Genomic DNA, 56,828 nt, shown 5'->3' with positions numbered 1-56,828 from the left:
AGAGGCCCAGGCTGCGGGCGACGAGCGCCGGGGTCAGGTCGATCTGGTGATACTGGGCCGCCATGATATCGAGGGCGAGATAGCGCAGACCCGCCCTTATGGCGCTGCGTACCTCGGGCAGGCTTTCGGCCAGCCGCCCGCGCGCAGCGAGCCCAAGCCGGACAATATGGACAATATCGCGCTCTGGATCCGCCGTAGCCCGCTTGTCAGTGGTCAGGACATCGAGCAAGGCGCGTAGCGGGCGCAGCGTTCTCGTCCCCTCCATGGGCTTGGCCGCAGCAAGATCGGAAATGGACCGCCCCAGGGTCAGCGCGTCGCCGACCGGTATTTTCAGCATGCGAAAGTGGAAGCCGCCATTGGTCGATGGCGTTCCGTCATAGGGCAGGTCGGAATGATTGATGATCATGTCGCCATTGGCAATCGTCTCGCTGCGCCCCAGGCCGGTATCGAGCCGCCCCGGCCCGCGCACCTGCAACCCGATGCAAAGGCTATTGCCTTCAATGCGCGCAATATCGGCCTCGGTGCGGCGAATGACATAGGACGAGGCCGTCATTTCCGAGACCACGGCCGTGCCGAATTTTTCGGCGTGGAAGGACCCGGAAAAGGCGGCACGACGCTCGGCCGGCAGTTCGATCGTAACGCCGAACAGGCCCTTGCTCCGCACCTCGCGCCATTGCTCGAAGCGGTCCCGCGGGTCCACGTCATCGGTCGAAAAGCTCAGCATTTTGGCCCCTCCCCGCCATGGCGCGCACCGAACAGGAATTGCGGCAAAAGGTCAACTTTTAGCTTTTCCGCGCCCCGCTAGTCTTCCGTCCGGCTCGCGCTCGTCCGATCGCGCTCATAGTGGCGGTCGAGCGGAAAGGGCGGCAGCCAGGCTTCGCGGCGAATGGTCCAAAGCTCATAGCTGGGCCTCCACCGATCCGGCGCATCGAGCGCGCCGAGATTGATCTCCACCTCGCCGCCACTGCGCGAAAACACCGAGGAGCCGCAATGCGGGCAGAAACAGCGCCCGGCATAATCACGCACCTCCCCCGAAACGGTCACGGCCGTTTGCGGAAAAATGGCCGAGGCATGAAACAGCGCGCCATGATGCTTGCGGCAGTCCATGCAGTGGCAAATCCCGACCCGGAACGGCTGCCCTTTCGCCACAAACCGCACAGCCCCACAGAGACACCCGCCGGCACTCTCCTCCATGCTCTAGCCCTCCAAAAGATACAAATCGCGAAACGCCTTCACGGTCGCCGAGGGGCGGCGTTCGCGATGATAGAGCAGGCTAAAATCGCGCTGTGGCAATTCAAAAGGCAGGATCGACAGCCGCCCCGCCGCCACAAAGGGCGCCACCACCATTTCGGACAAAGCCGCGGCGCAATCGCTCTTGAGAACGGCATTGAGCACCGCCTCATTGGTCGGCAGCGCCAGCGCCACGTCGAGGCTCGCTGGATCGACACCCAGCGTCACGAGCCCCGCCTCGAATTCCGCCCGTGTCCCCGAGCCGGGTTCGCGCATGATCCAGCGATAATCGGAAAAGCGTGGCCGGGCGAGAGCGTAGGCCGGCGCGCAAACGGCCACCAGCCGATCCCTGAAAATGGCACGGCTGGCGAGCGCCGGAACATCGACATGACCCTCGACGATCCCCAATTCGGCCGCGCCTGACATCACCGCCTCGGCCACTTCATTGGTATTGGCCGCCGCGAAATTGACCGTGATCCCCGGATAGGCCGAGGCGAAGGCGAGAAGGCGCGCGGGCAGCCAGTAGTTCGCCACCGTCTGGCTCGCCATGACGTCGAGCGTGCCGCGCTTGAGGCCGCCGAGATCGTCGAGCGCCTGTTCGGCCTGCCGGATGCGGGCAATGGTCTGCCGCGCCTCTTCGAGAAACGCCATGCCGTCTCGCGTCAGTTCGATGCGCCGGCCGACGCGGTCAAAGAGGCGCACCGCGTGCACGGTTTCCAGCGCCTTGATCGCCGCGCTGGCCGCCGACGGCGTCAGCCCGACCGCGGCCGCGCCCTGCGTCAGGTGCTGCCGTTCCGCCACGGCGATGAAGATCGCCAATTGCTCGATGGTCACGATCTATCCGAAAATATCGCATGAAACATGCATAATTATGCGATGGAATCTAACGAATGCAAGCTTCATCCTCCAATGCATCCCTATTGGAGCAAACCATGCTATCGCTGCCGCCGTTTCGGCACCTCGTTCCCGGCCTAGGCCTTGCCAGTGGCATCACCGTGCTGGCGCTTGCTGCCGAATGGCTGCAGCGGCATTTCCTCGGCTGGGTGATGTTCGACGGGCTCGTGATGGCCATCATGGCCGGGATCGCCGTGCACAGCCTTTTCGGGCTTGCCGCGCCTTTCCGCGCCGGCGTGCAGTTTGCGGCCAAAACCGTGCTCGAAGTGGCCATTGTCCTCCTCGGCGGCACGATCAGCGCCGGCGCCGTGTTGCAGATCGGCCCACTGGTGGTCGCTGCCGTGGTGCTGGTCGTCATGCTCGCCCTGGCGGCCAGCTACGGTATCGGCCGCGCTTTGGGCCTTGACGCGCGCCTTGCCACTCTTGTTGCCTGCGGCAATTCAATCTGCGGCAATTCGGCCATCATGGCGACGGCGCCCGTCATCGAGGCGCAGGCAGAGGACGTTGCCGCTTCCATCGCCTTTACCGCGGCGCTCGGCGTGCTCGTCGTCCTGCTGCTGCCGCTGGGGTTTGGACTGCTCGGCCTCAGCCAATGGCAATATGGCGTTATCGCCGGCCTCAGCGTCTATGCCGTGCCGCAGGTCCTCGCCGCCACCGTACCGGTCGGGGTAATGAGCACTCAGATCGGTACGCTGGTCAAACTGATCCGCGTCCTGATGCTCGGCCCTGTCGTGCTCACCCTCGGCCTGATGCAGAAAAACCGGGCGGGCAGTGCGCCGCCGCTCTTCATGCTTCTGCCCTGGTTCATCATCGGGTTTCTCGCCATGATGGGTGCCAGATCAGCCGGCCTCGTGCCCGAGCCGGCTCTCCCGCTCCTCCAAAGCGCCTCAACCCACCTCACCCTCATCTCGATGGCCGCCCTCGGCCTTTCGGTCAACCTGCGCGCCATCATCGCCTCCGGCGGCCGCGTGCTGGCCACCGGATTTTTGTCGATCACAGCGCTCCTCCTCCTCGCCACCGCGACAGCCTTCGTCCTTGCCTAGGGCATTCGCGTCACTCGCACTTGAGACAGCCGCCGTTTACCCCGGCCAGCTTCAATCAGAAATGTTCGGCTTCGATCTTGAGCCGTAGATGCGACGGATAAGGCCCACATTGTTTGCATGGAGCGAACGATAGGGTTCGTGCAGCGCCAGTGTGCCGCGATCAATCCACTTCCCGATAAAACTTTCGAGTGGCGCCGTCAGGTAGTCGGGCTCGTGCATGCGTTTGACGAGCTGGATATTGTAATCCAGCATCGCCGCCGTGAAATCCTGCGTATATCCGCCATTGGCGATGACCTCGAACCGGCCGTGGCAGGGGTAGAGCCGCTCGGCCGGAATGGCGAGAAGCTCACGATAGGTCTGCATCTGGATGGTCAGATCGCTCGTCATCGCCATGGTGTTGAAGGGCACGGTGTCTTCGCAGGCGTCAGCCGCGAGGAGGATGCGATCTTTCGGGAGATAGGCGACAAGATGGCCGAGCTGATGAACAAAAGTCTCGATCAGGTGGATTTCGATATCGTCGAGATGCAGCACCATCCGCCCGTCAAAGGTGCGGTTGGGGAGAACCAGATCATCAATACCGGGATAATAGGGATCGCCCGCCATGGCCCAGATCTCGCCGCTGCGCAGCAGGTCCGCATTGGTTTCGATCTTCAGCCGCGTCTTGGCCGTGCTGATGATATCGCGATCCTTGTAGAGGAAATTGCCCGCGATATGGTCGCAATCCCAGTGGGAATTGATGACCGAGACGTTCTTGATACCCATATCCTTGAGATAGCGATCGATCCAAAGGATGTGCTCCTTGTAGAGCATGGTATCGAAGATGACAGCGGTATTGCCGCGATGGATGACATAGCAGCAGACCCCCAGCTGCATGTCGATATTGCTCTGCAGCCAGGCGGGATAATCGGCAATGTCGCGGCCGTCGTAAAAGCACAGCAGATAGTCGTTGATTTCGGCGACGCGCATCTTGGGCTCAAATGGCGCACGCTCAATCGTGCGGTCCTGAGCGACGCGCTCGATAACAAGCGGATTGGACATTTATTTGCTCCGGAAAAACGGGTGTGCGGCCTCAGTCGGCCCAGCGGACCGAGCCGTAGTCGATATTTCCCGGCGCATAAGCGGCTCGCAGACCAAGGTCGACGAGGCCTTCAGGATGCACCACCACGTCATCCACTTCGACCAGCGGAATGAAGAGGCCATTTTCGACATAGAGGCGACTTGCCTCCTCGTAGAGCGCGTTGCGGGCAGCAATGTCGGTCAGCGTGCCGGCCTCGGCGACCAGCGCATCGGCTTCAGGCAGGGCACGGCCGTAAAAATTGATGGGCGCCTTTTCGGTGAAGAAGATGGATGCCTGATTTTCGGGGTGCAGCGCGTCGGGCGTCAGCTTGCCCATGTAAAAATCCGGGCCATTGGGGTTTTCAGCAAGGCCGAAAGCGGCGCCGGAAGGCAGGATGGTGATGGTCGCGTCGATGCCGATCGCAGCAAGTTCGGCAACCATGAGATCGCCGACGCGGCCAAGCGAATTTGCCTCTTCGGTGCTGATGCCGATGGTCAGCGTGATCGGCCCCTTGGCAGCAACCGTGGCTTTGGCGGCGGCTTCATCGCTCGGGAAAGTCAGCGGCGTCGCTGGATCGAGCATGATGGTGGGGTAAAGCGATTTGGCAGCATGGCCATAGGCGCCATAGGCATCGGCTACCCAGCCTGCGGGATTGATCGCGGTGAGGAAGGCCGTGCGGATTTCAGGCTCATTGAGCGGGGATTCTGGTTTGACGAAGCCGATGATCAGCGAGGTGCTGGGCGCCGACGTGATTTCGAGACCCGGAGGAAGCGCCGCAAGCTGGGCCCAGGGGTAATTTGCCGGAACCGCATCGGTTTCCTCTGCCTGGAGGTTCAGCACCTGCTGACTGACTTCAGGAATAAGCGGCAATTCGATCGTGTCGAAGAAGGCCGGCTCGCCGTGGTAATCGGCAAAGCGCTCAAACGAATAGCCCTGCCCGCGATCAAAACTGGCGAGCGTGAAAGGGCCCGTGCCAACCGCATTCGTATCGAGCCAGGACGTGGCATTGTCCTCACCGGCGTGTTCGGCAAGTGCGGTGGGGCTGATGACCTTCGGTCCCCACGGGCTGGCCAAGCTGTCGAGCAGCGACGGCTGCGGCATGCCGAGCGTCAGGACCACGGTATTCTCGCCAGTGGCCTCGATGGCTTTGAGATTCCAGAGGAAGTAGGAGAGGATCAGGTCGCTGTCACGGCGACGCGTGAACGCGGTAACGACCGCCTCCGCATTGAATGGCGTACCATCGTGGAAGGTAGCGCCTTCGACGAGGTTGAAGGTGTAGGTGAGGCCGTCCTCGGAAATCGTCCAGTCCTTGGCCAGGAGTCCGCGAATTTCGGCGCTGCCGGGGACATACTCAACGAGGCCCTCGTAGACATTGTTGATGGCGGCGAGGCCATCCATTTCAAAGGCATTGTCGGGATCAAAGGAATCAAAGTCCGTGGCGATTGGCAGCCGCAGCACTTCCTGCGCGTGGGCCTCTGTCATGCCATTGCCAACAAAAGCGCCGACGAGAATGGCTACAGCCGCAGCAATACGCAGATAGCTTTGCCGGTAGGCCGGCAGTCCTGAAATCGACATGGAGTCGCTCCTTGTTGAACAAGGATTGACGAAGACCATCCGCGCCAATCCAGCTGGCTACGAGGTCTCCCGGGCTTTTGTCCCGCCGTGCATCCGCCGGGCAGCCGCCTGACGGTGGCAGCTCTCGGACCAGCCATGCCACCCGGCACCGGAACCCTAGCCACCAATCTCGGAGATAGCTTTGCAAGCTCCATGCCAGAGCGCCACGTGAGCTCAATTATTTGATTTTGCTTGATTATTTCAGCTTTCAATGACTGCTCGAATAGTCCAAAAACAAAAAGACTGCACGCTTTTTGGGCGTACAGTCTTCACCTGCTCAGGAATTAGGCCGGAGCTGTTTTCGGCCGCTATCAGGCTTCTTCCAACACCGCGATCACGTCGCCTCCGCGCACCGCGCGGCCCGGCGCGGCGCGCACGGCACGCACCTTTCCTGCCGCATGGGCGGTAACGGCGATTTCCATCTTCATGGACTCGATGATCGCGACGGTATCCCCCGCGGCCACTTGCGCGCCTTCCTCGACGAGGATCTTCCAGACATTGCCGGGCACGGCGCTGGAAATCGCAAAGCACCCGTCCGGCACCTCGCCGTCTTGCCCTTCCGGGGGCAGATCATCGGCGACGAAGCTATCGAGCCCCTCATCCTTCCAGCGCTGCCGCTCGGTATTGAACGCTGCCTGCTGGCTTGTCCGGAAACGGGTGATGGACCCTGCATTGTCAGCCAGCGACTTGGCATAGTCGGCATAGGAGAACGCCGTCTCCTCGATCCGGAGCGGATAGGCGCCATGCGGAAAGGCCGCGCGCGCTTCCATCAGCTCTTCATGGCTCACCGGAAAGAACCGGATCTGATCGAAAAAGCGCAGCAGCCAAGGCGTGCCCACCGGGAAATAGGGCGTCGTGCGCCAGGTGTTCCAAACCTGAATAGTGCGCCCAAAGAGCTGATACCCCCCCGGCCCCTCCATGCCATAAATGCACATATAGGCCCCACCGATGCCCACGGCATTTTCCGGCGTCCAGGTACGCGCCGGGTTGTATTTTGTGGTGACGAGGCGATGGCGCGGGTCCATCGGCGTTGCCACCGGGGCGCCGAGATAAACGTCGCCAAGGCCCAGCACGAGATAGCTGGCGTCAAAGACGATGTTCTTCACCGCATCGATATCGGGCAGTCCGTTGATGCGGCGGATGAACTCGATATTGTCCGGGCACCAGGGCGCATTGGGTCGCACCAGATCCTGATATTTCTGCATCGCCAGCTGCGCCTGCGGATCGTTCCAGGACAGCGGCAGATGCACAATGCGGCTCGGGATTTTCACATCCTCGGCCGCCGGCAGGGTTTTCTCGATCTCTCCCAACAGCCCAAGCAGTTGCGTGCGCGAGAGCACGGCGCTGTCATAGTGGATTTGCAGCGAGCGAATGCCCGGCGTCAGGTCGATCAGCCCTGGAAGCTTGGCCTGTTGCACCGCTTCCATCAGCAAATGCACCCGCAGCCGCAAGGCGATATCGAGAGTCATCTCCCCATATTCGACCAGCAGATTGTCGTCGCCCTGCCGGCGATAAACGACGGGGACGGGACCAGCATCACTCGTCCCGACAATGGCCGAACCGGTCTCCATCTTGGGCCGAACCAGGCTCGGCGTTGCGATCACCGGATCGGCCGGGCGCGCCAGAGGATAAAAGCGGATCGTGTCGCCGGGGCGAAACTGACCCATCTTCCACTGCTCGTCCCGCGCGATCACCGCCGGACACACAAAACCGCCAAGGCTCGGGCCATCGGGTCCCAGAATGATCGGCATATCGCCGGTAAAATCGATGGCGCCGATGGCATAGGCATTATCGTGCAGGTTGGACGGGTGCAGTCCCGCCTCTCCGCCATCGGTGCGCGCCCAGCGCGGCGTCGGCCCGATCAGTCGCACGCCTGTGCGGGCGCTGTTGTAGTGAACCTCGTAAGAGACGGCGAAGAGGTCATCGATGTCTTCGGGCTGGAAGAAGTCGGGCGCCCCATGGGGACCATAAACCACCCCGACATCCCAATGACGCGCGAGTGACGCTGGATGGGCGGCGGGCTTGACGTAGTTCTGCGCGGCCCGCGCCAGATGCAACGCATCGCCCGCCTTCAATGTCCCGGTGGCATGACCGCCAAAAGCCCCCAGGCCGAATGCCGCCCGCGAGCCGAGAACCACCGGCGCAGCAAAGCCGCCCGCGACCGCGAGATAAGCCCGCTGTCCCGCGCCGTCGATAGTTCCGACACTCAAGATCTGCCCGGCTGCCACCACAAAAGCCGTGTCATGCGGCACAGGCACGCCATCAAGCTTGGCCACCATTCTTGCGCCAGACAGCGCCACACGTGCCTCGGCGTGAAACTTCAGCGTCGGGCCGGAAACCGTCAGCTCCAGCGCCGCCGTTTCATCACCATTGCCGACGAGCCGGTTGGCATGCCGGAAGGAAAGGTCGTCCATCGGCCCGCTCGGCGGCACCCCGACATGCCAGAGACCAAGCCGCCCCGGCAATTCCTGAAGGCTCGACTGCGCGCCGGGCACGATGACGTCGATACTGTCCGCGATATAGGCAAAGTCGCGCAAAGCCGTTGTCGCCACTTTGCCTGATGACAAAAGTTCGGACGCAGCGATGGCGCGCAAATAGCCAAGATTGGTTTCGATGCCAGAGACCGAGCTTTGCTCCAGCGCCGCGCGCAACGCCGTAATAGCGGAAGCGCGATCAGGCCCGGAAACGATGATTTTTGCCAGCATCGGATCATAATAAGGCGTCACGTCGGTGCCGGTCGCGATCCAGCCATCGACACGGGCGCTCTCGGGGAAGATCACCTCGGTCAGCAGACCCGCGCTGGGCTGAAAATTGGCATTGGGCTTTTCGGCGTAAAGTCGCGCTTCGATGGCGGCACCCTTGGGCACCAGCGCGCCAGCAGCACCAATCACATCTTCGCCCGCCGCCTGCCGGATCATCCACTCGACAAGGTCGATGCCAAATACCGCTTCGGTAACGGGATGCTCAACCTGCAGCCGCGTATTGACCTCAAGGAAGTAAAATTCCTCCCGCTGCGGATCGTAGATAAACTCGACCGTGCCAGCGGAAATGTAGGAGACCGCCGCGCCGAGATCGGTCGCCGCCTTATGCAGCCGCGCCCGCACCACATCCGAGAGCAATGGCGCCGGCGTCTCCTCGATCACCTTCTGGTTGCGGCGCTGCAGCGAACAATCGCGTTCGCCAAGGGCGATCACCCTGCCCTGCCCGTCACCAAACAGCTGCACCTCGACATGGCGCGCATCGGACACGAAACGTTCGAGATAAACCCGCGCGTCACCAAAGCTGGCGGTCGCCGTGCGCTGGACGCTGGCAAAACTCTCGCTCAGGGTTTTCTCATCGGCGCAAAGCTGCATGCCGATACCGCCGCCGCCGGCCGTGCTCTTGAGCATGACGGGATAGCCAATGGTCTCGGCCGCGGCCAGCGCCTCCTCGATGTTGGAGAGGAGGTCCGTTCCGGGCAGCAGCGGCACGCCGTTGGCCTTGGCCAGTTCGCGCGCCTTATGCTTGAGGCCAAAGGCTTCGATGTGCTCCGGCCGCGGACCGATGAAGGCAATCCCCTCTGCCGCGAGGCGCTGGGCAAACCCGATATTTTCGGACAAAAAACCATAGCCGGGATGCACCGCCTCCGCCCCGGTCTCGCGGCACGCGGCGATAACCGCCTCGACATCGAGATAGCTTTCGGCAGCCGGCGCAGGACCAAGGCGCACGGCTTCATCGGCCATGGCGACGGCAGGCGTAAACCGATCAGCGTCGGAATAGACCGCGACCGAGGCGATCCCCATGCGCTTGAGGGTCCGGATCACCCGGACGGCGATCTCGCCGCGATTGGCGACGAGGACTTTCTTGAACATTTTAGGCTCCCGACACTGGAGGAATGGTCGGGTCGTCCCGGTACTGGCCCAAATCTGTCGCCGGGCCGTCCCGGTCTGGGCTGAATTGCGAGGGGCCGCCAGCAATGCGCGGCGGCCAGATGGCGATGTCCTGGCTGAGATTGGCGCCATACCGCTCCCGCTCTTCGGGCCGATTGCGCGGCCGCTCGAAAGCGATGATGCGGGTCGCAAGGGTAAAAGCCTCGCGCATGTCGTGGGTCACCATGACAACGGTGAGCGCCGTCTCGTGCCAGAGCGTCTTCATCAGCTCGTGGATTTCGGCGCGAATGCCGGGATCGAGCGCCCCAAAAGGCTCGTCGAGAAGAAGAACCTTTGGCTTCATTACCAATGCTTGCGCCAGCGCCAGGCGCTGCTGCATGCCGCCCGACAGCTGCGCCGGGTACTTGTCCTCCGAGCCCGACAGGCCCACCGCGGCAATCATGGCACGGGCGGCATCGATAGCCGTCCGCCGCGCCGCGCCAAAAAGCCGGATACGTGTGCGGGAGCCGGAAAGCTCAAGGCCAAGCAGGACATTCCCCAGCACCGTTAGATGCGGGAAAACCGAATAGCGCTGGAACACCACACCACGATCCGGTCCCGGCTCCGCGACCAGCGGCGCGCCATCGAGCGTGATCGTGCCCCGCGTCGGCGCTTCATCGCCGAGCAACAGGCGCAAAAACGTGCTCTTGCCACAGCCCGAAGGCCCGACCAGCGCCACGAAGGAACGTGGTTCGATAGTAATGGAAATACGCTCGAGAACGATCTGATCGCCATATTCCTGCCAGACATCGGAAACGACGATCCTGCTCATGCCGCGCTCCCTTTGGTCCAAGGGAAAATCGAAACGCGCAGCCAATCGAGGGCCAAGTTCATCAACACCGCGAGGAGCGTGATCCAGGCGACATAGGTGAAGATGACGTCCATCGAGAGGTAGCGGCGAACAAGGAAGATCCGGTAGCCGAGACCGGAATCCGACGAGATCGCCTCGGCCGCAATCAGGAACAGCCAGGCTGGCCCGAGTTGAAGTTTCAAGCACGTAAACAGCCGCGGCAGGGTTTGGGGCAACACGACGCGCATGGCGATCTGCCACGAAGAACCCCCAAGGGTCTGCGCCTTGACCAATTGCTCGTGCGGCAGATCTCTGACCTTGAACGCGAGGTCGCGCATCATGATCGGGGTGATGCCGATGACGATCAGCATGATCTTCGAGGTTTCGCCCAGCCCCATGACGATGAACAAGACCGGCAAGAGCGCCAGTGGCGGCACCATGGAAATAACAGCGATAAACGGCGCCAGCAGCGCCCGAAAATAGGGGAACATGCCAACCAGCATGCCGGTGAGCAGCGCAATAACCGTGGCAATGCCAAGGCTGGCGCCGAGCCGTCCGAGGCTGGCCGATGTGTCCGCCCACAAAAACAGTTCGCCCGTCCGCTGATCGGGCACGAAAGCCATGCGATTGATGGCATCGGCAAAAGTCGCAAGGCCGGGCAACAGCTTGTCGCCGGGATTGTCCGCCAGCCGCGCCGCCGAGCCCATGGCATAGGCGATCAGCACCACGACAAAGGGCAGTATCGCCAGGATAAGCCCGGTCGTCCTCGACGGTTTTAGATTGATCCACCGCATGAGATTGTCTCTTGGGAGAGGTCCGGAAGCGGCGCGGCGGGTAGCCGCGCCATGAGCGGCTTTTTACAGCGCGCCGTCAGCGGCCATTTTCATATAGGCGTCGGTGAAGCGCAGCTTGACGTAGTTGGCGTCGCCCAAAACCGTGCCATCGGCCAGTTCGATGCCGATGACATCGGCGGAAGGCGCACCCGAGCCGAGCAGCCCCTTGTCGAAGAGGAAATTGCGGACGAGGTCCATGGTGGTGCTGAGATCGGGCGAGGTCACGAAGGCAACCGCATCGGCCGGCGCGGCAAAGAGTTTGGTCGCGGCGAGCTGGGCTTCAAACCCGGCCTGGTCCGTGCCCGAGGCTGCACCCATGGCAGCGCGGGCGGCGGCGCCTTCCGGCGTATCTGCGGTTATCAGCGCCGTAGTCTCATACCAGATGCCGGCCAGCGCCTTGCCGAAGTCAGGATTGGCTTCGAGTACTTCGGTATTGGCCACCATCATGTCGATGATCTCGCCGGGGATCTGCGAGCTGTCGAAAACGCTGGTGGCATTCGGCAGTGCCAGAATCTCCGACACCATCGGGTTCCAGGTAACGAGTGCGGTCACATCGGCCGTCTGGAACGCGCCGACCATGTCGGGATCGGCGGTATTGACCACATTCACATCGCGCTCGGTCAGACCAACGCTGTCGAGCGCCCGCGCCAGCAGATAATGCGACACCGAAAACTCGACGAGATTGACCGTCTGCCCCGCAATATCGGCCAATTCCGCCTTGTCCTTGAGAATGACCGCATCATTGCCCGAAGAGAAATCGCCGACAATGACCGCAGTCGTATCGACGCCGCCTGCCGCAGGAATGGACAGACCATCCATATTGGTCAGCGTCACCGCGTCATAGGCGCCCGCAGTATATTGGTTCATCGACTCCACATAGTCGTTGAACTGGGTCACCTCGATGGTGATGCCATATTTGTCGGCCCACTTGTCGACGATACCGGATTCCTCGGCATAGCCCCAGGGCATCCAGCCGACATAGATCGACCATGCGACCTTGAAATCGGTCTTAGCCTCAGCAAAAGCAGGGGTTGCAGCGAGGGCCGTGGTTGCAACAAGCACGGCGGCCATAGTCTTCAACACGTTCATAAAAAGTCCCTTTCCTGCGTTCATCTGGAAGGGGATTGGTGGCGACCATCATGCCGCCAATCCCTTGGCCACAGAGGTCTCCCGGGCTTTTGTCCCGCCGTGCACCCGGCCGGATGTCTCCCGGTCCGGTAGCAGCTCTCGGACCAGACGCATCACCGCGATGCCGGAACCCTAGCCGCTAACTCATGGCTGATAATCTGCAAGCCGCGTGCCAAGCCAAAACCATGCGTTTTGACCCGATTTGCTGTTGTTTTGCCCGATATCGGCCCAAAGCAGCGGCAGCTTGCCCATTTGCTGGGCGCTGCCGCTGTTGTGTTGCCTCAGGCGGCCGTCGTCGCCTTGCTGGCGATATAAGCGCGCCAGCCGCCGAACGCGGTAATGTCGAGCGCGTCATCGAGCGCCGCAGCCTCGCAGAGGAAGCCGGTCACATGCCGTCCATCGGCAAGCACAAGCTTGCCGACACCAAGCGGCGACGGAATTTTGGACACAAAAATCCCAAAGCCCGCGGGCGGCAGCGACCAGATTTCAACCACGATCCCCGGCCCTTCTGCGCCGGGCACACGCTGCAGGCCAGGCTTTGGCGGCACAGTGCCCTTGAGGGCAAAGAAGCGATAATCTCCGGCGGTTCTGGTTTCCTCCACCAAGGCGCCACCGAGCGAAATCAACTCGTGATTGAGCGGCATGCCGGTGAGATGAGCACCCACGACGGCGATCTCGATGCGGTCCGAAGCCATTGCGCCAATGTCGGGCACGGCCTTGGCGCGGTCGATCCCCGATCCGGTCGCCACAGCCTGGTGCATGGCATTGGCAAAAGGCGCCAGCGCGTCGTCGCAATCCTGCGGCGCCACCAGCATGACCCCGAATGGCAGCCCCGCCTCGGTGAAGCCAGCCGGCACGGCGATGGCGCTGCAATCGAGCAGATTGGCGAAATTGGTATAAAGCCCAAAGCGCGAATTGAGCGTGACCGGATCGGCCTTCATCGCTTCCACTGTCTGGTTGTCCGGCGTGGTCGGTAACAGCAGAAGATCGACCTTGGCCCATTCCGCCTGCGTCAATTGCTTGAGGCGTCCGAGTTCATAGCGCCCCTCGAATGCGTCGACGGCGCTGAATTTTTCCGCTCCCCCGACAATGGCGCGAACGGTTGGATCCATCTCGTCCGCATGGCCCGCAAAGAATTCCTTGATCGCGGCAAGGCGCTCAGCCACCCATGGCCCCTGATAGAGCAGCGCCGCCGCACTGCGGAACGGGGCATAGTCAAACTCAACCACTTCGGCGCCAAGATTTTTGGCCCGCGCCACCGCGTCCTCGTAGAGCGCGGCATAGGCCGCGTTGCCATAAAATTCCTTGTCCTTGTCCATCAACACGCCGACGCGCGGCTTGGCGGGCAGAGAGGACTTTCCGGCACGACGGGAGAACGGATCGCCGCCGTCATAGCCGTCCATCACCGTGCGCGCGGCAATGCCATCCGCAACATTTGCGGCAAAAACCGTGACGACATCGACGCTGCGGCAGGCCGGGACCACACCGGTATTGGGTACGCGGCCTGGGCTCGGCTTGACCCCGACGATATTGTTGAACGCAGCAGGCACGCGACCGGACCCGGCCGTATCGGTGCCAAGGGAGAATGCAGCGAGCCCCGACGCCACAGTAACGGCCGAGCCCGAACTCGAACCGCCCGAAACATAGTCGCTGTTGAACACCGAGCGCGGCGCACCATGGGGTGAACGTGTCCCATTGAGGCCCGTCGCAAACTGGTCGAGATTGGTCTTGCCGATCACGATGGCGCCAGCCGCCCTGAGGCGCGCGACGACCGCTGAATCCGCCGCCGGCTCATAGGCAAAAGCCGGGCACGCTGCTGTCGTCGGAAACCCCGCAGCATCAATATTGTCCTTCACCGCGAAGGGCACACCCCAAAGCGGCAGCGCGTTGGCCTTTGGCGCACGCGCCATCAATTCCAAAGCCGCAATGCGCAACTGTTCCGGCGTTGCGCGCGTGATGAAAACCGCCGGATCTGTCGATGCATCGAGCCGCAGGATCAGTGCTTCCACCATGTCGAGCGGCGTGGCACCGCCCTCATAAAGCGAACGGAGGCTGGCAAAATCGAGGATCTGGGGAAGTTGCATGACGAACCTCAAGCGCCTTTTGCTTCATAGATCCGCACGCCGACCGGGGTGGGATTGAAGCCATTGCAGGGATTGTTGATCTGGGGGCAATTCGAGATGACGCAAAGCACATCCATCTCGGCGACCATTTCGACATAGGAGCCGGGCGCAGAAATCCCGTCATCGATGACGAGATCGCCGCTCGGCGCAATCGGCACGTTCATGAAGAAGTTGATATTGGGCACCACGTCGCGCTTGCTCATGCCATGGCGGGACACTTCGGCCACGAAATTCTCGCGGCAGGCATGCTCGAATTTGGTGTGGTGGCCAAAGCGAACCGTGTTGGATTCGCACGAGCAGGCACCCGCCGACGTATCGTGGCGACCGCAGGAATCGTCGGTGACCGTCAGCATGACATTGCCCTCGTTGGACACGAGGCGGCTGCCGGTCGAGATATAGGCGGCGCCCTGCGCCTGCAGCGTATCCTGCGCGCTGTAGCGCTCTGCAAAGTCGTCGGCCTTGTAAAACAGCGTATCGACGGCCTGCTGCCCAAAGGTGTCGATGATACGGAAAACCTGCCCCTTGCGGATGATGCCCGACCATGGCTGGCGCGCCGGGATTTCGTGTTCGTAGACCAATGTCGTCATTGCCGCGCTCCTCACTTGGCCCGGTAAAAGTCGTTGTTTTCAAAACCGCGTACGGCTTCCGAGGTCGCCCTGCGGCAGAAATCGGTGGGGTCCTGCGGCAAAGCGGCAAGGGTCGATACCTCCACGGCACCGGCCACATAGGTCGGCGAGGGATCGAGCGGATGCGGGCAGTTGGAGATGGCGACCAAAAGGTCCATCTCGGCCCGCAGTTCGACAAAGTCCCCTGCCCGCCGCGCGCCCTCGCGCCAGCCGAGGGATCCGTCTTCGGCAACGCTTACCGGCGCAAAGAAGGTCACAAAGGGCGGAATATCGCGGGGGTCGAGACCGAACTTGCTGGCCGCGAGAACGAAATTGGTGCGCGTATTGCGCAGCGCCGCGTCCGCCCCATATTTCCGCGTCACGCTGGCGGCATTGAGGCCACCCGCCAACACGTCATGCGCGCCGCTGCTGTCCTCGACGATGGAGAGGAGCACGCGACCCATGTCCGAAAACAGCAGTCGGCCTTTGGCCAGCGCAGCGGTCCACTGGATTTTTATGCTGTCAGCGTGGTTGAGACGTTCCGAGGTGTCCGCCGCATTCCAGGCGAGAAGCGCCACAGCGCTATTCCCCGCGGGGCTCGCAATGCGAATACGCTCGCCCACCTTGAGCCGATAATTGGCGTACCAGCCGCCTGGAACGGTCTCGGAGAAAATGACGACAGCGGGATCGATGGCCGCGCTGGCAAGGCTGGTCAACTGGGGCATTGCCTGCGGCGCCTGCCCCGTACCCGCGGCTTTTAAGGTCTCATAACGGGCGCGATTGGCGGCGATCTGTTGAGCGATTTCGGGATCGGCAGTCGTCATGGCTTTTCCTCTATTTGGGTGCGCTAGAGCGCGATGCGGGGATCGGCCAATGACTGGGCGATTTCGACCAGCATGGTGACCAGGATGTAGAAGGCGCCAAAGACCAGGGCGACGCCGAGAATGGCGGGCAGGTCCGAGGTGGCAAAGGATTGGACGGTATAGAGGCCGAGGCCGGGCCAGGCGAAGACGCGCTCGACGATCAGCAGATTGCCGAACATCAGCCCCACCTGCAGGCCCAGCATGGCCAGAGGCGCGGATGCGGCATTGCGGAGGCCATGGCGCAAGAAGATGTGGCCAGCGCTGAGCCCCTTGCCGCGCGCGGTGCGGATATAGGGCTGGCGCATGACATCGACGAGCGCCGAGCTTAGCGATCGCCCGACCGAAATGGCGATCGGAACGGACAGCGCCAGTGCCGGCAGGAACAGGTGGCGGAGCGCGCCCAACGTCACCTCCGGCCGCCCCAGCAACAGTCCATCGAGGACAAAAAAGCCCGTCGGACCGCTAAAGCGCCTGATATCGATGCGGCCGCTGCCGGGAAACCAGCCAAGCTTGAACCAAAGGAAATAGGCCAAGAGGAGCGCGGTGAGGAAAATCGGCACCGAGCCGAGGGTCAGCATGCCGACCCGAATGGCGCCGGAGCGTGCCAGCGTCGCTTGCGCAAAGGCGAGGATAAAAGCCAGCGCCGTGCCGAGCACCATGGCGGCCAGGATCAGCTCCAGCGTCGCCGGGCCATAGCGCAGCACATCCTCGGCGATCGGCTGCCTTGTGCGGATCGATGTGCCGAGATCGCCTTCGACCAACCGGCTGACGAAGTGCCCATATTGGACCAGCAGGGGATCATTGAGCCCCATTTCTTCGCGCAGGCGCTCGACCGTTTCCTGCGGCGCCGATGGCCCAACCAGCGACCGCGCCGGATCGGCCGGAATAATGCTCTGGAGGCAGAAGACGATAAAACTCATCACCAGCAAGACAGCGGCAAGGCCGGCGATGCGCTTGATCAGATAAGGGGCCATGGTCACGCTCCTCTGAGGGCCGAACGCACGCCGTCGCCGGCAAGGTTGGCGCAAACCGACATGACGAAAATGACAACGGCGGGAAGAATGGGCAGCCACCAATAAACCGTCAGGCTATCGATGGAGCGCGCCGTCATGGCGCCCAGTTCAGGCGCTGGTGCCGGCAGGCCGAGCCCGAGAAAGGACATCAGCGAGAGCGTCAGGATGATATTGGCCACATCGAGCGTCGCAGCGACCAGCAGCGCCGGCACCGTGCCCGGCAGCAGGTAGCGCAGCATCAGCCGGGTCTTGCTGACCCCGGAAATCCGCGCCGCCTCGACATGCGGCCGGCTGCGAATGCGCCTGACTTCGTCCCGCGTCATCCGCGCATACCAGGGCCACCAGAAAATGGTGATGGCGATCATGGTATTGAGCAGCCCCGGCCCCAGCGCCGCTACCACCGAGATGGCAATCAGCGTCGATGGCAGAACCAGGAACAGCTCCACAATCCGCTGGAACAGCGCATCGACCCAGCCGCCCATCATGCCGGCGAAAACGCCAACGGCACTCCCGATGACCAGCGCTATGCCGATGACGGCGAGGCCAGGCAGCCATGTATAACGAATACCGAGCAAGACCCGCGAAAAGAGGTCGCGGCCAATTTCGTCCGTGCCAAAAAGATGCGGCAGTCCCGGCGGCAGATAGGCGTCGGCGACGCGCAGCATCGGATCAAAGGGGGCAAGCTGCGGCCCGAAAATAGCGAGGAGGGTAATGGCGATCACCCCGGCAAGGCCGATCCGCTCCAGCCAACCCATGCGGCGGAGCCAGGAGAATTTTGCTGATGCCGGCGCTGCAATGCTTGGCATGGACACGCTCATGCGCTTGCCTCCTCTGTCACAAGACGCGGCACGGCGCTAACGAGGGTGCGGGTATAGGGCGCCTGCGGGTCCGAGATGATCTGGTCAGGCTCGCCGATTTCCACCAACTGGCCCTTTTCGAGCACGGCGATGCGATCGGCGATGAGCCGGGCGGCGGCGAGATCATGGGTCACAAACAGCATGCCCATGCCCATCTGCCGCCGCAGCGTGCCCAAGAGATTAAGCGTCTGCGCCGCAAGGGACACGTCCATGGCGCTGATCGGCTCGTCGCAGAGCAGCAGTTTTGGCGGCACAACCACCGCCCGCGCAACCGTAACGCGCTGGCACTGCCCGCCGGAAAGCTCGGCCGGCAAGGCGCCGGACAAAGCCGGATCAATGCCGACCAATTCCAGCGCCTCGGCGACACGCCTCTGCTGTTCCGCCTTCGACACATTGAGCGGGCGCAGGCGATCCCCGATCTGCTCACCGACCGTCAGCCAGGGCGTCAGCGCCGCAACGGCATCCTGAAACACCACCTGGGGCGGAATGCCACCAAACCAGGACACATCGCCCTCGTCCTGCTCGACAAGGCCGGCGGCGATACGCAGCAATGTCGACTTGCCCGAGCCGCTTTCGCCCACCAGCGCCACGCATTCGCCAAGCCCGATCCGCAGATCGACGCCCGAAAGCACCCTAGTGCGCGCCTTGGCACCAAAAAGCCCCTTACGACGTCCCGCAAAGCTCTTGTGGATGCGGAAAAGCTCAAGCGCATTGGCATTGCCGCCAATCGCCTCGGGCCATGCCGGCGCGGCCCGCGCGCTGGAGAGCAGATCAGGCACCTTGTCCGAATTGAAACAGGCGGCGCGGCGGCCATCCTCGCGCAGCGCCAGGTCGGGGCGGCGCTGGCTGCATTCGGGCGTCGAGATCGGGCAGCGCGCCACATAGTTGCAATGCGGTCCTTCGATCCGCGTGCGACCGCGCTCCGTAGAAAGCGTCGACAACTGCCGCCCACGATCGGAACTGAGATCAAACCGCGCCGAGAGAAGACCCGCCGCATAAGGATGCGCCGGCGCCTTGACCACCGCGCGCGTTTCCCCCAGCTCGGCAACCCGTCCGCCAAACAGCACCATGACGCGATTGGAAAGCTCGGCCGCCACGGCAAGGTCATGGGTGATAAAAAGGATCGCCGTGCCCTGCTCCCGCGCCAGATCGGTCAGCAGCGTCAGGATTTGCGCCTGTACCGTCACATCGAGCGCCGTCGTCGGCTCGTCCGCCACCAGCACACGCGGCTTTGCCGCCATGCTCATGGCAATCAGCACGCGCTGGCGCTGCCCCCCGGAAAGCCTGTGCGGCATGTCGGCCGCGATGCGCCGCGGGTCGGGCAATCCAACCCTCCCCAACCAATCAAGCACCTCGGCCGGGCTCAGCCCCGTTTCGGCCATCTGCCTGCCGATGCTCATGGTCGGATTGAGCGCGCCCATCGGGTCCTGCGGCACCGAACGAATGAGGTCGCGCCGCACCTGCCGCAATTCGCCGGCTTTCGCCCCGACGATTTCGTGTTTGGAGAGACGAATGCTGCCGGAAATCTCGGGCTGGCTCTCGGCGGGAAGCAGGCCCTGCAGCGCAAGGCCAATGGTGGATTTTCCCGACCCACTTTCGCCCACCAGCGCCACGACTTCGCCGGGCGCCAGATCGAGATCGACGCCATCGAGCACGGTATTGGCGCGCCCGTCACGGCTAAGGCGGACATGGAGCCCGCGAATGGACAGCACGGGCTCACTCATAGAAGTCAGGCGCCAGTTTGATCTTCTGCACCAGCACCGGATCGTGCGTCAGAAACATCTCCGCCCCGGTTTCCCGCTGCAACGCATTGATCCGGCGGATCGAGGCAATCGCCTCGTCGTCATCGCTGGCCGAACCGGGCAGGATTTCTCGCGTGAAATTCTCGATCCAGTCGCCAACGTCTGCGGTCAGGATGACCTTGCCGGTCACCGGCAGGTCAAGAACCAGAGACTGGTGTCCCGGCGTATGCCCGGGCGTAAAGATCGCCTCGATGCCGGGCATAATCGGCGTGTCGCCATCAATGATCTGCCAGTTCAGCCCAGGAAGATCATAGTCCTCTGGGAAATAGGCGATCTTCGGCTCGTCAGAGAATGCGTAGTCGTATTCCACCTTCTGGATAACGATCCGCGCCTCTCTCATGCGCTTGATATGACCACTATGGTCGGCATGAAGATGGGACAGAATAAGGACCGAAATGTCCTCAAAGCCGATACCGATCGCCTTGAGCTGAGCTTCCATTTCGTGGACCGGCTTGACCACCGGCGGCGGAAACCACGCGCCTGGTGAAAAATACCTGCTGACCTGATCGGGATCGGTGAGGTGAAAACTGTCGAGCCCAGCATCGAACAACACCCAACCTTCACTCGTATCGAGGAGGTAGGCGCAAATGGGCACCGAGACGATGAAACGCGGATCGGCGCCGCGCAGGGACACCGTCATCGGCAGGATTTCATAGCCGCAGAGCAGCACGAACATCCGCTTGATGGCCGTCATGACGGCACCCCGACGCACTCGGACGATGCAATGACTGTTGGAGCTTTGGGCACCATGCCATTCCCTCTTTACTTGAGGGATCAACGAGACTCGACGCTCGCCAATCCCTTGGCCAACGAGGTCTCCCGGGCTTTTGTCCCGCCGTGCATCTGGTGGGATGTCTCCCCGACCAGTGGCAGCTCTCGGACCTGCCACGCCTATGCGCCGGAACCCTAGCCACCAAACTCTGCAACTATATAAGCAAGTGCCGTGCCATTGCCCGATTACGGTGTTTCAGCCGTAAAACAGCGCGGATGCGATGCCATTTGTCGAAAATAAGAGCAGTTGCGGCAATTTTAGGCACCAACCGCCTTAAGGCAACGAAGCCCAAATTGGCAGGGAGTCACCGATCCGCTATGCACTGTCACGCAACTCAGACATGACAATTACCTCTATGAAGTCAGCGATCGGGCCGCGCCTTCAGCCAGGCAACATGGCAAGGATATAAGCGGACTTGATAAAGCTTCAGACCACGTACCGCGATGCTGCCATTTCTGCGCAGTGATCACGGCCCGGCCATCCCCCCCTTTTCCGCGCCGTGAATCGCGACACGCTTTGTAGCTCCGCTCTTAGCGGAACCCACGGAAGACACTAAGTATTTGGAGCTTCAGGCGATATTTGCTGGGAAAACTGGTGCTGCCGGACAGGATTGAACTGTCGGCCTCTCCCTTACCAAGGGAGTGCTCTACCACTGAGCTACGGCAGCATCGAAAGGCGCCGGGGTGATCCCTCTCGGCGACGGGCGCTGTGTGCCATAGGGATTTACTCGACGCAAGCGCAAAAAACGCCTATTAACGCTCCCTGTGAATCACCGATAGCCAGGAAGGCGATGAGTAAGTCGAACGAAGCTAGTGCCCGCGAGCAAAGATTGGCCGCAAAGCTTCGCGAGAACCTCAAGCGTCGAAAGGATCAGGCCAGGGCGCGCGCTGCCCGGGATGATGCTCCGGCACCCGAAACGATCGCGGTCAAGAAACCGTAAATCATTTTCGGGCGAACTAGGAACGTCACATATTCGCATAGAGCGCGGCTGGTCTGGCTTACGTGGCAACGAAGACCTCGCCTACCTCCCCCACAGGTAGAAGGCCCGATATGGGCCGGTTCAGAGGAACCATTTCATGGATCGTATTCGTTTGGTCGGCGGCAATCCGCTCAATGGGGACATCATCATTTCGGGCGCAAAAAATGCCGCCCTGCCCCTGATGATCGCTTCACTGCTCACCGATGAGCCCTTGGTGCTCAGCAATGTCCCCCGGCTTGCCGACGTAAAACAGCTCGAACGCATTCTCGAAAATCACGGCGTCGATATCGCCGTGCATGGCCGCCGTCGCGGCGAAGCCGATGGCGTCGGCCAGCGCATGACCTTTCATGCCGCCGATATCGTCGACACCACCGCGCCCTATGATCTCGTCTCGAAAATGCGCGCCAGTTTCTGGGTCATCGGGCCGCTGCTCGCCCGTTGCCACGAGGCGCGCGTCTCGCTTCCCGGTGGCTGCGCCATCGGCACGCGGCCGGTCGATCTCTTCCTCTTTGGGTTGAAGGAACTCGGTGCCGAAATCGACATCGACGAAGGCTATGTGGTTGCCCGCGCCCCCAAGGGTGGCCTTGTCGGCAATCGCATCGTGTTCCCGAAAGTGTCGGTGGGCGCGACCCATACGCTCTTGATGGCCGCGACCCTCGCCAAGGGCACGACGGTGATCGAGAACGCGGCGCAGGAGCCCGAGATCACCAATGTCGCCGAATGCCTCGTTGCCATGGGTGCAAAAATTTCGGGCATCGGCACGCGCACGCTGACCATTGAAGGCGTCGAAAAGCTGCATGGCGCCACGGTGGACGTCATTCCCGATCGCATCGAAACCGGCACTTTTGCCATGGCTGCGGCCATGACCGGTGGCGACGTTTTGCTGCGCGGTGCGCGGCCCGAGCATCTGCAATCGGCGCTCGATATCCTGGCCCGTACCGGTGTCGATCTCACGGTCGAAGCCGATGGCGTGCGCGTCAAGCGCAATGGCAATGGCATTCAACCGGTCGATATCGAAACCCATCCGTTCCCCGGCTTCCCAACCGATTTGCAGGCCCAGTTCATGGCGCTGATGACCATGAGCCAAGGGGTTAGCCATGTGCGCGAAACCATTTTCGAAAACCGCTACATGCACGTGGCCGAACTGGCCCGCTTCGGCGCCGATATCGCCGTCGATGGGCAGGTGGCGACCATTCACGGCAAATCCCAACTGAGGGGTGCGCAGGTGATGGCGACGGATCTTCGCGCCTCCGTGTCGCTGGTCATCGCCGGGCTCGCGGCCAAGGGCGAGACGGTGGTCAATCGCATCTATCACCTCGACCGCGGCTTTGAGCGGCTCGAAGACAAGCTGTCGCGCTGCGGCGCGGAGATTGAACGGCTGGCAGGCTAGGGCGCGGCCCGAAGGGCGAAATCGCTCCAGTGGAGCGATTTTAGCGCGCTAGGCCATGAGAGCTACGCTCGAATGGCGGGCGACGACGAAAATATAGAAAGGCCCGGCGCTTGCGCCGGGCCTTTTGGTTCAATCCAGCGTCTGCCGATAACGCAGCATCGCCGCCACGGTGATCACCAGCACGATCACCCCGAGCGCGGCCAGTTCCGCGGTGACGTCGAACGTTCCCGCGCCCTTGAGCATCACCTTGCGAATCAGCCGGATGAAGTGGGTCGCCGGCACGCCGGTGCCGATGGCCTGCGCCCATTGGGGCATACCGGCAAAGGGGAACATGAAGCCCGAAAGCAGGATCGAGGGCAGGATGGTGAAAAAGCTCAGCTGCATGGCCTGCATCTGGTTTTTCGCCACCGTGGAAATGAGAAACCCCAGCGCCAGATTGCCCAGGACGAAAAGATTGAAGCCGAAGAAGAAGGCGGTGAACGTGCCGGTAAAGGGCACGCGGAAGAGAACAAAGGCGGCGAGGAGAAACACTGCGGTCTGCACGTAGCCAACAAGGACATAGGGCAGGATTTTGCCCGCCATGACTTCGAGCGGGGTCACCGGCATGGAAATCAGCATTTCCATCGTGCCGCGCTCGCGCTCCTTGACGATAGCGACGGCGGTGATCATCACCATGGTCATGGAGAGGATGATGGCCAAGAGCCCCGGCACGATATTGGTCGAGGTTTTTCCTTCGGGATTATATTGCCGGTGGACGATCACCTCAAAAGGCAGCGGCGCGCCCGCGGCGGGCGAAAGCGGGCCGGTGAGCGTCTGGGCGATGGCGCCATTGACAATGCCGCTCATGGCCGCCGCAGCGCCGCTCACGGCCGAGGGGTCGGACGCGTCGGCAGCGATGAGGAGATTGGGCCGCAACCCGCGCACAACGTCGCGCTCGAAATCGGCGGGGATGACCACGACGAAATTGGCTTCGCCGCGCCGTAGCGCCTCTTCGCCCGCATCAGGGCCGCGCACCTCGCCGATGAAATCGAAATAGCCCGAGGTATCCATGCCCGCCAGCAGCGCCCGGGTCAGCGGTCCGTCATCGTTGACCTCCACCAGCGTCGGCAGGTGCCTGGGATCAGCATTGATGGCGAAACCGAACAGCATCAGCTGAATGATGGGCAGGCCGATCATCATGCCAAAGGTGACGCGGTCGCGCCGCATCTGGATGAATTCTTTCCAGAGCACGGCGACGAAGCGGCTGAGTGAAAATCGCAGGTTCATGCCGCGTCGCGCGAAAAATTATCCCGCGCCCCCGCCATGAGATAGATAAACGCCTCCTCAAGCCCCGCCGGCACCTCGCTCCAGCGTTGTTTTCCGTCCGCGCGGCATTTTGCCACGGTGGCCGCCAAAGCCGCTGCGTCCGTGCCCGACACATGCAGCGCCGAGCCGAAGCGCGCCGCCTGCTCGACGCCCGGCTCACCCTTCAGCGCATCTTCGAGCGCCACCAGCTCCGGCCCTTCGGCCCGCCAGGTGGTCAGCCCCACCATGGTGGGGATCTCCGTCGCCCGCCCGTCGATCAGTTTTTTGCCATAGGCGATATAGGTGATGAAATCGCACTGAATGGCTTCGTCCATGTAATGGGTCGAGACCAGCACGGTGACGCCGGCCTTGGAAAGCCGCCTGATCTCATCCCAAAAATCGCGCCGCGCCTTGGGGTCGACGCCGGCCGTCGGCTCGTCGAGCAGCAGGAGTTTGGGGTCGTGGATCAGACACGCCGCCAGCGCCAGCCGCTGCTTCCAGCCACCCGAGAGTGTCCCCGCCAATTGCCCTGCCCTATCGGCCAGCCCGAGATCCGCCAGCGCCCCATCGACGCGGCTCTTCCGGTCCTTCACCCCATACATCCGCGCCACGAAATCGAGATTTTCGCGAATGGTCAGGTCCTCATAAAGGCTGAATTTCTGGGTCATATAGCCCACTTCGGCCTTGATCTTCCCCGCCTCGCGCCGCACGTCGAAACCAAGGCATTGCCCCTCGCCCTCATCGGGCAACAAGAGGCCGCAGAGCATGCGAATGGTCGTCGTCTTGCCCGAGCCATTGGGTCCCAGAAACCCGTAAATCGCGCCCCTGGGCACGGCGATATCGAAATGATCGACCACCATCTTGTCGCCAAAGCGCTTGGTCAGCCCCTTCACGTCGATGACGCGCTCTTGGCTCATGGCAGCACGGTCACCGGCTGGCCCGGCTGCAATTTCGCGGCATCGTCGAGCCGGGCTTCAACGAGATAAACCAGCCGGCTGCGCTCCTCCGTTGAATAGATCACCGGCGGGGTCGTCTGCGCTTCGCTCGCGATATGCACCACCGTCGCCGCCATATCGGCGCAGCCATCGCAGGTGACCGTCACCGCCTGCCCGACCGAGAGGCTCGACCGCGCGGTTTCGGGCACGAAGAATCGTGCTTCGAGCGCCCGCGCCGGCAGGATGGAAGCGATCGGGGTCCCCACGGCCGCCACTTCCCCCGCCGCATAATAGAGCTTTTCAATGACGCCCGCCGCAGGCGCATGCACTTGCCGTTCGGCAAAATCGATCCGCGCCCCTTCGGCATCGGCTTCGGCCGCGGCAAGATTGGCCTCCGCCGCCACCTGCTGGCCCGAACGCGCCGGCAATTCGGCGACGGCAAGCTGCGCTTTCAATTGGTTCACCTGCGCCTCGGCCGAAGCCAGCGCATTGCGATCCACTTCGACCTTGGCCGCGGAAACCGAGCCCGCCTTTTCCAGCTGCTCGCTGCGCATGAGATTGGTTTTTGCCAGCCCAAGGTCCGCCTCGGCCTTGCCCAATGAAGCGCGGATGACATCAAGCTCCTCGCTGCGGCTGCCGGTTTCGAGATTTTCGAGCGTCGCCCGCGCCGCCGCCACCCGCGCCTCGGCCGCCGATAGCAGGGCCTGCTGCTGGCTCTGGTCGAGCACCAGCAAGAGGTCGCCCTCGGCCACCGTCTGCCCTTCGACAACGGCGATCTCGGTGATCCGCCCCGCGCTCACCGGCGCGACATAAACATAGTCGGCCTCGATATAGCCGGTAAAACCCGCAGGCCCCGCCGGCGAAAACAACGCCAAAACCGCCGCCATTAGCCCGCCGAAAAAGTCGTTCATGGCGTCTCCTCTCCGCCCGCGGGCGAAATGCCGTGAAACAGGATATCGAGGTGATTTTCCACCAGCCGGTCGAGCGCCAGCCCCTCTTCGGGCCGCATGCCAAACACTTCGCTCAGCGCCACATGCGCGAGAATCGGCCCGATAATGGAGCGCACCGTCATTTCTGGATCGACGTTTCGCAACTGCCCCGAGGCAACGCCCCGCGCAACGAGCGCGGTCAGCACCGGGATCACCTTGCCCAGCACTTCGCGCCGATAGAGTTCGACAAGGCCGGGAAAATTCATGATTTCGCGGAGGATCAGCCGCGGCACAGCGAGATTGTTCGGATCGGCCAGCAGCGTTTGCAACATATGCACCAGCATGGCGATGGGCAGGCGCGGATCGCCGTCAAAACGCGCCATATCCGGCACCGCCCGCTCGGCAATCGGCGCCACTGCGCGCCGCACGATCCCCTCCATCAGCGCCTCCTTGGAGGGAAAGTAGAGATAGACCGTACCCTTGGAAACACCCGCCCGCCGCGCCACCTCGTCCACCCTGGCCGCAGCAAAACCCTTCTCGGAAAATACGGCCAAAGCCGCATCCAGCATCTCATCCGGCCGCGCCTCAGCCCGCCGGCGGAATTTTTTGTCACTCGTCATGGGGCGATTATAACTGACTGACTGGTCAGTTATCAAGAGAGTTGTTAACGCCCCTGCCTCCCGGTCACCCCCTCCCATCCTCCCCCATCAAGGGGGAGGTGTTGCATCGAGTGTGAGGCAAGGTCTCACCCAACCCACCAGCCGGCACCTCCCCCTTGATGGGGGAGGATGGGAGGGGGTGGTGGCACATACCGAAGCATGCAACGCCTGCCCCCCCAATTGCCCCCGCCCCTGCAAGCTTGTAGATCAGCCCATGCATGACCAAATGTGGCAGAACCATTTTTGCGAGCTGACCCTATGACCGATCTCAAGCTACTGGCGCTTGATACTGAAGACCTCGCCGTGCTTTCCGCCCATGTGCAGGATGCCGTCGTGCGCGTCGTCGATATGGGCTATGCCCGCGGCGACAAGCGCTTTGCCCTGTTGATGAACCGCTACGACTGGACCGAGGACAAGCCGCGGAGCAAGGGCCTCCGCAAACGCTCTGGCCTCCATTTCGACCGCGTGCAAAGCGTCGCCTATGCCGGCTTTGATCCCGCCTCGGCCGAAGGCGTGCTCAATCTCCTGGCGCTGAGCTTTGTTCCATCCCCCGATGGCGTTTCAGGCGTGGTGGAAATCACCTTTGCCGGCGGCGGCACCGTGCGGCTGACGGTGGAAGTGCTCGAGGCAAGGCTGGCCGATCTTGGCGCCGCCTGGGCTGCCGCGGCAAAGCCGGGGCACAAGCTCGATTGATTTTGGGGCTTCTGCGCGCGGGGCCCCACCCCCACCCATCCTCCCCCATCAAGGGGGAGGTGTTGCATCGAGTTTGAGACTGGCTCTCGTCCCAACCGCCAGACCGGCACCTCCCCCTTGATGGGGGAGGCTGGGAGGGGGTGACGGGAGCCCCGCTCTCCCGGCCGCCCCCATTCCCCCTTGCGATCAAACTCCCCATGGGGATAGATCGCATCACTCCATTCCGACCCGGACCGCCAATGCCTTTACGCCTCGACAGCGCCGCTGATGATTTCGAATCCCGCTTTGTCGAGCTGCTCGCCAGCAAACGCGAAGCCTCCCAGGAAGTGGGCGATGTGGTCGCCGGCATCATTGCCGATGTCCGCGCCCGCGGCGACGAGGCGGTGGTCGAGCTTACAAACAAATTCGACAAGGCCGCCGTCACCCCCGAAACACTGCGCTTTTCGGCCGAGGAAATCGCTGAAGCCGCCGCCCGGGTCACCCCCGATGTGCGCGAAGCGCTGCAGACCGCGCATGACCGCATCAAGTCGCATCACGAGCGGCAGATGCCCAAAGACGATGTCTATACCGACGCGCTCGGCGTCACTCTCGGCTCGCGCTGGACCGCTATCGACGCCGTCGGCATCTATGTGCCCGGGGGCCTTGCCTCATACCCCTCTTCGGTGCTGATGAATGCCGTGCCGGCTAAAGTCGCCGGCGTCTCGCGCATCGCCATGGTCGTGCCCACGCCCAATGGGCAACTGGCCTCGGCCATTCTCTGCGCCGCCCAAATTGCCGGCGTCACCGAAATCTACCGCGTCGGCGGCGCCCAGGCTGTAGCCGCCCTCGCTTATGGCACCAGTGCCATTGCCCGCGTCGACAAGATCATGGGCCCCGGCAATGCCTTTGTTGCCGCAGCCAAGCGCCAGGTGTTCGGCCAGGTCGGCATCGACCTCATCGCCGGCCCCTCCGAAGTCCTCGTCATTGCCGACCACTCGGCCAATCCCGCCTGGGTCGCCGCCGATCTCATCGCCCAGGCCGAACATGGCGGCGGCGCACAGTCGATCCTCGTCACCACCGATGAAAGACTGGCCGATGCCGTGGAAGCCGAAGTCGATCGCCAGTTGAGCCTCCTCCCCAAGGAATCCATCGCCCGGGAAGGCTGGGACACCTTCGGCGCCGTCATCACCGTCGATACGCTTAAAACGGCAACCAACCTCGCCAATCGCATCGCCTCCGAGCATGTGGAGCTCGCAATCGACGACCCGCAATCGCTGGTCCCGGCCATCCGCCATGCCGGCGCGATCTTTCTGGGCCACCACACGCCCGAAGCCATCGGCGACTATGTCGGTGGCTCCAACCACGTCTTGCCCACCGCCCGCTCGGCGCGCTTTGCCTCGGGCCTCGGCGTGCTCGATTTCGTCAAGCGCACCTCGATCCTCGGCTGCACGCCCTCCTCGCTTTCGGCTCTCGCCGAAGCGGCGGTGACCATTGCCGAAGTCGAAGCGCTCGATGGCCACGGGCGCTCCATTTCGATTCGGCTCAACCGTTGAGCATTTCGATGGGCACAAGCGAGGCGGCCTCCAGCACCAATCGCCTGGTCACCGTCACGCTCGACCCCAATACGATCACCTCGATCAATCCCGACGAGGTGCATGAATGGCGCATCGCCATTTATGACCTCCTCGAATCCAACAGTTTTCGTCCGGCCCGCGTCGCTGCCGAAGGCCCCTATGCGCTCCACGTCTCGATCATCGGCAATTCCATCGTGCTCGACGTGCGCCATCCGGAAACCTTTCAGCCGATCGCTGCCCACTACATTTCGCTGACCCCGTTCCGCCGGCTGATTCGCGACTATTTCCGTATTCGCGACGCCTATTACGAGGCGATCCGTTCCGCCCAACCCTTCCAGATCGAAACCGTCGACATGGCGAGGCGCGGCATGCACAACGAAGCAGCCGAACTCCTGCGCACGCGGCTCCACAACAAGATCATCATCGATCTCAACACCGCGCGGCGCCTCTTCACCCTGATTTGCGCCGTCCAGCCCTATGCGAGCCGCATCGACGAGGCGACGAGCGAACTGCCCTCTGTGCTGTTCGTCTGCTCGATGAATTCGGTGCGCTCGCCCATCGCCGCGGCTCTCGCCCGCCAAGCCTTTCCCGGCCGCATCATCGCGCGCTCGGTGGGCGTCAATGGCGGCAAGGCCGATCAGTTCGTCTATGAGGTCATGGAAGAAATCGGCATTGATATGTCGATCCATACGCCCCATATTCTCGATGAGCTCGTTGCAAACCGCTTCGATCTCGTCATCACCCTGTCCGATGACGCCCCCGATGCAGTAGCCCGCAAGGGTCTCGAGGCCGGCGAAATCGAACAATGGACCGTGCCGGACCCTTCGCTTGTCGAAGGCAGCCGCGAGGTAGTTCTGTCGGCCTATCGCGAACTTCGCGACGGTCTCAGACGCCGCGTTCGCACTCGTTTGGAACCACTGGTTTCCGGTAGTTCACAAAGCCACTGATTTGCAGTAGGTTCCGCCCAAATTTGCGGCCGCCGCCGAGCAGTTTCGCTCGCGGGGGTCTTCCCAGGAGAAAGTATGGCCAAAGAAGAAGTGCTCGAATTCCCGGGCGTGGTCACCGAATTGCTTCCCAACGCGACCTTCCGGGTCAAATTGGAAAACGAACACGAGATCATCGCTCACACCGCTGGCCGCATGCGCAAGAATCGCATTCGCGTTCTCGCCGGCGACAAGGTGCTGTGTGAAATGACCCCCTATGACCTCACCAAGGGTCGTATCACCTATCGTTTCAAGTAGTTTGGCGCGACCACCCAAAGGGTGGTCAAAACGCTCCAGTGGAGCGTTTTGAGCGACAAACGCCCTGAGCCATGCGAAGGGCCGTCCTGTTTCAGCGGAGCGCGACGTCATCATGGCCTCAAGGCCCGAATTAATCCTGGCTTCCGCCTCGCCGCGCCGGCTTGCATTGCTCAACCAGATCGGCATCGAGCCCGAGCATCTGGTTCCGGCCCATGTCGACGAGACGCCCGAAAAAGGCGAATTGCCGCGCAAGCTTGCCGGTCGCCTGGCTGAACTGAAAGCCCTCACCGCCCAGCACAAGGCCCGCGTCGCCGGTTTCGGCTCCGACGCATTGGTCCTTGCTGCTGATACGGTGGTGGCGGTCGGCCGGCGCATCCTGCCCAAGGCCGAGACCATGGAAGAGGCATCCGATTGCCTCCGCCTGCTCTCGGGCCGCGCGCACCGCGTCTATACCGGCGTTACGCTCCTCACGCCCTCCGGCGCCAAGCGGCAGCGGATCGTTGAAACGCGCCTCCGCTTCAAGCGCCTCTCGACCCGCGAAATGGAAGCCTATCTCGCCAGCGCCGAATGGCGCGACAAGGCGGGCGGCTACGCCATCCAGGGCATCGCCGGCTCGTTTGTCGTCAAACTCTCCGGCTCCTATTCCGGCGTCGTCGGCCTGCCGCTCCATGAAGTCACCCAGCTTCTCGCCGGCGAGGGCTATCCCGTCCATTTCAACTGGCTCAACCAGTCGAGCCTGACGGGCGTCTGATGGCGGAAAGAAAGTGCCCCATCTGCGGCAAGGCCATGGTCGAAAAATTCAAGCCGTTCTGCTCGAAGCGTTGCGCCGATGTCGATCTCAATCGCTGGCTCACCGGCTCCTATGTCATCCCCGCGCGGGATGACGAGCCACTCCCGCAAAACGACGACGAATAGGCGCTTCGGCTAACCTCGTGGGTAACAGTCTGCTAACGAACTAGCCTCTTTATCCACATAGCGTTTTCGCGCTTGCGCAGGCAAAAACGATTGCCTATAAGGCCCGTGGCTCGCAGCCAAAGGCCTGCGAAATAGATGCCCGAGTAGCTCAGTTGGTAGAGCAGCGGATTGAAAATCCGCGTGTCACTGGTTCGATTCCGGTCTCGGGCACCACCACTTTTCTCCCCACGAAACCTAATGTTCTGCTCGCTGTTGCGGGAGCGTTACGCCCCCGCTTTTCCGGCATGCACCTTGCGACGCGTTACTTCGATTTCGGGCTCTTCCATCACTTCGGCGATCGGCTTGGTGCGCGGCATGCGGTTCCAGGCGTCGAGCGCGGCGATCTTGTAAGCTTCGGCAAGTGTCGGATAATTAAAGGTATTTTCGACGAAATAGTCGAGAGTGGCGCCGAGGTTGAGCACGGCCTGGCCGATATGGATCAGCTCGGTCGCGCCCTCGCCGACGATGTGCACGCCCAAGAGTTTGCGGGTTTCGAGCGAGACGATCATTTTCATCATGCCCGATTGCAGCCCCATAATGTGGCCGCGCGAAGTTTCGCGGAAACGGGCAACGCCGCATTCATAAGGAATATTCTGCGCCCGCACCTGCTGCTCGGTCAGGCCGACCGTCGAAATTTCCGGCACGGCATAAATGCCATAGGGGAAAAACTCCGGCGCCGGCGGCATCGATGCACCGAAAGCATGGAGCGCCGCGATCCGGCCCTGCTCCATCGAAGTCGAGGCGAGCGAGGGAAATCCGATAACATCGCCAGCAGCATAGATGTTTCGCACGTCGGTCTGAAAGGTTGCAGGATCGACTTTCAACCGGCCGCGTTCGTCGGGCACGACGCCGCACGCTTCAAGGCCCAGGTCATCGGTGGCGCCCATGCGACCGGCGGCGTAGAGCAGCATGTCGGACCGGATCTGGCGACCATCGGTGAGGATGGTGATGGCCCAGCCCTGCGCATCCTTTTCGACGCGATCGACCTTGGCGCCGAGACGTATGGTCATGCCGCGCTTGCGCAGGTCATGAGAGAATTCCTCGATGATCTCGCGGTCGATAAATTCGAGATAGCTTTCGCGTGGTTCGATCAGGGTGACCGGCACGTCAAGCGCGGAGAAAATCGTAGCATATTCAATGCCGATAACGCCCGCCCCGATCACCGTCAGGCTGCGCGGCACGCGCGGTTCGGCAACGAGGCTATCGCTGTCGAGAATGGTGTGATTGTCGAACGGAATATTGGAGGGCCGGAAGGGCGCCGTGCCAACCGCAATAACCGCAAAATCAAAGCCGAAGAGGTGATCATCGCCATTCTGGTCGGTAACGATCAGATGATGGTCGTCGCGGAAGCGCGCCTTGCCGGCGAAGGTGCGAACGCCGTTGCGGGCGAACTGGTGCTCGAGCACTTCGATTTCATAGTCGAGTGTCTTCTGGAGGCGCGCCCCGAGATCCTTGCCCTCGATATCCTTCTTGACGCGATAGGAAAGGCCGTAAAAGCCGCGCTCGCGCCAACCGGAAAGGTTGAGCACCGTCTCACGCAGGGTTTTGGACGGAATCGTGCCGGTATGCACGGATACCCCGCCGAGGCGCGTGCGGCTTTCGACCACGAGAACGGATTTGCCGAGCTTGGCGGCCTGAATGGCAGCGCGACGGCCGGCTGGCCCCGAACCGATGACGATGAGATCGAAATGTTCCAACGAAAGGCCCCTGTATCCGACGCGTGCAGACTAAGCCGCAAGGATGACAACACAATTGCACTGGGCCGCACAGCCCCGAAGGGGGCTGGCAGATATGCAGTTTCGGCACGTTAGCCGATATGTATTACCAATCGCTTCGGACCCGCTGGAGGGCCGGACGCCGGGATCAGGCCTGTTCGGAAGCCGGATAGACGCCCAGAATGCTGAACTGGTCAGTAAAAAACTTCAGTTCATCAAAGGCGTGCTGAACTCCGACATCGTCGGGATGACCTTCGATATCGGCATAGAACTGGGTTGCCGTGAAAGCGCCACCGACCATGTAGCTTTCGAGCTTGGTCATGTTGACGCCATTGGTGGCAAAGCCGCCCATGGCCTTGTAAAGCGCGGCCGGCACGTTGCGCACGCGGAAGATGAAGGTGGTCTTCACCTTGCCCTGTTGCGGGGCGAGCTTTTCCTTGGGCGAGAGCACGAGGAAGCGGGTCGTATTGTGATCGGCGTCTTCGATATTGCTGGCCAGGACGTTGAGGCCATAGATCTCGCCGGCAAAGCGCGAGGCGATTGCGGCGACGGATTTGTCGGCCTTTTGAGCGATTTCGCGGGCCGAACCGGCGGTATCCACGGCATTGATGGTGCGGAAGCCGTTTTGGGAGATGAAGCGGCGGCACTGGCCGAGGGCGACGGACAGCGACTGGACCGCCTTGATATCCTCGAGCGTCGCGCCCGGTACGCCGAGCAGGTTCATTTCGACGCGAAGGTAGGTCTCGCCAATGATGAAGAGGCCGCTTTCGGGCAGCAGGTGGTGAATATCGGTAATCCGCCCATAGAGCGAATTTTCGACCGGAACCACGGCAAAATCGGCCTTGCCCGACTGCACGGCATTGAGCGTTTCCTCAAAGGTCACGCAGCCCACGAACTCTTGGCCGGGAAATACATTGGCGGCCGCGGCGTGGCTGAAAGCCCCGGGTTCACCTTGAAAGGCTATTTTCTTGCTCATGGGATGTCCGTTCATCTAGCCCTGCGGGCTTTAGTCCCGGCGCCCTGGGGTGTCAATCGGAGGTTGCCAAGGCTAAATAGGCATGACATTGGGGGAATTGTCGCATCTGGGGATTGCCCTGTTGCGCCTCACGAGGCGTAATACTATCTTCCGCGCGCGTCGAACCGGACTTGTTGAGGCAGGCTTTCTTTTTTGAAAGCCGGTAGTTGGGCCCGGTTCGTTCAATGTCCACCCGGGGATGGACCGGCAGAGAGACCAAATGGATTCGTTTGAGCTAAACAAGATTATGGGCGCCGTCCTTGGCACACTGATGTTTGTCATGGGCGTGGGCTTCCTGGCTGAGGCCATCTACCACCCAATCGAAGACCGCGGCCCGGGCTATGCCCTGCCGGAACCGGAAGTGGCTGCTGCCGGTGGTGCGGCGGAAGCTGCACCCGAAGTTCCGCTCGGGGTGCTCCTTGCCAGTGCCAGCGCCGAACGCGGCGCCGCTGCCGTGCGCAAGTGCCAGTCCTGCCACAACTTTGGCGAAGGCGAGCCCAACAAGCAGGGCCCGAACCTCTACCACATCGTTGGTGCCACCAAGGCGCATATGCCTGACTTTGCCTATTCGGACATTCTGCTCCAGCAGAAGGCTGACGGCCAGGTCTGGTCCTATGAGAACCTCAACACCTTCCTGACCAATCCCAAGGCCTATGCTCCGGGCACCAAGATGACCTTTGCCGGTGTCCGTTCGCCGGAAGAGCGCGCCGACATCCTGGCCTATCTCCAGACCCTGTCTCCCGACCCGTTACCCTTCCCGGCTGCCGAGGAAGCTCCGGCAACCGCAGAAGAAGCTGGGACCCCGGCCGAATCGGCACCCGGTGGCGAAGTTACGCCCGCTGAAGTGACCGCGCCTCCGTCCGACAGTGCGACGCCAACCGCTCCGGCGGCAGCAACCGACACGCCATCGACGACGCAGACGGAAACCAATGTCGAGGGGACACCGGCTGCCGGCGGTGCTGCCACCCAGGCTCCCGCCGCGACGCCCGCGACCTCCCATTGAAGCCGTTACGGTTTCATCCAATTGCATAAGCCGCGCCACGAGCGCGGCTTTTTTCTTGAGGAAGGCCTGCCACCTTGTTGCTCCTGCACCTGACCAATATCGACGAGGCCAGTTGGGCCCAATCCTTTCGCGAGGCTCTGGCGCCTTATCCGGTCGTGCTGCGCGGCGACGACTTCGATCCTGCCGATATACGCTATATCTTTGTCTGGAAGCCGCAAGCCGATGCCTTTGAGGGGCTGACAGGGCTGGAAGTCATTCTCTCGCTCGGCGCTGGCGTCGATGCATTGTTGCAGCACCCGAATCTGCCCGACCTTCCCATCGTTCGCTTTGTCGATGAGGACCTCAGCCAGCGCATGAGCGACTATGTGGTTGCTCATGTCACCATGCACCACCGGCAATATACGCGCTTTCATCAGGACCAGAAGGCGCGCCGCTGGAGTCAGTATTACCCGCCCGCAGCCAGCGAAACCACGGTCGGGATCATGGGCATGGGTGTGTTGGGGCAAGACGCCGCCCGTCGGCTCAAGCCGCTGGGCTTTTCCCTCAGAAGCTGGAGCCGTACGCCCAAGGCCGTCGAGGGCGTCGAGTCCTTTGCCGGCGATGATGGATTTGAGCCATTCCTCAGCGGCACCGATATTCTGGTGAACCTCCTGCCGCTGACGCCCGACACAAAAGGCATTCTCAGTAGCGATACATTCGCCAAACTGCGGCGCGGCAATTTTGAAGGCGGGCCGGTGATCATCAACGCGGCGCGCGGCGGACACCAGCGTGAAGCCGATATCGTTTCGGCACTGACCGATGGTACGCTGGGCGCCGCCAGCCTCGATGTCTTCGAGGTCGAACCGCTGCCACAGAGCAGCCCTCTCTGGGGCATCGAGAACTGCTATATCACCCCCCATATTGCGGCCATTTCCAATGAAAAGAGTGGGGTGCGCTATTTTGCGCAGATCGTTAGAGATCACCGCGCGGGCAAGCCTTTGATCAATGTGGTGGACCGGCAGCGCGGTTATTGACGCAAATTTCACTGGCCAGCGGCGAAAATCCCCCTAAACCTTATTATCCACGCGATGAGTTACAGGGACCGCATGACCGATAGTGCACCGGCAGCCAAACTCAGCTTCTACGATCGTCTGAAGCTGGCCACCAAACATCGCCTGGCCGAGCCGATCCTCGCCCTGTTGTGCTTTCTCGAAGCCATGATCATTCCGGTCTTCCCGGAAATCATGCTGGCGCCGATGATCATCGCGGACCGCATGCGGGCCTGGCGCCTTGCCGCAATCTGCACCGTGGCTTCGGTAACGGGCGGCCTTGCGGGCTACGCGATCGGCTACTTCCTGTTCGATTCGGTGGGCAGGGGCATCATCGAATTCTATGGCGCCGCCAACGGCTTTGAATCCCTGCGCCAGAGTTTTAACGACAATGGCCCGCTGATGATCCTGATCGGCGCGCTTTCGCCCATTCCCTATAAGGTGATCACCATCACCTCGGGCGTGGCCGGGCTCGATATCTGGACCTTTGTTATCTACAGCATCATCGGGCGAGCGCTCCGATATTTCGTTCCCTGCGGGCTCTTTTACTTCTTCGGGCCGGTGGCCGGCGAATTCATCGAGAAGCACAAGAAATTCGCCGGCTGGGGCATGATTGCTCTGGTGATCATAGGCTTTGCCATGGCGCCGCTGCTGTTTCCCAAAAGCGATGCCAGCGTGGACCTGACGCCCAACCATGCCGAGATCGTGGACGCCAATCCAGAGGGCTGAGGCTAGAGTTCCAGTACCCAATACTGGCCGTTGAGATCGGCGCCGAAGGACTGGTGCCGTTCTTCCTTGGCCAGGACGAAGCCGGCCTTTTGATAGATCGAGCGGGCGGAGACGAGGCAATCCTGCGTCCAGAGCATGATGCGCTTGTAGCCCGAAATCCGCGCAAAGGTGACGGCTTCGGCAACGAGCCGGCCGCCGACGCCGCGACCGCGGAACATGGGTTCGACATAGAGCATGCGCAATTGGGCGGTACCCTCTTCGCCATCCGTCGCGGGCAGGACGAAGACCGATCCAGCCACCTCTCCCTCAAGCTCGGCCACCCAGATTTGCTTTGCAGGCGTGCCGGGCGCGGCTTCGTATTCGGAGTAGATGCGAGTGATGAGCGTTTCGAACTCGCCGTTCCAGCCCTGTTCGAGATGATAGAGCAGCGCCTGGCGATGAATGAGCCAGCCGATTTCGCCAATACGCGGCGCACGCAGAACCAGGGTAGAAGCCTCCGGTTCGCCCAGAAGCGCGGTAATCCGGCGCATGGAGCCGACAAGATCGCGCCGCTCGAATGGGTCCAGCGGATCGAGCAGCGTTTCGGCCGCCGCAGCATCGCTCATGGCGTTGAGACGCGCGGCCACCGCCCGGCCCTCCGGCGTCAGCCCCACGGGCGTGGAGCGACCGTCGGCGCTGCGTGGCAGATTGGCAATGAGGCCCTGATCAACGAGTTTCGCCATCAGCCGGCTCAACTGGCCACGATCCATGCCGAGCGTCGCGGCGATCTGAGCGCCGGTGGTCACGCCGTCCTTGCTCAGTTCATAAATGACCCGTGCCTCGGAGAGGGAATGCATGGTCTTGTGCATGCCCTCGTCGAGAAGACCGATGATCCGTGTGTAAAAACGATTGAAGGCGCGGACTTGAGCGATGTCAGCCGGATCGGCCATGGGAAACTCCTAGTTGCTTGATATTTTCAAGCAACTAGTTGTTTTTGTCAACTATATTCTACCGACCAAACCGCTGACGGATGACCGAAAACAAGGCGCGAATGCCCTGATCGGTGGCGCCGACCGGGCGGCCCGGACGGGCTTCGGGAGCCCAGGCGAGAATGTCGAGATGTACCCAGGCTTTGGCCTTGCTGACGAAACGGCGGAGAAAGAGAGCGGCGATGACGGAGCCAGCGTAACCACCCGCGCCGGTATTGTTGATATCGGCGATTTTCGAAGACAGCTGGCTGTCATAGGGAGACCAGAGCGGCATGTGCCAGAAGGGGTCTTCCAAACCGAGCCCGGCGGCGGTGATTTCCGCGGCCAGCGCGTCGTCGGTTGAGTAAAGCGGCGGCAATTCGGGGCCCAGCGCCACACGAGCGGCACCCGTCAACGTTGCCATATCGACGATAAGCTCAGGACTTTCCTCGTCGGCAAGGGCGAGGGCGTCGGCAAGGATCAAGCGGCCCTCGGCGTCGGTATTGCCGATCTCGACCGTGAGGCCGCGGCGCGAATGCAGCACATCGCCCGGCCGGAAGGCATTGCCGGCAATGGCGTTTTCAACGACCGGCAGCAGTACGCGCAGACGCACGGGCAGGTTTGCCGAGACGATCGCGTGGGCGAGCCCCAGAATATTGGCGGCGCCGCCCATATCCTTTTTCATCATCAGCATGCCGGCGGCGGTCTTGATGTCGAGACCGCCGGTATCGAACGTGACCCCCTTGCCCACCAGGGTCACCTTGGGGTGGCTTTCATCGCCCCAGGTCAGATCGAGAAGACGCGGCGGCTCGGCACTGGCACGCCCGACCGCATGGATCATCGGGAAATTTTGCTCAAGAAGCTCATCCCCGACAATAGCCTTGAAACGCATGCCGCGTTCGGCGGCAAAGCGCTCGACTTGCCTGTGCAGATTGTCAGGGCCGAGATCGCTCGATGGGGTATTGACGAGATCCCGGGCGAGCGTGGCCGCCGTCACATGCCGGTCGACTTCCGCGCCATCGGCGTCATCGGGCAGTACCAGCGTCGGCACGGGTTTGGCTTCGCGATAGCGATCGAAACGATAGGCGCCGAGACGGAAGGCCACGGCGGCAAGGGTTGGATCGCCAAGCTCCCCTGCGAGGCGGTATTCGGCGGCCGGAAGCGCTGCGGCAGCGAGGCCGGCGACAAAGGGCGGGCGCCCCTCCGTGGCACCGACGCCAAAGAGATAACCGGCGAGCCCATCGGCTTCGCCCGGCAGTGCCAGCAGCTTGCCGCGCTGACCGAAAAAGCCGTTGGCTTCCGCCCAGATCCGCTGACGCGCCGTCAGATGATCGCCATCGAGCCCCCCTTCGCCGACGAAGATGACGGGGATCGGGGATGGGATCGACATAGGGCTGCTCCGGCTTGGCTTTGCCTCATAACTAGCCCTCGGCCCCTCGTTCGGCAATCGGCCAGAGTCTCACTTTAACCGGCTGTTAGGGTTAATGATTTATTGCTGGAGCCGATGAGGGCGTCTGTCCCGGGCAGGAGTTCAGCCTTGTTGCGTGTCGTTTCCAAGAGCCGATCCCTGCGCTGCGTGCTTCTGGCCGGCGTGGCGGCACTGAGCCTTTCGGCCTGTGCCTCCAATCGCGGGCAGCTTGGGGCGACCGACTATGCGGCGCTTCCCAATGAACAGCGCCAACAGACGCTGGCGGAACTGACCGGCCGCTACAAGGCCAATCCGCGCGACCGCAATGTCGTCATTCACTATGCAGCCGCGCTTCGGGCCGCAGGCCAGCCGCAACAGGCAGCAGCGGCGCTCGAACAGGCGATGAGCGCCTATCCCAACGATGTCGATCTGTCGGTCGCCTATGCCAAGGCCCTCGCATCGATGGGCAGTTTCGATCAGTCCATTGCCGTGCTGGACCGCGTGATCCGGCCCGATGCGCCCGATTGGAACGCGCTCTTGGTCAAGGGCGCATCACTCGACCAGATGGGCCGGCATGGCGAGGCGCGCACGCTTTATGGCCAGGCCGCAACCATCGCGCCGGGCGAAGCGGCGATCGAGACCAATCTTGGCCTCTCTTTTGCCATGACCAATGAGCTCCCCGCAGCCGAGCAACACCTGCGGCGCGCCGTGCAGATGCGCGGTGCTTCGACCCAGACCCGCCAGAACCTAGCGCTCGTCGTGGGTCTGCAAGGGCGCTTTGAAGAATGCCGCGCCATCTATTCCGCGGAGCTGCCGCCCGAACAGGTCGAAGCCAATATGGCCTATGTGCGGGCTTTGCTGACCCAGCAAAACCGCTGGGACATGATCGACAAGGGCTGACGCCTCGGCGCGCCTTGGGACTTAGCTCCCACCCATCATGCCATTACCCATCACCTTGAGGATGGCGGGCGCCATGATGACGATAAAAAGCACTGGCAGAAAGAACAGGATCAGCGGCACGGTGAGCTTGGGCGGCAGCGCGGCAGCCTTCTTTTCGGCCTCCATCATACGCGCCTCGCGGCCCTCTTCAGCCATAACGCGCAGCGCCTGACCCACCGAGGTGCCGTAGCGGTCCGCCTGAATAAGAGCGGTCATCACGGCCTTAACGTTGTCGAGACCGGTGCGGCGGCCGAGATTTTCATAGGCGCGCGTGCGATCTTCGAGGAAGGACAGTTCCGCCGTCGTCAGCGTCAGTTCTTCGGCCAGTTCGGCGCTTTGGTGGCCGATCTCCTTGCCGACGCGTTTGAGAGCATGTTCCATCGACATACCCGCTTCCACGCAGAGCAACAGGAGATCGAGACAATCGGACCAGGACCGGCGAATGGAGGACTGGCGTTTCTGCGTCGCATTCCTCAGCATCAAGATCGGCAGATAGGACCCGACAACCCCGGCGCCAACGGCATAGACGAGATTGAGAAAGACCGGACGTTCGCCCGGCACGATCAAAATCAGATAGATACCGGCAATCGCAAAGACCACGAAAGGCGTCACAAAGCGCTGGAACAGGAATGTGGTGAGGTGTCCCTGGCCGCGATAGCCGGCCATAGCCAGCTTGTCGACGGTGTTGTCGTCCTGAAAAGCCTTCTTGAGGTCAAAGCGGTCGACCGCCCGTTTCATATAGGTCTTGGTCTCGGTCCCGCGGCGGATCGAACTGCGTCCATCATTGACAGGGCCGCCGCGCAGACGCGCCATTTCCTCGGCCCGCATGCGATCGCGCTCGACAGCGACACGCTTGATGCGGACGCGCATGTCCTGCTTGACGATCATCGAGGAGCCGAAGGTGAAAACCACCGCCGCCGCTGAAATCGCCGCCAGAAGCGCGATCAGAAACTCGCGCGATGTGAGCATCTCGACCATGTGATGGGGCTCCCCGGCTAGATTTCGAACTGAATCATGCGGTTCATGACAAAGGCGCCCATGCACATCATGAGCGCGGCGACGCCGAGCCAGATATTGCCGATGGGTGTCTGGATCAGCGGCGAGAGATATTCGGGCGAGATTACCGACACCATGATGGAGACGAAAACCGGCAGCGAGCCGATGATGCCGGCGGAGGCCTTGGCTTCCGAGGACATGGCGGCGACCTTCTGCTTCATCTTCTTGCGATTGCGCAGCACGCGCGCGAGGTTGCCGAGGGCCTCGGAGAGATTACCGCCCGCCTGTTGCTGCACGGAAATGACCACGACGAAGAAATTGACCTCGGGCAGAGGCACCCGATCGAGCAGGATCTGCACGGCCTCGGTCATGGAAAAGCCGAAGGACTGCTGGTCAAGAACACGGCCGAATTCGGACCTCACCGGCTCCTTGGTATCCTTGGCGACGACGCGCATGGAATCGTTGAGCGGCAGGCCTGTCTTGACGCCACGCACGATGGCTTCGACCGCATTGGGCAACTCGTCGAGGAACAGGTTCTGATATTTCTTGCGCCGCCGCATGACATACATGCGCGGCAGCAGATAGGCGCCTGCCACCGCGAAAATGGCGGCGAAATAATAGGGCACCTGGACGATTAGCAGGACGACGAACAGGCCGGCGCCGAACAGGCAGCTGTTGCGGATGAAAGCGCCGAGCGAAACGGTCATGCCCGCCTGGAAGATGAGATCGGGCAGTTTTATGCGCTTCTTGGCGTTGAGTTCGTCCGTCTGCGCCTTAAGGGCCTGCTGAACGGTCTTGCGGCGCGCATCGCGCGTCCGATTGACATCGAGTTCGCGGCGGGACGTGCGAATGTCGCCCTGATAGGCCTTGAGGCGCTTGTCGGCGCGGCTATTGCCAAGGGCCGAGGGGACCAGGGCAAAGCCGGCAGCACCAACCGCGATGATAGCCAGAACTGCAAGCAGGATGGTGATGAGCATGCCTAGCGCCCCATCAACTCGTGCTGTTCGGTATTGGCCTTCTCCAGGGCCTCGACCAGATTGGCCTCTTCATTGAAATAGCGCGCGCGCTCGGTGAACTGGGGCTTGGTGATGCCGGTCGAGCGGTGCTTGCCGAGCAGCATGCCGTTGCTGTCTTCGCCCATGATGTCATAGACGAAGACGTCCTGGGTGACGATCACGTCGCCTTCCATGCCCAGCACTTCGGAAATGTGGGTGATGCGGCGCGAGCCATCGCGCAGACGCGCGGCCTGCACGACGACGTCGATCGAGGAGACGATCATTTCGCGGATGGTGCGGCTCGGCAGGGAATAGCCGCCCATGGTGATCATGGATTCAAGACGTGAAAGAGCTTCGCGCGGGCTATTGGCGTGCAGCGTGCCCATGGAGCCGTCGTGACCGGTGTTCATGGCCTGGAGAAGATCAAAGCTCTCCGGGCCGCGGACTTCGCCGACGATGATGCGTTCGGGGCGCATACGGAGGCAATTCTTGATGAGATCGCGCATGGTGATCTCGCCTTCGCCTTCAAGGTTGGGCGGGCGGGTTTCCAAACGCACCACGTGCGGCTGCTGGAGCTGAAGTTCGGCGGAGTCTTCGCAGGTGATGACGCGCTCGTCCTTCTCGATAAAGGCGGTGAGGCAATTGAGCAGCGTCGTCTTGCCCGAACCGGTACCGCCCGAGATCAGCACATTGGCGCGCACCCGGCCGAGAATGCGCAGCACCTCGGCGCCCTCGGGCGAAATGGAACCGTATTTAACCAGCTGCTGCAGCGTCAGCTTGTCTTTCTTGAACTTTCGAATTGTCAGAGCGGCGCCGTCGATGGCCAAGGGTGGCGCGATGACGTTGACGCGCGAACCGTCCGGGAGGCGGGCGTCGCAGATGGGCGAGCCTTCATCGACGCGGCGGCCGACCTGGGACACGATGCGCTGACAGACGTTCATCAGGTGCGCGTCATCGCGGAAGCGCACATTGGTCAGGCGCACCTTGCCGCCGACTTCGATATAGCACTTCTGGCTGCCGTTCACCATGATATCGGCGATGTCGTCGCGGGCGAGGAGTGGCTCAAGCGGACCATAGCCGAGCACGTCGTTGCAGATATCCTCGAGCAGGTCTTCCTGCTCGGAAATCGACATGACGATCGATTTTAGCGCGATGATTTCCCCGACGATGTCGCGGATTTCCTCGCGCGCCGATTGCTGCTCCATCGTCGCCAATTGGCTGAGGTCGATGGAGTCGATCAGGGCGTTGAAAATCGCCGACTTAGTCTGGAAATATTCCTTGTCGCGCTGCGCATCGACGGGATTGCGCACATCGAGCACTTCGTCGGTGGTGCGCTGACGCGCCGCCATGCCGTCGCCATCCGAGGCGCGGCGCTGCGCCGGTTGCACTGGTGCGGGCTCGGGCCGGGCCGGGCTCGGAATCGGGCGCGGGATTTCCCCCACGCCTGGCGTATTGCCGCCGAATGTCGTCCGCTTACCAAACATGCTCGCCTCGTTCGTCTTCCTTCGCTTCCCCTAGTGGCGGCTCACGCCCGCTTCTTGAGGAAGGACGGCAGTTTCATCAGCCCCGCCGACTTGCCCGCGCCATGCGCCGGCTGGCGTCCGGTCACCTGCATGCCGATATTGCGATAGACCTCGTTGACCTTGTTATTGGCCGCGACCTCGGCCACCATCTGTCCGTTATTGGCCGCCGTACCAAAGAGCGCGGCGTCGAAACCGATCTGCCCGATGAGATCGCATTCCACCGAGGAAGCGAATTCGGCCGAGCCGATTTCAGGCCGCCGGGCAATGCCCTGCCGGTTGATCACGAGGCTTGGGGCCTTTTCCGTCGGGCGCAGGGCCTTGATCGTGTCCGCCAGGTTCTTGGCATTGCGCAAATTGGCTAGATCGGGCTCGGCGACGATCACCACTTCATCGATGGTCGAGAGCGTGTGCCGCACCCAGGCATTCCAGGCATGGGGAATATCGAGGATGATGACCGGCACGGATTTCTGGCAGATCTCGACGATCTGTTCGAATTCGCGCTCTTCAAAATCCCAGGTCCGGTCAAGTGTTGCCGGGGCCGTGAGGAGATTGATGTGATTGGCCGCCTTGCTCATCAGGCGGTCGAGCATGGTCTGATCGACCTTCTGATTGGCCAGAACCGCATCGGCCACGCCGTGGGGTGGGTCTTGATTGAAATTGAGACCTGCCGTGCCGAAGGCGAGATCCATATCGATGATCAGGCAATCCTGCCGCAGGACCGTGGCAATGGCCCAGGCGACATTGTGGGCGACCGTAGAGCCCCCTGCCCCACCCTTGGCGGAGACAAAGCCAATCGTCCGCCCGATGGGCGCGGCGCCCTCACCGGCAAAAAGCTCGGTAATGGCCGTGACGATGATCTGCGCCGTAGACGGCAGCACGATATATTCGGAAATGCCCGAGCGGATCAGTTCGCGATAGAGCAGTACGTCGTTGACGTGGCCCAAGACGATGACGCGCGTCGTCGCATCGCAAACCTCGGCGAGGCGTTGCAGCGCCCCCGGGATTTCCTCGGGAGGCAGCGCGGTCTCGACGATGATGAGATTGGGCGTCGGGTTGGTCTTGTAGGTCTCGATCGCGCCATCGATCCCGCCATTGTGCGTTGTCAGCGCGACTTTGGACATGCGGCGATCGTGGACGGCGCTTTCAACGAGTTGGGCGGTCTGGGAATGCTCGCAAAAAGCCTGGATGGTGACGCGCGGCACGAGGCGCGCGCCAGGCGCGATCTCGGCTGCCGCTTCTTCGAGCTTTGCCGGTTCGTCCGAGGTCAGGAAACTCTTCATTGTACTACTCCTTGCACCATCGAACGCTCAATCGAGCACGAAGCCGACCGACCCGCTGAACCCGCCACGCATGCCGCCGCTTCCAGCCACGCCATACTGATTTTCGAGCTTGCCGAGGAAGATCGCTTCCGCGTCGCTGGCCGGGGTCGAAAAATCGGTTGGCACAGCGATACTGCCGGCGGGAGCGGGGTTGACGAGATAGGGCGTGACGAGGATGACCAATTCGGTCTCTTGCGTCTGGTATTGATTGGATCGGAATAGGGCGCCCAGGATCGGGATATTGCCCAACCCCGGCAATTGCGAGATGGCGCGGCTGGTGCGCTCGTCCAGGAGCCCGCCTATGGCAAGGGTGGCGCCTGCCGGCAGTTCCACGGAGGTCGAGGCCTTCCGCGTCTTCAACAGGGCGGCAGTGTCGGGTTCAGACACCGAGGTGTCTACCTTGATCGCGATCAGCCCATTGGACTTCACAACAGGGGTGAAGTCCAGCTTCACACCATATTCCCTAAGGGTATAGGTGGGATTTCCCTTGTCGTCGGCGCCGGACTGGTACCTCACTTCACCGCCGACGAGGAAGTTCGCGGTTTCGCCTGAAAGGGCGGTCAGCGTTGGCTGCGCCAGCAGGCGCAGCGCATTGCGCTGTTCCAGCGCCTTGATCGCGGCGTCGATCTGCAAGTTTGCGACCGGGAAGCTGCCGGTTGCGGCATTGTTCGCACCCCAATTGGTGCCTGTCGTCGTATTTGAATTGAAACCCAGATTGGCCGAGCCGACGGCAAGAGTCCCAGACAAATTGATGCCAAGCTGCCTTGCCACCTCACGGCGCACTTCAGAAACGGTAACCTGCAACATGACCTGCTGGGCGCCCGCCACATCGAGAATATTGGCAACGTTTTCCGGCGCGCCGGCAAACTGGATGGCCACCTGCTCGGCGCGGGCCTTATCGTCCGAGGACAACACCGAACCGGTCAACACCACGCGGTTGGTAGAGCCTCCGATGGTAACAGATTCAACCGAAATCCTGGAGCCTGGAATGACGCGTGCCAATGCTTCCTCAAGCGCATTGCCCACCTGGGAGGGCTCCTTGATGACGCGCAGATCGAGAACCTGGATGGTGCGGCCGGCATCGTCGATGAAGAAGATATTGGTATTGCCGCCGCCAATGCCCTGCACGATGGCACGGGTGCGGGTGCGCATGATTGCCGCGGCGACATTGGGTTGAGACACCACGACTTCGGCTACGCCGGCGGGTAAGTCGACGATGATCGACTTGTTGAGCTCGACATCGAGATTGCGCTGGGCGCCATAAGCAGTCGAGGCGATGGTAATCTGCGACTGCGCCTGGGCCGGCAGGGCCAAACCGAGCACGCTCAACGATAGTGTACCGGCCAAAGCCAGCAAGCGGAGGGGACGAAGTGCGGTCTGCATTGTCGTTCTCATTGTGCTCTCCCGCCTATTGCGGCATCAGCTGCGGTTCGACCGCATCGACCTGGATTTCCATTTCGCCTTCAGAAAAGCCGCCTTGCGGGACAAATTCACTGGCGGGCGCGAATTCGGAGGCGGGGGCGGCCTGCGCCACAGTGCCCGCCATGACGCTCTGTTCCTTGCCGAAGCGGATGACGCGAACGGCCTGGCTGGTGCTGGCAGGACGCTGCGCATCTGCCCCCTTGCCGAAATCGGTGATCGAGCGCAGCGTCAGGCTCAACTGGCCACGCATCGAGGCGTTGATCAGCGTTTCTGCCTGTCCCGGGGTCAATTCGAGCGTCGCCACGGTGCTCTTGTCGAAGATCTCAGGTGCCGGGCTGTCCTTCTCGGCTTTTTCATCGCCGCCGCTGGCACCCATTTCGCCGAGGCGCTTGCCGATGGCGAGGACGCGCACATTGGACAGCACGACTTCGGACTGCTGGCCCGTGGGGGTCGAGGTGGTCAGGAGCACGTCGACATGGTCGTTGGGCACGACGAAGCCACCAGCGCTCGACAGGGCGTTAACCCCGACTGCCACGCCGCGCATGCCCGGAGCCAATACGGCCGAGAGATAACCCTGGTCCGAGCGAACCAATTTTTGCTCGCGGATCGGTTCGCCGGGGAAGAATTCGAAACGCGCGACAGCGCCGGTCAGCTTGGCCGGCGCGTCCGGCATGGTCGATATGGTGACATATTCCGAACGCACGGCGCCTTCGGGCCAATCCTGCCATTCCAATGTATCGGGCTTGAGCCGCTCGCCGATGCCGATCGGTGCCCTGGCGACGAGAACCTGCGTTTTCTGCTCTTGCACGACCTGCGTGACGACTTCCGCCGACGGCGCCGGTGCACGGGTGCGCATAACCAGAAACGCAGCAAGACCACCTGCGACAAGGGCCACCACTACCAGGATTATGCGTGCTGGTCTCATGACCCACTCCGGTTACACCGGGCGCCGGGCGCCCAATTCCACCGGTGAATTATGGAAGCAAAGGGTCAAGTTTTGGTTAATCGAGCGCTAAGGCTTGCGGTTAACAGATTATGAATACTTGCGATTTGCAAGCTAACGACAAAAAAGCGGGCCCCGGCAGCGAGCGCCGGGACCCCGATATTTCGCCGCGGGGGAAGGCTCAAACTGCGAGGCGCTCGAAGATGGCCGAGTTCGAATAGACCATGATGCCGGCGGCGGCCATGGCGATGCCGTATGGAATGCCCGACTTACGGTTATGCAGACGCTCAAGCCAGGCAAAACGCGTAACGATCGGATTAAGGGGAACGCGGCGCAGGCTAAGAATGAGCAAGGTCAGCACGCCGCCGAAGATGGCTGTATAAAGCAGATAGGGAACCGTAGATCCGAAACCCAGCCATAGTGTCGTCGCGGCGGCAAGCTTGGCGTCGCCGCCACCGATCCAACGCATCGCAAACAGAAAAAAGGCGACAATGAGCACCACGAACGCGCAGAATACATGCATCGCCAGTTGCTCAAGCGGCATGCCGATCACGATGGCGACGACAAAGAAGGAGGCGGTCATGACCAGAACCAGGCGATTGGAAATGCGCATGGTCAGCAAGTCAGACGAAGCCGCGAATGCCAAAAGCGCGGGGAACAGAAAAAGCGCTGCACTGGACACAGAAGTACTCATGACGCCCCACTAAGGGCGGGATTGAGGGCATCACTGATGAGGTCATACATCGCTGTTACATTATCGTTGACCACTAACAGTGAGGCGATGATCACTACGGCGATGAGGCCAGCGATCAGCCCATATTCAATAGCGGTAGCGCCGCTTTCATCAGCCTTCAGCCTGCGTAACACCCGCGCCACATCAGCCCCCGACAGTTTTTTCGACGTCAATTCCTATCGCAAATACCTTAACGAAAAGGGAGGGCAGCCGCCCTCCCTCTCGCATTCGTCTGCTCTATGCCCTTAGCCGGCTGCGACTTCAGGGCGTCGCCGGTTTCGGCTCCAGTGCGGTGCCGATATCCTCGAAAACAGTGGTCAGGTTGGTTCCGACCGTCGTGACCACACCGATGATGACGACAGAGATAAGAGCGGCGATAAGGCCGTATTCGATTGCGGTTGCGCCGGATTCGTCCTGCGCGAAACGTGCGAAAATGTTCATGTCCCAGGCTCCTTTTTTACACGTCCTCGAGTGACGCCTCACGGCCAGTCACACAGCGAAGATGAGGTCAGACTAGCCAGCACTGATTGCAAATGAGTTAATCGAAGTATTTCCAAACAGCTGATTTTGCGCAAAAAAATCTATGCTTTTCAATGAATTAACGAGATCGATTGCATTCGAATGAATGCCTTCTCTACACACCGAGGCTGACGTTATTTTGAATGATCAATCAACAACTTGAGTGCACCTGTTTCTACTCTTATCCACACCCGACCCCCCAGCGTTTGCCAAGTGTTTACCATTCCGAGCGATCCTGCTGACCAAGTTTCCGCGTGGATGGTCCAATGCTTCGCCTTTCAGTCCTTACAGGCCTTTGTCTCGTCCTTCTCGGCACAGCCACAGCATGGGCCCAGGCCGATGCCCCGATCGATGTGAAGGTGAACATGGCCCGGGTGCTGCGCGTCAGCGCCCCCGCCGCGACCGTGATCGTCGGCAATCCCGGCATTGCTGACGTAACGATCCAGGATCCGCAAACGCTGATCCTGACGGGCAAGAGCTTCGGCCAGACCAATCTCATCGTGCTCGACAGCCTTGGCGAGCCCATTGCCGATACGCTGATCGAAGTGGTGCAGATGCAGGCCGGGGTCACGACGGTCTATCAGGGGCAAATGCGCACGACGCTTGCCTGCGCGCCCGTCTGCCAGCCAACCGTTATGATGGGCGACGACAACAACTTTACCAGCCAGGCACTGGCCTCGTCGCAACTGGTGCAATCGGCTGCCAATTAAGCAAGACTTCCTTAACCAGCGGCGCATTTGCAGCGGCAAGCTAACGAAACCTTAGTGTTGAACCGCCAGCTTCCGTACTCGTGAGGAAAGCACGTAGTTTTCCGGACAGGAACGAGGCATGTCACGCTGGCGGCTCAAATCCCTGGCGCGCGATACGCGCGGGGCGACGATGATCGAATTCGCCATTCTGGCGCCGATTTTCTTCGCGATTTTGATGGCCATCCTCGAAACCTCCGTGCAGTATTTTGCGGCCCAGGTGCTGGAAAGCGGCGTCTATGATGCCAGCCGCTCCATTCGCGTTGGCCTCGCAAAGCGCGACGACTGGACGGCTGCCGACTACAAGAACAATGTCTGCGGTCGGCTCTATGGGCTTTTTGGCGACTGTGCCGACATGCACGTCAATGTGCGGCAGATCAGTGATTTCCAATCGGCCGGCTTTTCAGTTCCGCTCGACCTCACCTGCAAGCAGGATTGTGACTGGACCGAGGATGAGGTCTGGACCAACGGCGGCACATCGGCGGTCATGCTCGTGCAGGTCTACTATCGGTATCCCTCCATTTTGCAGTTCCCCTACGCGCCCAACAGGCTTGCCGACGGCCGAATCCTGCTGAGCGCTGCCACCGTTTTCCGGAACGAGCCGTTCTGATGCGCGGGGCCGGAGAACGCTTCCTGAATACGCTGCGGGCATTCTGCCGCCGGGAGACTGGTGTCGCGGCAGTGGAATTCGCGCTGGTCGTGCCACTCATGCTCAGCGTCTATCTCGGCTGCACCGAGGCGGCGGCACTGCTGACGGCGGACCGGAAGGTGCAGTCCGTGGCCGGGGCCGTTGGCGATCTTGTGGCACGGTCCAACAAAACGATCTCCCAGGGTCAGTTGGAAGACTATTTCCTCGCGGCCACCAGCATCATGGCGCCCTATGACGCCTCGACCCTGATACAGACGATCACGGCCGTGTCGGTTTCCGATACCAATGAGCCGACCGTCCTGTGGTCGGTACGCTACGAGAATGGCGACCTCTCAACCACCGTTGCAGATCACCCCAAGGAAAGCCCCTACAACCTCCCCGTGGCAATGGCGGCCATTGCGACCGGCCAGACCGTGATCGCCGCAGAGGTTGAATATGGCTACCGCCCGCTGCTCGGCATCGTGTTCAAGGAAGCGCTGGACCTCAATCGCTCTGCACTCTTCATGCCGCGTTTTGGCGGTACGATCACCTTGAACTGACCCTTGGCGGGTCGTCCGACTTGAATGCTTGCCGGTCCCACGCGGCCATGCCACAAGCGAAAACCCCTTCCTCCGATCAGATCATGAGCATGAACGACACCATCATCCCCGTCTTCGACCTGGGCGGCGTTTTCGTCGACTGGAACCCGATGTACCTGTTCCGCAAGCTTTTTGAGAGCGAAGAGGACGCGCTCTGGTTCCACCAGAACATCTGCACCAGCGACTGGAATCTCGAATTCGATGCCGGGGAAATCTATGCCGAGGGCGTCGCCAAGCTGATCACCCGGTTTCCAAAACACTGGCGCGAAATCCAGGCTTTTGACCTGCGCTGGAAGGAAACGCTCGGCGATTTCATCCATGGCACGGTGGACATCCACAACGAGCTGATCGAGCAGGATATTCCCACCTTTGCCATTACCAATTTTTCCTGGGAAAAGTGGGTGAGCTGCCTTGGCGAATGGCCATTCCTCGAAAAGTTCGATGGCGTCATCGTCTCCGGCCTTGAGGGCTTGGTGAAACCCGATCCGCGTATCTACCGCGTCTTCTGCGAACGCTATGGCTTTGCGCCCGATAGCTGCGTGTTCATCGATGACAGCGAGCCCAATATCGTCGCCGCCCGCAAGTTTGGCATGCACGGCATCCACTTCAAGGAGCCAGCGCAGCTCCGGGCCGAACTGATCGCCCTTGGTCTGCCGCTCAAGGCAAAGTAAAACAAAACCCCCGAGCGATCCGGGGTTTTTCATTTTTGGCGGGCGAGGGACCTACTGGAAACGGCCGCCCCTCTGGATCACTTCGATCTTGTAGCCATCAGGATCGGTGGCGAAAAAGAAGCGCGCAACGGGCACGTTGCCGTTCTTGAAATCCACGAGCTTGCCGACGGTAAAGCCCTCGGTGTTGAAGCGGTCGTATTCGGCCTGGAGATTGTCGACAACGACGGCAAGATGCCCATAGCCATCGCCGAGATTGTAGGGCTCGGTGCGGCCGTGGTTGATGGTCAATTCGAGTTCGAAGCCATCGAGCTCCTGGGCCAGATAAACCAGCGTAAAATCGGCGAATTCGATGCGATTGACGATCTCAAGGCCGAACGCACGGCGGTAGAAATCGACAGACCGATCTTCGTCGATGACGCGGATCATCGAATGGGCGAGTTTTGCCATTTTCTTGGACCTCGTAATCTGGAGTGGACGAGCAAAGCGCGGACCTCGCGCGTGGCGCGCCCTGTCCGGAGCGCGACTAGCGCGTGAGGACCGTTACTTCGTGCCGTACATGCGGTCGCCGGCGTCGCCGAGGCCGGGAATGATGTAGCCCTTCTCATTGAGATGGCTATCGATCGAGGCCGTAAAGACAGGCACATCCGGATGGGCCTTGGCAAAATTCTCGATGCCTTCGGGCGCCGCGAGGAGGCAGAGGAAACGGATATTGTTGGCGCCGCGCTCCTTGAGCTTTTCGATAGCGGCGGTTGCCGAATTGCCGGTCGCCAGCATGGGGTCGACCACGATGATGAGGCGGTCTTCGAGATTGGAGGGCGCCTTAAAATAGTATTCGACCGGTTCGAGCGTTTCGTGATCGCGATAGATGCCGATATGGGCGACGCGCGCCGCCGGAACAAGATCGAGCATGCCATCAAGGAGGCCATTACCGGCGCGGAGGATCGAGGCGAAAACCAGCTTCTTGCCCTTGATCGCCGGCGAGTCCATGGCCGACATCGGCGTCTCGATCGGGATCATTTCGAGTTGCAGATCGCGCGTGACTTCATAGCACATGAGGTGGGCGATTTCGCGCAGGAGCCGCCGGAAACCGGCGATGGAGGTTTCCTTGTTGCGCATGATCGTCAGCTTGTGCTGGATCAGCGGGTGATCGATGACCGTGACATTGCCCACCATCTTGCTCATATCGATCGCCTTGTTGTTTATAGAAAGGATTTGCCGTGACGGCCGGGCGCAAGGCCGAGCCAGGCGGCTATGCTTTCGCCAATATCTGCGAAGGTTGAGCGAATGCCAATCTCCCCCTGGGGCAGGGCTGGGGAAAAGACGAGGATCGGCACCTGTTCGCGCGTGTGGTCAGTCCCCGGCCAGGTTGGATCATTGCCGTGATCCGCCGTCAGAACGAGTAGATCGTCATGGCGCATCTTGGCGATCAGTTCGGGCAGGCGGGAATCGAAAAGCTCGAGAGCGGCCGCATAGCCGGGCACGTCGCGGCGATGGCCATACTCAGAGTCAAAATCGACAAAATTGGTCATGATGAAAGCGCGGTCGGCGGCCATCTCCATGGCGTCGAGCGTCTTGTCGAAGAGCTGCGGAATGCCGGTGCCCTTGAGCTTGTGGGTGACGCCCGAGCCTGCGTAGATGTCCGAGATTTTGCCGATCGCGTAGACCTGATTGCCGGCCGCTTCATTGCGATCGAGCAGGGTTGGCTCGGGCGGGGAAATCGCAAAATCGCGGCGATTGCCGGTGCGTTTGAAGGTTTCGGCACTCTCGCCGATAAAGGGGCGGGCGATGACGCGGCCGATGTTCAGAGGCGCAGTCAGTTCGAAGGCGATCTTGCAAATCTCATAGAGGCGCTCGAGGCCGAAATGGCTCTCATGCGCGGCGATCTGAAAAACAGAGTCGATAGAGGTGTAGCAGATCGGCTTGCCGGTGCGGATGTGCTCTTCGCCCAATTCGGCGATGATCGTGGTGCCCGAGGCATGTTTATCGCCCAAAATGCCGGGCAGGTTGGCGCGGCGGATGAATTCTTCGATCAGGTCGGGCGGGAAAGTGGGTTCCATCTGCGAAAAATAGCCCCAGTCGAATGGCACGGGAACGCCAGCGATTTCCCAATGGCCCGAGGGCGTATCCTTGCCCTTGGAGATTTCGCGGCCGACACCGAAGCGGCCGCCCTTGGGCGTGTCTGAGAGGCCTGGCGGCAAAGTGCCAGTAGACAGTTTTATGGCGGCGCCGAGACCCATGGCGTCCATGTTGGGAACATGGAGGGGGCCGGAGCGCAGGCCCTGTCGATCGGCCTTGCCCAATGCGGCCCATTCGGCGATGTGGCCGGCCGTGTTGGAGCCGACATCACCGTAGGTCACGGCATCGGGCGCACCGCCGATACCGACGCTGTCGAGCAGGCAGACAATGGCGCGGGGCATGGCGTTACTCCGTGGGGGCGATGCGGTCGGCGATCAGCGGGAAGTCCGGCGCGGTTTGGCCGAAGCGATAGGCGGCGCGAAGGCGATTTTCGGCGTCCACGGCCGAGGCTTCGTCTCTGGCGTGGATACGGGCGATCGGCGTCTTCGCATCGGCCGCTGCGCCGAGGCCCAGAAGACGATCAAAACCGACGCGGTGATCGATCCTGTCGGTTGGTGTCGTGCGGCCGCCGCCAAGTGCCACGACGGCCATGCCGACGCCGCGTGTATCGATAGTGGCGATAGTCCCCTGCCCTTCGGCGAAAACATCGCGGATGATCGGCGCGGGCGTGAGATAGCCATCCATGCGCTCGGCGAAATCAAACGGACCGCCAAGAACCGTCACCATTTTGGAAAACTGCTCAAGTGCCTGGCCGCTATCGAGGGCCTGCGCGACCTTGGTCCGGGCCGCGCTGATATTTTCGGCCATCCCGGTCATAAGAACGATCTCCGCGCAGAGGGCGAGCGTCACGTCTTTGAGGCGGGGATCCTGATGCGTGCCGCTCAGAAAATCGACGGCATTGCGGATTTCGAGACCATTACCGGCGGCGCTGGCGAGGGGCTCGTTCATGTCGGTGATTAGGGCGCCAGTTTTAAGGCCAGCGCCATTGGCGACGCTGACGAGGCTTTTCGCCAGATCGCGTGATGCTTCAAGGGTGGGCATGAAGGCGCCGGAGCCGGTTTTTACGTCGAGGATCAAGGCGCCGAGGCCGGCGGCCAGTTTCTTTGACAGGATCGAGGCAGTAATGAGCGAAATGGACTCTACCGTGCCGGTGACGTCGCGAATGGCGTAGAGCGTCTTGTCGGCCGGAGCGAGGTCAGCGGTCTGGCCGATAATGGCGCAGCCAGCCTGTTTCACCGCCGTGCGAAAAAGCGCATTGTCCGGCTGGGTTTGGTAGCCGGGGATGGAATCGAATTTGTCCAGCGTGCCGCCAGTGTGGCCGAGACCACGACCGGAAATCATCGGCACGTAAATGCCCAAAGCGGCGAGGATCGGCGCGAGCATGAGGCTGACATTATCGCCGACGCCGCCGGTTGAATGCTTGTCGGCCACTGGACCATTGAGATCGGACCAATCGAGAACGGTGCCGCTATCGCGCATGGCTAGAGTCAGCGCCACGCGCTCGTCCATGCTCATGTCCTGAAAATACACCGCCATGGCAAAGGCTGCGGCTTGTGCGTGGGACACTGTGCCCTCGGCAAAGCCGGCGATGAAACGGGCGATATCTTCCTTGGGAAGTTTTTCGCCATTGCGCTTTTTCAGGATCACTTCTTGGGGGAGGAAGACCATGAGCTTCTCGATTGTTTCGGCATCCCCCTCACCCGCCCTTCGGGCACCCTCCCCCGATGGGGAGAGGAATGACCCGGTGGTTGTCGCGAGAGTGGAGCCTGTTCTTCTCCCCATCGGGGAGAAGGTGGCGCGAAGCGCCGGATGAGGGGGCACTATGCCCCGTAAGGAATCCAGACGTTCTTGACCTGTGTGGCCTTGCCAAGGAAATAGTCCCCAGCGAGCCGCTCGTCGGCCAGATCATAATAGAGACCGCGGCTGGTCCAGGTTTGCTTGAGATTGCCTACCGAGGCCTTTTCGACCATGGCGGAGGCTTCGGCAGGGCCTGCAAACCAGAGTCCATCGACGCCGTCATGCTCGGCCAAGGTCTTGGCGAGACTGACACTTTCGCCCGTGACGATGTTGACGACGCCCGAGGGCATGTCGGAGGTTTCGAGCACCTGGTAAAAATCGGTCATCGACAGCGGCGAGCGGTCGGAGGGGACCAGTACCACCGTATTGCCCATGGCCAAAGCTGGCGCGATCAGGGCGATGGAGCCGAGCAGTGGACGCGAGGGCGGCGCGACGATGCCGATGGCACCGAGCGGTTCGACCATGGCGGCAGCCACGGCGCGCATGGGCGGATTGTGCACCGCGCCATCATATTTGTCGGCCCAACCGGCAAAGGCGAAGAGGCGCTCGACGGATTGAGCCACTTCTTTTTGCCCGTCTTCGCCGGTCTGCGCCTTGATGCGGGCGGCGAATTCGTCGCGGCGGTAGTCGAGATTTTCGGCAAGGAAATAAAGCACTTGGGCGCGGGAATGCGCCGCCGTCGTGCCCCAGCCGAGGGCGGCGCGAGCGGCCTCGACGGCGTTGCGGATATCCTTGCGATTGCCATCGCCGACTTCGCCGACGAGGTCACCCTTGGCGCCGTGGACGGGACGATTGTAGCCGCTATCGGGGCGTGCCTGTTTGCCGCCGATATACATCTTTGCGGTCTGGTCGAGGTGGCCGGTGTCGAGCGGGTTCGCGGCCTTGGCCGGAACCGACTTGGCCGCAGGAGCGGGCTGTAAGTCCTTCTCCCATTTGGGTTTCAGGTAAGCACCCATGCCTTCGCGGCCACCTTCGCGGCCGTAGCCACTTTCCTTGTAACCTCCGAAACCGACGGCGGCGTCGAACTGGTTGGTGCCGTTGATCCAGATGACGCCGGCCTTGAGTTTTGGCGCTATGTCGAGGGCGAGATTGATGTTTTCGCTCCAGAGTGTCGCGGCGAGGCCGTAGCGGGTGTTGTTGGCCAGAGCCACCGCTTCCTCGGGCGTACGGAAGCTCATGGCGACCAGCACGGGGCCAAAAATCTCTTCTGCTACAAGGGTGTTAGCCGGAGAGACATTGGTGACGAGGGCGGGTTTCAGGAAGCAACCACTGGTCGGGATTGCGCCATCGGGTTCATAGACCACGGCGCCCTCGGCAATGCCCTGTTTCATCAGGTCGCGGATGCGTTCGACCTGGACCGGGGCGACGAGCGCGCCGATATCGACTGATTTATCAAGGGGATCGCCGACGCGGAGGTTAGCCATGCGCTTCTTCACCTTGGCGATGAAGCGCTCCTCGATCGACTCCTGTACGAGGAGGCGCGAACCGGCGCAGCAGACCTGGCCCTGATTGAACCAGATGGCCTCCACCAGCCCCTCGACGGCAGAGTCGAGATCGGCGTCTTCGAAGACGATGTACGGCGATTTGCCGCCCAGTTCGAGCGAGAGACCCTTGCCGGTTCCGGCCGTAGCGGCGCGGATGATCTTGCCGACTTCGGTCGAGCCGGTGAAGGCGATTTTGTCGACGTCAGAATGGTTTACCAGCGCGGCGCCGGTATCGCCTTCGCCGGTGACGATGTTGACGACGCCCTTTGGAAGGCCGACGCGTTCGCAGATTTCAGCGAAAAGTAGCGCGGTGAGCGAGGTGAATTCGGCGGGTTTCAGGACCACCGTATTGCCGGCCGCGAGAGCCGGAGCGATCTTCCAAGCGAGCATCAAAAGCGGGAAATTCCAGGGGATGATCTGGCCGCAGACGCCGTAGGGGACGTG

54 protein-coding genes, 2 tRNA genes, 1 pseudogene and 3 riboswitches (2 of these 60 running past the window's edge) are annotated in these 56,828 nt (G+C 61.7%); of the genes and pseudogenes, 18 read left to right on the top strand and 39 right to left on the bottom strand.

Translation table 11 applies throughout. The features are described from left to right. From ASD83_RS19940 to ASD83_RS19930, 3 genes are all read right to left on the bottom strand, one after another. Window positions 1–724: the 5' portion of an AraC family transcriptional regulator gene (locus ASD83_RS19940; protein WP_056314166.1), read on the bottom strand. 224 nt of this gene lie to the left of the window's left edge; only the first 724 of its 948 coding nucleotides appear in the window; its start codon is at window positions 722–724; its stop codon lies off the left edge, out of view. 77 nt (window positions 725–801) lie between these two features. Continuing rightward, window positions 802–1,194: a GFA family protein gene (locus ASD83_RS19935; RefSeq protein WP_056314165.1), complete on the bottom strand. Its 393-nt coding sequence runs from the start codon at window positions 1,192–1,194 to the stop codon at window positions 802–804. A 3-nt stretch (window positions 1,195–1,197) separates the two neighbouring features. Next, window positions 1,198–2,064 carry a LysR substrate-binding domain-containing protein gene (locus ASD83_RS19930; RefSeq protein ID WP_056314164.1) on the bottom strand — a complete coding sequence of 289 codons (867 nt, stop codon included), beginning with the start codon at window positions 2,062–2,064 and terminating at the stop codon, window positions 1,198–1,200. A 98-nt stretch (window positions 2,065–2,162) separates the two neighbouring features. Here ASD83_RS19930 and ASD83_RS19925 point away from each other — a divergent pair, with 98 nt between their 5' ends. Then, complete coding sequence (locus tag ASD83_RS19925) at window positions 2,163–3,167, top strand: YeiH family protein (RefSeq protein ID WP_056314163.1); 1,005 nt, start codon at window positions 2,163–2,165, stop codon at window positions 3,165–3,167. Window positions 3,168–3,218: 51 nt separating this feature from the next. Here the strand turns inward: ASD83_RS19925 and ASD83_RS19920 are convergent, their stop codons facing one another. The 14 genes from ASD83_RS19920 to ASD83_RS19855 all read right to left on the bottom strand — a co-directional run bounded on the left by ASD83_RS19920 (window position 3,219) and on the right by ASD83_RS19855 (window position 21,199). Further along, window positions 3,219–4,205, bottom strand: coding sequence for an MBL fold metallo-hydrolase (locus ASD83_RS19920; protein WP_056314162.1), 987 nt, complete (start codon window positions 4,203–4,205; stop codon window positions 3,219–3,221). Window positions 4,206–4,236: 31 nt separating this feature from the next. Next, complete coding sequence (locus tag ASD83_RS19915) at window positions 4,237–5,799, bottom strand: ABC transporter substrate-binding protein (protein WP_056314161.1); 1,563 nt, start codon at window positions 5,797–5,799, stop codon at window positions 4,237–4,239. A gap of 64 nt (window positions 5,800–5,863) precedes the next feature. Continuing rightward, a riboswitch (guanidine-I (ykkC/yxkD leader) is annotated at window positions 5,864–5,970 on the bottom strand. A 179-nt stretch (window positions 5,971–6,149) separates the two neighbouring features. After that, the gene (gene uca / locus ASD83_RS19910) at window positions 6,150–9,689 is read right to left on the bottom strand and encodes an urea carboxylase (RefSeq protein ID WP_056314160.1); all 3,540 of its coding nucleotides are present in this window, start codon (window positions 9,687–9,689) and stop codon (window positions 6,150–6,152) included. A gap of 1 nt (window position 9,690) precedes the next feature. Then, entirely contained in the window at window positions 9,691–10,518 is an 828-nt protein-coding gene (locus ASD83_RS19905; protein ID WP_056314159.1) for an ABC transporter ATP-binding protein, read from the bottom strand. Further along, complete coding sequence (locus tag ASD83_RS19900) at window positions 10,515–11,330, bottom strand: ABC transporter permease (RefSeq protein WP_056314158.1); 816 nt, start codon at window positions 11,328–11,330, stop codon at window positions 10,515–10,517. Before ASD83_RS19900 ends, ASD83_RS19905 begins: the two co-directional genes overlap by 4 nt. Window positions 11,331–11,393: 63 nt before the next feature. Further along, complete coding sequence (locus tag ASD83_RS19895; RefSeq protein WP_244489249.1) at window positions 11,394–12,440, bottom strand: putative urea ABC transporter substrate-binding protein; 1,047 nt, start codon at window positions 12,438–12,440, stop codon at window positions 11,394–11,396. Between the two features lie 94 nt (window positions 12,441–12,534). Beyond that, a riboswitch (guanidine-I (ykkC/yxkD leader) is annotated at window positions 12,535–12,644 on the bottom strand. Window positions 12,645–12,778: 134 nt separating this feature from the next. Further along, a complete protein-coding gene (gene atzF / locus ASD83_RS19890; protein ID WP_056314156.1) occupies window positions 12,779–14,581 on the bottom strand; it encodes an allophanate hydrolase in 1,803 nt (600 codons plus the stop codon). A gap of 8 nt (window positions 14,582–14,589) precedes the next feature. After that, window positions 14,590–15,207, bottom strand: a complete 618-nt coding sequence (locus tag ASD83_RS19885; protein WP_056314155.1) for an urea amidolyase associated protein UAAP2 — start codon at window positions 15,205–15,207, stop codon at window positions 14,590–14,592. Between the two features lie 11 nt (window positions 15,208–15,218). After that, a complete protein-coding gene (locus tag ASD83_RS19880) occupies window positions 15,219–16,049 on the bottom strand; it encodes an urea amidolyase associated protein UAAP1 (RefSeq protein WP_056314154.1) in 831 nt (276 codons plus the stop codon). Window positions 16,050–16,072: 23 nt separating this feature from the next. Next, the gene (locus ASD83_RS19875; protein ID WP_056314153.1) at window positions 16,073–17,062 is read right to left on the bottom strand and encodes an ABC transporter permease; all 990 of its coding nucleotides are present in this window, start codon (window positions 17,060–17,062) and stop codon (window positions 16,073–16,075) included. A 2-nt stretch (window positions 17,063–17,064) separates the two neighbouring features. Further along, complete coding sequence (locus tag ASD83_RS19870; protein ID WP_056314152.1) at window positions 17,065–17,919, bottom strand: ABC transporter permease; 855 nt, start codon at window positions 17,917–17,919, stop codon at window positions 17,065–17,067. Continuing rightward, on the bottom strand, window positions 17,916–19,670 hold the full coding sequence (locus tag ASD83_RS19865) for an oligopeptide/dipeptide ABC transporter ATP-binding protein (protein WP_244489243.1): 1,755 nt from the start codon (window positions 19,668–19,670) through the stop codon (window positions 17,916–17,918). The genes ASD83_RS19870 and ASD83_RS19865 overlap by 4 nt, the downstream gene beginning before the upstream one ends. Window positions 19,671–19,674: 4 nt before the next feature. Further along, window positions 19,675–20,454, bottom strand: a complete 780-nt coding sequence (locus ASD83_RS19860; RefSeq protein ID WP_056314150.1) for an N-acyl homoserine lactonase family protein — start codon at window positions 20,452–20,454, stop codon at window positions 19,675–19,677. A 120-nt stretch (window positions 20,455–20,574) separates the two neighbouring features. After that, a riboswitch (guanidine-I (ykkC/yxkD leader) is annotated at window positions 20,575–20,681 on the bottom strand. A 443-nt stretch (window positions 20,682–21,124) separates the two neighbouring features. Beyond that, window positions 21,125–21,199, bottom strand: a tRNA-Thr gene (locus tag ASD83_RS19855). A gap of 409 nt (window positions 21,200–21,608) precedes the next feature. Between ASD83_RS19855 and murA the strand changes: the two genes are divergently transcribed. Continuing rightward, entirely contained in the window at window positions 21,609–22,901 is a 1,293-nt protein-coding gene (gene murA / locus ASD83_RS19850) for a UDP-N-acetylglucosamine 1-carboxyvinyltransferase (RefSeq protein WP_056314149.1), read from the top strand. A gap of 129 nt (window positions 22,902–23,030) precedes the next feature. On the opposite strand, the gene ASD83_RS19845 is transcribed toward murA, so the two are convergent. From ASD83_RS19845 to ASD83_RS19830, 4 genes are read right to left on the bottom strand one after another with little or no spacing between them, the layout of a single operon-like run. After that, a complete protein-coding gene (locus tag ASD83_RS19845; RefSeq protein ID WP_056314148.1) occupies window positions 23,031–24,167 on the bottom strand; it encodes an ABC transporter permease in 1,137 nt (378 codons plus the stop codon). Then, a complete protein-coding gene (locus ASD83_RS19840; protein WP_056314147.1) occupies window positions 24,164–25,102 on the bottom strand; it encodes an ABC transporter ATP-binding protein in 939 nt (312 codons plus the stop codon). The genes ASD83_RS19845 and ASD83_RS19840 overlap by 4 nt, the downstream gene beginning before the upstream one ends. Then, on the bottom strand, window positions 25,099–26,031 hold the full coding sequence (locus ASD83_RS19835; RefSeq protein WP_056314146.1) for an HlyD family secretion protein: 933 nt from the start codon (window positions 26,029–26,031) through the stop codon (window positions 25,099–25,101). Before ASD83_RS19835 ends, ASD83_RS19840 begins: the two co-directional genes overlap by 4 nt. Further along, window positions 26,028–26,669, bottom strand: a complete 642-nt coding sequence (locus tag ASD83_RS19830) for a TetR/AcrR family transcriptional regulator (protein WP_156386062.1) — start codon at window positions 26,667–26,669, stop codon at window positions 26,028–26,030. The genes ASD83_RS19835 and ASD83_RS19830 overlap by 4 nt, the downstream gene beginning before the upstream one ends. A 297-nt stretch (window positions 26,670–26,966) precedes the next feature. On the opposite strand from ASD83_RS19830, the gene ASD83_RS19820 reads away from it, so the two are divergent. From ASD83_RS19820 to ASD83_RS19790, 8 genes and pseudogenes are all read left to right on the top strand, one after another. Further along, a complete protein-coding gene (locus tag ASD83_RS19820; RefSeq protein WP_056314143.1) occupies window positions 26,967–27,401 on the top strand; it encodes a DUF2948 family protein in 435 nt (144 codons plus the stop codon). Between the two features lie 239 nt (window positions 27,402–27,640). Beyond that, window positions 27,641–28,933 (top strand): histidinol dehydrogenase, encoded by a 1,293-nt coding sequence (hisD, locus tag ASD83_RS19815; protein WP_056314142.1) that lies wholly within the window; start codon window positions 27,641–27,643, stop codon window positions 28,931–28,933. Window positions 28,934–28,941: 8 nt separating this feature from the next. Further along, window positions 28,942–29,415, top strand: a pseudogene (locus tag ASD83_RS21415) (UPF0262 family protein); the annotation flags it as partial. Between the two features lie 57 nt (window positions 29,416–29,472). Beyond that, window positions 29,473–29,901, top strand: a complete 429-nt coding sequence (locus ASD83_RS21410; RefSeq protein WP_274532593.1) for a low molecular weight phosphatase family protein — start codon at window positions 29,473–29,475, stop codon at window positions 29,899–29,901. Between the two features lie 75 nt (window positions 29,902–29,976). After that, window positions 29,977–30,195, top strand: a complete 219-nt coding sequence (gene infA, locus ASD83_RS19805) for a translation initiation factor IF-1 (protein WP_035082742.1) — start codon at window positions 29,977–29,979, stop codon at window positions 30,193–30,195. Window positions 30,196–30,307: 112 nt separating this feature from the next. Beyond that, window positions 30,308–30,946: a Maf-like protein gene (locus ASD83_RS19800; RefSeq protein ID WP_056314141.1), complete on the top strand. Its 639-nt coding sequence runs from the start codon at window positions 30,308–30,310 to the stop codon at window positions 30,944–30,946. After that, window positions 30,946–31,110: a DNA gyrase inhibitor YacG gene (gene yacG, locus ASD83_RS19795; RefSeq protein WP_056314140.1), complete on the top strand. Its 165-nt coding sequence runs from the start codon at window positions 30,946–30,948 to the stop codon at window positions 31,108–31,110. The genes ASD83_RS19800 and yacG overlap by 1 nt, the downstream gene beginning before the upstream one ends. 137 nt (window positions 31,111–31,247) lie before the next feature. Further along, a tRNA-Phe gene (locus ASD83_RS19790) sits at window positions 31,248–31,323 on the top strand. Between the two features lie 50 nt (window positions 31,324–31,373). Here the strand turns inward: ASD83_RS19790 and sthA are convergent. Next, window positions 31,374–32,846: a Si-specific NAD(P)(+) transhydrogenase gene (gene sthA, locus ASD83_RS19785; RefSeq protein ID WP_056314139.1), complete on the bottom strand. Its 1,473-nt coding sequence runs from the start codon at window positions 32,844–32,846 to the stop codon at window positions 31,374–31,376. 166 nt (window positions 32,847–33,012) lie between these two features. Next, entirely contained in the window at window positions 33,013–33,840 is an 828-nt protein-coding gene (locus tag ASD83_RS19780) for a prephenate dehydratase (RefSeq protein WP_056314138.1), read from the bottom strand. Window positions 33,841–34,099: 259 nt separating this feature from the next. Between ASD83_RS19780 and ASD83_RS19775 the strand changes: the two genes are divergently transcribed. From ASD83_RS19775 to ASD83_RS19765, 3 genes are all read left to right on the top strand, one after another. After that, a complete protein-coding gene (locus ASD83_RS19775; RefSeq protein ID WP_082561375.1) occupies window positions 34,100–34,882 on the top strand; it encodes a c-type cytochrome in 783 nt (260 codons plus the stop codon). A gap of 74 nt (window positions 34,883–34,956) precedes the next feature. Continuing rightward, complete coding sequence (locus ASD83_RS19770) at window positions 34,957–35,895, top strand: 2-hydroxyacid dehydrogenase (RefSeq protein WP_056314137.1); 939 nt, start codon at window positions 34,957–34,959, stop codon at window positions 35,893–35,895. Between the two features lie 72 nt (window positions 35,896–35,967). Further along, the gene (locus ASD83_RS19765) at window positions 35,968–36,639 is read left to right on the top strand and encodes a YqaA family protein (protein ID WP_082561374.1); all 672 of its coding nucleotides are present in this window, start codon (window positions 35,968–35,970) and stop codon (window positions 36,637–36,639) included. 2 nt (window positions 36,640–36,641) lie between these two features. Here ASD83_RS19765 and ASD83_RS19760 read toward each other — a convergent pair whose 3' ends face one another. Next, window positions 36,642–37,568, bottom strand: coding sequence for a helix-turn-helix domain-containing GNAT family N-acetyltransferase (locus ASD83_RS19760; protein ID WP_056314136.1), 927 nt, complete (start codon window positions 37,566–37,568; stop codon window positions 36,642–36,644). A gap of 58 nt (window positions 37,569–37,626) precedes the next feature. Then, entirely contained in the window at window positions 37,627–38,976 is a 1,350-nt protein-coding gene (locus ASD83_RS19755) for a leucyl aminopeptidase family protein (protein ID WP_056314135.1), read from the bottom strand. A 147-nt stretch (window positions 38,977–39,123) separates the two neighbouring features. On the opposite strand from ASD83_RS19755, the gene ASD83_RS19750 reads away from it, so the two are divergent. Beyond that, on the top strand, window positions 39,124–39,894 hold the full coding sequence (locus tag ASD83_RS19750; RefSeq protein WP_162249200.1) for a tetratricopeptide repeat protein: 771 nt from the start codon (window positions 39,124–39,126) through the stop codon (window positions 39,892–39,894). A 21-nt stretch (window positions 39,895–39,915) separates the two neighbouring features. On the opposite strand, the gene ASD83_RS19745 is transcribed toward ASD83_RS19750, so the two are convergent. From ASD83_RS19745 to ASD83_RS19705, 9 genes are all read right to left on the bottom strand, one after another. Then, on the bottom strand, window positions 39,916–40,911 hold the full coding sequence (locus ASD83_RS19745; RefSeq protein WP_056314133.1) for a type II secretion system F family protein: 996 nt from the start codon (window positions 40,909–40,911) through the stop codon (window positions 39,916–39,918). A gap of 17 nt (window positions 40,912–40,928) precedes the next feature. Further along, entirely contained in the window at window positions 40,929–41,906 is a 978-nt protein-coding gene (locus ASD83_RS19740) for a type II secretion system F family protein (RefSeq protein WP_056314132.1), read from the bottom strand. 2 nt (window positions 41,907–41,908) lie between these two features. Beyond that, on the bottom strand, window positions 41,909–43,408 hold the full coding sequence (locus ASD83_RS19735; RefSeq protein ID WP_056314131.1) for a CpaF family protein: 1,500 nt from the start codon (window positions 43,406–43,408) through the stop codon (window positions 41,909–41,911). A gap of 41 nt (window positions 43,409–43,449) precedes the next feature. Then, window positions 43,450–44,727, bottom strand: coding sequence for an AAA family ATPase (locus tag ASD83_RS19730; RefSeq protein ID WP_056314130.1), 1,278 nt, complete (start codon window positions 44,725–44,727; stop codon window positions 43,450–43,452). 27 nt (window positions 44,728–44,754) lie between these two features. Beyond that, window positions 44,755–46,161, bottom strand: coding sequence for a type II and III secretion system protein family protein (locus ASD83_RS19725; RefSeq protein ID WP_082561373.1), 1,407 nt, complete (start codon window positions 46,159–46,161; stop codon window positions 44,755–44,757). Between the two features lie 13 nt (window positions 46,162–46,174). Then, the gene (gene cpaB, locus ASD83_RS19720; protein ID WP_082561372.1) at window positions 46,175–47,113 is read right to left on the bottom strand and encodes a Flp pilus assembly protein CpaB; all 939 of its coding nucleotides are present in this window, start codon (window positions 47,111–47,113) and stop codon (window positions 46,175–46,177) included. Window positions 47,114–47,312: 199 nt separating this feature from the next. Further along, window positions 47,313–47,825 (bottom strand): prepilin peptidase, encoded by a 513-nt coding sequence (locus tag ASD83_RS19715; protein WP_056314127.1) that lies wholly within the window; start codon window positions 47,823–47,825, stop codon window positions 47,313–47,315. Next, window positions 47,822–48,037: a Flp family type IVb pilin gene (locus ASD83_RS19710; RefSeq protein WP_320409150.1), complete on the bottom strand. Its 216-nt coding sequence runs from the start codon at window positions 48,035–48,037 to the stop codon at window positions 47,822–47,824. The genes ASD83_RS19715 and ASD83_RS19710 overlap by 4 nt, the downstream gene beginning before the upstream one ends. Before the next feature lie 88 nt (window positions 48,038–48,125). Next, a complete protein-coding gene (locus tag ASD83_RS19705; protein WP_056314126.1) occupies window positions 48,126–48,305 on the bottom strand; it encodes a Flp family type IVb pilin in 180 nt (59 codons plus the stop codon). 344 nt (window positions 48,306–48,649) lie between these two features. Between ASD83_RS19705 and ASD83_RS19700 the strand changes: the two genes are divergently transcribed. From ASD83_RS19700 to ASD83_RS19685, 4 genes are all read left to right on the top strand, one after another. After that, a complete protein-coding gene (locus ASD83_RS19700) occupies window positions 48,650–49,093 on the top strand; it encodes a pilus assembly protein N-terminal domain-containing protein (RefSeq protein ID WP_056314125.1) in 444 nt (147 codons plus the stop codon). Between the two features lie 118 nt (window positions 49,094–49,211). Further along, window positions 49,212–49,739 carry a TadE/TadG family type IV pilus assembly protein gene (locus tag ASD83_RS19695; RefSeq protein ID WP_056314124.1) on the top strand — a complete coding sequence of 176 codons (528 nt, stop codon included), beginning with the start codon at window positions 49,212–49,214 and terminating at the stop codon, window positions 49,737–49,739. Further along, window positions 49,739–50,317 (top strand): TadE/TadG family type IV pilus assembly protein, encoded by a 579-nt coding sequence (locus ASD83_RS19690; protein ID WP_056314123.1) that lies wholly within the window; start codon window positions 49,739–49,741, stop codon window positions 50,315–50,317. Before ASD83_RS19695 ends, ASD83_RS19690 begins: the two co-directional genes overlap by 1 nt. Window positions 50,318–50,406: 89 nt before the next feature. Continuing rightward, on the top strand, window positions 50,407–51,027 hold the full coding sequence (locus ASD83_RS19685) for an HAD family hydrolase (RefSeq protein ID WP_162249199.1): 621 nt from the start codon (window positions 50,407–50,409) through the stop codon (window positions 51,025–51,027). A gap of 51 nt (window positions 51,028–51,078) precedes the next feature. On the opposite strand, the gene ASD83_RS19680 is transcribed toward ASD83_RS19685, so the two are convergent. From ASD83_RS19680 to ASD83_RS19660, 5 genes are all read right to left on the bottom strand, one after another. Further along, entirely contained in the window at window positions 51,079–51,474 is a 396-nt protein-coding gene (locus tag ASD83_RS19680; RefSeq protein WP_056314121.1) for a VOC family protein, read from the bottom strand. A 93-nt stretch (window positions 51,475–51,567) separates the two neighbouring features. Further along, window positions 51,568–52,200: a uracil phosphoribosyltransferase gene (gene upp / locus ASD83_RS19675; RefSeq protein ID WP_056314281.1), complete on the bottom strand. Its 633-nt coding sequence runs from the start codon at window positions 52,198–52,200 to the stop codon at window positions 51,568–51,570. A gap of 26 nt (window positions 52,201–52,226) precedes the next feature. After that, the gene (locus ASD83_RS19670) at window positions 52,227–53,444 is read right to left on the bottom strand and encodes a phosphopentomutase (protein WP_056314120.1); all 1,218 of its coding nucleotides are present in this window, start codon (window positions 53,442–53,444) and stop codon (window positions 52,227–52,229) included. A 4-nt stretch (window positions 53,445–53,448) separates the two neighbouring features. After that, the gene (gene deoA, locus ASD83_RS19665; protein ID WP_056314119.1) at window positions 53,449–54,771 is read right to left on the bottom strand and encodes a thymidine phosphorylase; all 1,323 of its coding nucleotides are present in this window, start codon (window positions 54,769–54,771) and stop codon (window positions 53,449–53,451) included. Between the two features lie 152 nt (window positions 54,772–54,923). Next, window positions 54,924–56,828: the 3' portion of an aldehyde dehydrogenase family protein gene (locus tag ASD83_RS19660; protein WP_056314118.1), read on the bottom strand. It continues 462 nt past the right edge of the window; 1,905 of the gene's 2,367 nt are visible here — the last part of the coding sequence; its start codon lies beyond the right edge, outside the window; the stop codon is at window positions 54,924–54,926.

The sequence above is a fragment of the Devosia sp. Root685 genome, assembly GCF_001427875.1.
GTDB lineage: Bacteria > Pseudomonadota > Alphaproteobacteria > Rhizobiales > Devosiaceae > Devosia.
The sequence above is the reverse complement of the archived record's forward strand: the minus strand, read 5'-3'. Positions and strand labels throughout refer to the sequence as shown.

Coding starts and splice junctions, on each gene's coding strand:
- ASD83_RS19745 (WP_056314133.1), bottom strand. CDS start 40,911: ATGGTCGAGATGCTCACATCGCGCGAGTTTCTGATCGCGCTTCTGGCG.
- ASD83_RS19880 (WP_056314154.1), bottom strand. CDS start 16,049: ATGACGACTGCCGATCCCGAAATCGCTCAACAGATCGCCGCCAATCGC.
- ASD83_RS19735 (WP_056314131.1), bottom strand. CDS start 43,408: ATGTTTGGTAAGCGGACGACATTCGGCGGCAATACGCCAGGCGTGGGG.
- ASD83_RS19695 (WP_056314124.1), top strand. CDS start 49,212: ATGTCACGCTGGCGGCTCAAATCCCTGGCGCGCGATACGCGCGGGGCG.
- ASD83_RS19780 (WP_056314138.1), bottom strand. CDS start 33,840: ATGAGCAAGAAAATAGCCTTTCAAGGTGAACCCGGGGCTTTCAGCCAC.
- ASD83_RS19895 (WP_244489249.1), bottom strand. CDS start 12,440: ATGGCCGCCGTGCTTGTTGCAACCACGGCCCTCGCTGCAACCCCTGCT.
- ASD83_RS19700 (WP_056314125.1), top strand. CDS start 48,650: ATGCTTCGCCTTTCAGTCCTTACAGGCCTTTGTCTCGTCCTTCTCGGC.
- ASD83_RS19765 (WP_082561374.1), top strand. CDS start 35,968: ATGACCGATAGTGCACCGGCAGCCAAACTCAGCTTCTACGATCGTCTG.
- ASD83_RS19870 (WP_056314152.1), bottom strand. CDS start 17,919: ATGAGCGTGTCCATGCCAAGCATTGCAGCGCCGGCATCAGCAAAATTC.
- ASD83_RS19820 (WP_056314143.1), top strand. CDS start 26,967: ATGACCGATCTCAAGCTACTGGCGCTTGATACTGAAGACCTCGCCGTG.
- ASD83_RS19900 (WP_056314158.1), bottom strand. CDS start 11,330: ATGCGGTGGATCAATCTAAAACCGTCGAGGACGACCGGGCTTATCCTG.
- ASD83_RS19775 (WP_082561375.1), top strand. CDS start 34,100: ATGGATTCGTTTGAGCTAAACAAGATTATGGGCGCCGTCCTTGGCACA.
- hisD (WP_056314142.1), top strand. CDS start 27,641: ATGCCTTTACGCCTCGACAGCGCCGCTGATGATTTCGAATCCCGCTTT.
- ASD83_RS19935 (WP_056314165.1), bottom strand. CDS start 1,194: ATGGAGGAGAGTGCCGGCGGGTGTCTCTGTGGGGCTGTGCGGTTTGTG.
- ASD83_RS19875 (WP_056314153.1), bottom strand. CDS start 17,062: ATGGCCCCTTATCTGATCAAGCGCATCGCCGGCCTTGCCGCTGTCTTG.
- ASD83_RS19715 (WP_056314127.1), bottom strand. CDS start 47,825: ATGAGTACTTCTGTGTCCAGTGCAGCGCTTTTTCTGTTCCCCGCGCTT.
- ASD83_RS19830 (WP_156386062.1), bottom strand. CDS start 26,669: ATGACGAGTGACAAAAAATTCCGCCGGCGGGCTGAGGCGCGGCCGGAT.
- ASD83_RS19885 (WP_056314155.1), bottom strand. CDS start 15,207: ATGACGACATTGGTCTACGAACACGAAATCCCGGCGCGCCAGCCATGG.
- uca (WP_056314160.1), bottom strand. CDS start 9,689: ATGTTCAAGAAAGTCCTCGTCGCCAATCGCGGCGAGATCGCCGTCCGG.
- yacG (WP_056314140.1), top strand. CDS start 30,946: ATGGCGGAAAGAAAGTGCCCCATCTGCGGCAAGGCCATGGTCGAAAAA.
- ASD83_RS19725 (WP_082561373.1), bottom strand. CDS start 46,161: ATGAGAACGACAATGCAGACCGCACTTCGTCCCCTCCGCTTGCTGGCT.
- ASD83_RS19730 (WP_056314130.1), bottom strand. CDS start 44,727: ATGAAGAGTTTCCTGACCTCGGACGAACCGGCAAAGCTCGAAGAAGCG.
- cpaB (WP_082561372.1), bottom strand. CDS start 47,113: ATGAGACCAGCACGCATAATCCTGGTAGTGGTGGCCCTTGTCGCAGGT.
- ASD83_RS19860 (WP_056314150.1), bottom strand. CDS start 20,454: ATGACGGCCATCAAGCGGATGTTCGTGCTGCTCTGCGGCTATGAAATC.
- ASD83_RS19740 (WP_056314132.1), bottom strand. CDS start 41,906: ATGCTCATCACCATCCTGCTTGCAGTTCTGGCTATCATCGCGGTTGGT.
- ASD83_RS19680 (WP_056314121.1), bottom strand. CDS start 51,474: ATGGCAAAACTCGCCCATTCGATGATCCGCGTCATCGACGAAGATCGG.
- ASD83_RS19690 (WP_056314123.1), top strand. CDS start 49,739: ATGCGCGGGGCCGGAGAACGCTTCCTGAATACGCTGCGGGCATTCTGC.
- ASD83_RS19905 (WP_056314159.1), bottom strand. CDS start 10,518: ATGAGCAGGATCGTCGTTTCCGATGTCTGGCAGGAATATGGCGATCAG.
- ASD83_RS19920 (WP_056314162.1), bottom strand. CDS start 4,205: ATGTCCAATCCGCTTGTTATCGAGCGCGTCGCTCAGGACCGCACGATT.
- ASD83_RS19925 (WP_056314163.1), top strand. CDS start 2,163: ATGCTATCGCTGCCGCCGTTTCGGCACCTCGTTCCCGGCCTAGGCCTT.
- ASD83_RS19845 (WP_056314148.1), bottom strand. CDS start 24,167: ATGAACCTGCGATTTTCACTCAGCCGCTTCGTCGCCGTGCTCTGGAAA.
- upp (WP_056314281.1), bottom strand. CDS start 52,200: ATGGTGGGCAATGTCACGGTCATCGATCACCCGCTGATCCAGCACAAG.
- ASD83_RS19705 (WP_056314126.1), bottom strand. CDS start 48,305: ATGAACATTTTCGCACGTTTCGCGCAGGACGAATCCGGCGCAACCGCA.
- deoA (WP_056314119.1), bottom strand. CDS start 54,771: ATGGTCTTCCTCCCCCAAGAAGTGATCCTGAAAAAGCGCAATGGCGAA.
- ASD83_RS19800 (WP_056314141.1), top strand. CDS start 30,308: ATGGCCTCAAGGCCCGAATTAATCCTGGCTTCCGCCTCGCCGCGCCGG.
- atzF (WP_056314156.1), bottom strand. CDS start 14,581: ATGCAACTTCCCCAGATCCTCGATTTTGCCAGCCTCCGTTCGCTTTAT.
- ASD83_RS19670 (WP_056314120.1), bottom strand. CDS start 53,444: ATGCCCCGCGCCATTGTCTGCCTGCTCGACAGCGTCGGTATCGGCGGT.
- murA (WP_056314149.1), top strand. CDS start 21,609: ATGGATCGTATTCGTTTGGTCGGCGGCAATCCGCTCAATGGGGACATC.
- ASD83_RS19760 (WP_056314136.1), bottom strand. CDS start 37,568: ATGGCCGATCCGGCTGACATCGCTCAAGTCCGCGCCTTCAATCGTTTT.
- ASD83_RS19840 (WP_056314147.1), bottom strand. CDS start 25,102: ATGAGCCAAGAGCGCGTCATCGACGTGAAGGGGCTGACCAAGCGCTTT.
- ASD83_RS19915 (WP_056314161.1), bottom strand. CDS start 5,799: ATGTCGATTTCAGGACTGCCGGCCTACCGGCAAAGCTATCTGCGTATT.
- infA (WP_035082742.1), top strand. CDS start 29,977: ATGGCCAAAGAAGAAGTGCTCGAATTCCCGGGCGTGGTCACCGAATTG.
- ASD83_RS19755 (WP_056314135.1), bottom strand. CDS start 38,976: ATGTCGATCCCATCCCCGATCCCCGTCATCTTCGTCGGCGAAGGGGGG.
- ASD83_RS19835 (WP_056314146.1), bottom strand. CDS start 26,031: ATGAACGACTTTTTCGGCGGGCTAATGGCGGCGGTTTTGGCGTTGTTT.
- ASD83_RS19685 (WP_162249199.1), top strand. CDS start 50,407: ATGAACGACACCATCATCCCCGTCTTCGACCTGGGCGGCGTTTTCGTC.